Genomic DNA, 42638 nt, shown 5'->3' on the forward strand with positions numbered 1-42638 from the left:
GGACAGCGGTTCGTGAAACCTCCTTGGAGATTCGAAAGAATAGTGGACATCGACAGTGACGGGCGGCCGCGGGATTCTTATACCACCACCTGGGCCGTCATTTTCAGGTGGATGTTCGGTTCTCACAATGATCTGCTTAACTAAAGCTCTGATGACCTCACGCTTGAGTTCTGGAGTTAAGTCGTTATCTATTTTGCTTCGGATCTCTCGGAGCATAATCTCAGCCGTATCGAATTGCTGAACAAGTCCATCCTCATCTTTAATCTGTTCCTCAAGTTCCCGAACTCTCTTTTCAAGGTTAGAGCGTTCGGTCATCATATCCTGCAGTTGCTGCTCGACGTCAGCTGCTGTAATAACCTTCTTCCGGAATAGAGAAATAATTTCTTGTCTCTCTGTATCTTTATCGGTAATCGACGTTCTTAACATCTGGATTTCTCGCTCAAGCGACTCCTTTATGGACTTTCGATCCTGCATATTCCCGGACAATTCTTTTATGAGTTCACCTGGATTACGAATGAAAGTGAGGCACTCTTCCCAAACTTTTTCCTCGATCCACTCCGCTGGGATATTACGCGAGTTGCATTTTCCTTGTAAAGGCCCTCTATATGGATTCTTTCCTCCGCAAATATAATAGGCTGTTGGCCTCTTGTCCTTACCATTGAACATTGATCCAACATAAGTTATACCGCATGTTCCGCACTTGATGATCCCACGAAGTAAGTATAGCCTCGAGTAATTTCGATTTGACTCAATTTGATGGGATTTTAGTTCGGTTTGCGCTGCCTCCCACCTCTCTTCGGAAATAATGGCCGGCACTTCGCGTTCAATCAATTCTCTTTCCCTTGTTGCTCTTTTTCCGTATATGTGAAGGCCCTTGTAGGTTGTACTCCTAATCATGTTGTTGATACGACCTGGGCTCCATACGCCTGCAGTCTTCACTTTGCGAACTCCTTTTTTTACCCTTCGACCATCGCGCACATAAGATGGCGGTATTTTAAGGTCGTTAAAGTAGTCCGCAATTTGAATCGTTGACCACTGGCGCTCAACAAGCAGTTCGAACATCAACCTGACGACTCCAGCTTCGGACAATTCGGGTTTGGTAGGGATAGGTTCCTCGGATATTTCGAGATAGCCCTCATCGTCTTTACGATAACCATAGGGAACAATACCACCCAACCATTTACCTTTGCGAGCTGCGCGATTTGCGCCATGCCACATCGTATCAAGCATTGTATCGCGGTCTAACTCAGCTTGTCCGGCGAGGACAGTAATGATAAAGCGGCCAACCGGATCACTTGTGTCGAACGGCTCGGTCATACTCTTAACCTTAACGCCGTACTGCTCAAGTTGGTAGACAGCGTCGAGGGTTACACGAGCCTTGCGGCCAAGACGCTTCATGTTGTAGATCAGTACCATTTTCACTTTACCGGCCTTAGCGTCTTCTATAAGACGTTTTCCATCAGGTCGCTGTTCGAGAGGGATTGTGCCTGAAATACCATCGTCTTTGTACCAGTCGACGATGTCTAATTTATGGAGATCGCAATATTTCTCGCCGAATTCAATCTGGTTCTCGATCGTTTCACGGTCCTGCTGGTCCTCTGACGAAACGCGGACGTACATGTGGACACCCTGTACGGCATTGATGAATTTATCGACTTCTTTCGCAACTACAACCATAAGAGTGTACCTCCTTGCGAATATATGTTCGGTAATGTTTGGTAAAGAAAAGCCCGGTGGAGGGCTTATTCTTCGTTATCCTTCTTGTGCTGCTCAAGGAACCGCCTGAACATCTCAGCCGGCATAATGAGCTTGTCCAAATCAGAATGCCCAAGGCGAGCTTCTAGGCGGTTCCGATCGACACCTACGAGGTTACCCTCTACAAAGAGGTCATTCGGTTCGAGGAAGTCCGTCCGGTCGTTTTCGAGAAACCCCATGGATACCTCGGTGAAGTATGTTTTCTGGCTGTCCGGCAGGCGGGCTTCGTCCGGTCGGAAGATGACGATCTTGGTCATTGGGCCGCGTTCTACTTGGATACGGAAGAGCATGGTATCACCTCGATAAAATATAGATGCAAATGACCAATACTAAAGCAGTGATGGGATATAAAATAACCCATCGAGCCATTTGCTGATTTCGTTTAATCATATGACCGACATCTGTTTGAACAGGGGCGGGCTTCTTGCTAATAAGATCGCTGCCGCAGTGCTTGCATTTGATAGCTTCGTCTTGAATCTCTTCTGCGCAATAAGGACATTTTTTCAAAATAATCATCCCTTTAGCATATTTGTTTTCGCTAATCTGTTTCGTAATTTCTCAAGCCGTATCGGATATCCACCTTTAGTTCCATCATCGAGATTAAGTGCTATTGCCTTTTCGCAAACTTTAATTGCATCAGAAAACAGCCCTGATTTTTCATAAACAATTGAAAGACATTTGAAGGATGGAATTAATGGAAGAAAGGGATAATGCGGGTGTTCCTTCCTGTAGGCAAAGATAAACGATTCTATGCTCTGTATATCCTTTTCGCAAACTGTAATTAGTTTCTGAATGGCATCAGGATGCTCAGATTTGAATTTATAATATAGCTTTATGAGCTTATTGAAATCAAAGTGAAGTTGATATGGATTATCTTGATGTTCAATGCATCGTTCAAGCATGTATTGTTCTGTGCGATGGTAGTCATTAAGAAACCAATCCATGATATCCTCCGAATAAATCCCGATCGGCTCGGGGATTGGCTGTAAGATATTGTTTGGTGCCACACACTTCAATTCCATCTATCATTATCTTGACATCAAGAGTAGATAGTGGGGAATGAGATTGCAAATACTCGGACTGAAAGTGAGTGGTAGGACTGGTGATAACTCGGACTTCAAATGGATTGACTTAGATGATGTTAATTACATCAACCTCTATCGTCCGAGCAAGTCAGCCGAGCAGATCCCGGTTTACCATACTTCCGGCGGCGACTTCATTCCAGTGCTGACGCTTAAGGACTTGTCCCAAGCATTAAAGCCGCATGGATTTATCCGAATGGAGAAGTCGACGATCGTTAACCGGAACAGAATCAAGGCTCGAAAATGCAGCAGAACAGAGATTAAAATCGAATTTGTCGATTCCTGCGAGTTATCTGTATCCCGTAGAAGTCGTATTAAATAAGGTTTTTGTGCATTTTGACCCCCTTATGTTGTGAGAATTATTCGACAATGATCGACACATAAAGCCAGCAAAACCATATATAATCAATTTTAACGATGATACGAGCCTTTGACTTTACCAAAAGGTAAAGTTTCGAGCAGGGTCGGGAGGCATTTCTCCTCCGTGCCTCATTCATCAAAATAAAGCCATTCGTACAGCATGTCGGAATTCGGAAGTTTCAAGGCTTTTGCGACAGTGTACCTTGTTGCGCTTCCCATTTTTTTGTAATCGTTCGCATATTGGGAGAGTTGGCTTTCAGAGATACCGGTGATTATGTGGACATCGCGTTGACTGATACCGGTAGCGTTGTACCAATGATGAAGGAGGCAACGACCCGGCTCATACCGCATCGCGCTACTCCTATGGAATTATTTTGATAGTGTTCGCTTGTTTGCGAACGATTGTTCGTATTAGAATAAGAGAACAGAGACTCCGACAATCAGATTGTAATAAATCAACTCCTTTAAAATACATAATGAGGCGGTGCTCAATGTGGAAGAATTATATTCAAAAATCGAAAAACTCCTTGATCAGAAAAACATTGGTACAAGCCCAAATGACTTTATCAATGAAATTAACTTGATTACTGATTCCGTTTTGTCTTCGCATAATTATCAACTAACTGTTTTATCGTATCTACAACAAAGGGATCGTCGCGAAGAGTGACGCCGTATCGATTTTCAGCTTCCTTAATTATCTCATCATAAATACTTTTTGGGAGGACCACGGCGTCCTCTTTTTTTTCAGACCTATTCAATAGCCAATTAGGTGAAACATCGTATAATTCCGCCAGCTTAAGAAGCGTCTCCGTGTCTGGATCTCGGTAGTCTCTTTCGTAACCAGAAATAGCTCCGTTTGAAATCCCTAATTTCTTCGCTACCTCTATTTGTGTATATCGTTTCTTCTCTCTGGCAGCTTTTAATCTCTCTCCAAGCGTCAATGCACAACACCTCCAATCCATAACACCTTAATAATACCAATACTAAGCGTTCTGAATAAGTTTTTACGCGAAAAGCGCAATTTGTTATTGACTAAGCGAAACGCGCAAATTATAATCAAATTAAAGTTAAGCGTAACGCTTAGTTGGGAGGTGAAGATATGAATCCAATTATCAATCGTATTGAAGAAATTCGGGTGAAGAAGGGTGTCACGAAGACTCATATTGCAAAGCACTGTAATCGCTCAGTTTCTTGGTATAACGATATCGCAAAAGGCCGACGCCGAATGTACCTTGAGGATATCATTCCGGTTGCTGAAGCGTTAGGCGAGAAACCAGAATATTTTTTTCGCCAAAAACTAAGCGAATCGCGCAATGTTAACACCGCATAAGGAGGCGAACACCGTGAGCACACCAGATCCCAAGGGATTCACTTACAACCCAACTTATGAGCCTGACCGCGATCGGATGCTTAAGGCCCTCCAGGCGGTGCTTGTAGCGCCAAAACGACGGGAAGATGAGGAGCCTACTAAAGAGCAAGAAAACGCTGAATCCGGCGGTGTTGCTTAATTCCATTTTCGAAAGCGAGTTGAAGAAATGCCGCGCATTCACTTCGCGAGCAAGCAGCACGAGCAGAACTTCGGGAAGCTGAAAGTGAAGTTTCCGCAAGTCGATCGTGAAGCAGATTATCGAGCTGCATGTTACATAGCTGCACATCCTTCAATCTTCAAATGCTTCAATGCTTTCCGCCAGAAACATGGTCCATTCGATTGGTACTTCGATTACCTGGAAGATCCGGATGACTTCATCGCTCGTCGCGACCGTGGATTAACCACCGGTGACACCGCGCCGCTCACCAGTCAATCCCGCGAGCTTCTAGAACTCGGCTTGAGCCTCTGGAACAGCTACAAATGCGACATGAGCATGGTGATGGATCTGGACAAAGAACTTTACCTCGTTGCATTGCAAGCGATTGATCTGAAGCGTCGACGCCCAACGATTGATTACTTCGATCTTGCTGACGACCTGATCGATCGAGAACCGTGGGAGTAAAAAGATAGCCCACCCGAAGGTGAGCCAAAGCAGGGTGTGGGGTGCTGGGTACGATTAAATCGTAACCCCAAGCGAGTGCACAAGCATAGATCACTTTCGTGCCAAATCCGCTCGAAGATGCCTGAGTTTGTGCCAATTTCGCGCAGAACCGTACTGGAAGGAGGTGAGAGAAGTGTCAGTAGGAGATGTTATTCGGAAAGTCAGGGTCTCCAGCCGTAAGACGCAGGAGGAATTTGCAGCAGAGTTACATCTTGATCGCACTCAGCTCAGTCGGGTCGAAAGAGATGCTCGAAGAGCAACTCCAGAGTTGGATCAAGTTCTGGCTCGAAAGAATTGGCGGATCGCGCTCGAGATTATGGACGAACGGACCGGCGGGTATATCAGCAACATCCTGCACGATCTGCCTAACCTCGACCTGCATCCAGCAGCGCTGAAGGACGTGTTGCTGAAGGAAGCCGAGGAATTAATGGCATCTTTGGGGGGGCTCGTCTTGGCAAGGCATATTGATCCGAACAAACGCAAAGAGATCGCCGAGCAGGTCTATCACGAGATCCGCGATGTGGTCGAGAAAGGCGTCGTAATGCTCGGGGTCATCGAAGAGGAGTTTGGTCTTGACCGCGAGAGGCTGATTCTCAAGCACGAGATGCAAATCAAGAACGGAGAGAGGTGATAGACATGCGAACGACTGGACGAGCGTGGATGGCGCTAACAGAAGGCGAGAAGATTTCGGCATTATCGTATGCGGCTCATTTGTCCGCGAAACGGTGGAAGCGTGCATGAAAAAGACCCCTTTGCAGAGGGGCCTCGGTAAAACATTGATGCTTCTATTCTAACACGAAGGGAGCAAAACGGGAATGGGTGTTCAGGTAATTCAGCAAAATTCGAGTTCCGCGGCCGAAACTCGCGCGCTGGACACGGTTGGAACTTGCGCATATATCTTCTGTGGCCGTCCGATTCACTTCACCGAAAGGGTCATCCAGCAAGGCGACCAACTGTTCTGCTGCGAGGACCACTTCGTTCGCGAAAACGGCGCCCGGATCGTTAAAGCCGGCACTGGGGAATGGACGATCTAATGGGCTTCCAGTGGATAAGGACTGATTCAGATAAGGCCGCAGCCACAATGGTAGTCGCACGGATTTGCTTCAAGGGTGTCGATCGCGAACGGGCGATCCTCGAGACGCTCCAGAACGGTATGCACTGCCATTTTCCACATGAAATGCCTGAGAGAGAAATGTTTCGCTTCCGCCTGATGGTGGATGAACGCTTAATCAAAACACATGAACGGAGGAAAGAGTATGAAGCGCATTCAATTGCTTCGGCTCACCTTGCTCAACTTCAAGGGAGCCCGCAACTTCACCCTTAATGCGGAGGGCAAAGAGGTCCGCATCTACGGCACGAATGAAGCCGGTAAGACGACACTCGCTGACGGCTTTACGTGGTTGCTGTTCGGTAAGGACACGCAGAACAAGACGGACTTCGGTATTAAGACGCTGGACGAGTTTGGCAAGGAACTGCACAACCTCGAACACGAGGTCGAGGGGTCGTTCCTGGTCGGAGGCATGCGCCGGACGCTCCGGAGAGTCTACCGCGAAGTTTACACCCGCAAGCGCGGCGCGGCAACGCTCGAATTCAGCGGTCACACGACAGATTACTTCGTTGACGGTGTGCCGGTCAAGAAATCGGAATATGAGGACGAGGTGGCCGCTCTCGTCGACGAAGAATACTTCAAACTCCTCACGAACCCCACCTATTTCAGCGAACAACTCGACTGGCGGAAGCGCCGCAAGACGTTGCTCGATGTATGCGGCGACATCACGGATGACGATGTGATGGCCGGAAACAAGTCCTTGGCGGCTCTGCCGACCATCCTGCAAGGCCGCACGATCGATAAACACAAGGCGGTGATCGCGGCCCGCCGCAAAGAGATCAACGAAGAACTGCAGAAGCTGCCGATCCGAATCGATGAAGCCTCCAGAAGCATGCCGGAGACCGACGGTTTGGACAAGCAATGGATTGAGACTCGCATCGCTGAACTGACGAGTCAGCAGGACGAGAAGCGAGCGGAAATCTCCCGGATCCAATCCGGCGGCGAAGTAGCCGTCAAGGAACGTCGACTGCGTGAGATCGAAGGCGAGTTGCAGCAGCTCAAGAACGAACTTCAAGGCGATACGTTGGAGCGAGTTGCGGCCAAGCGTCGCGAGGAGTCTCGCCTGCGGCAAGAAGCAGACGACATTCGCTTCGAGATCGAGACACTTGAACGGCGCATCAAGAGCCGCGAGCAGGCAATCTCCGAACGACGCGGCGAAGCGGATCGGCTCCGGTCGCAATGGAAGGCCCGCAATGATGAGCAGTTCCACGGGCACACCCATGATGAGAATTGCCCTTACTGCGGACAAGCCCTACCTGCTGAACAAGTCGCCGCAGCCCATAGCAAGGCGCTGGCGGAGTTCAACCGCGCGAAGGCCGAGGCACTCGAATCGATCTCCAGACGCGGTAGGGCGGCGACGCTTGAATCCACACGGTTGGAAGCGGAGAATATCGAAGCTTCTGATCTTGTCCAAAAGCTAAGCGTGACATGCAGAGAGAAATATTCTGATGCAGAGTTCGCTGCTAAGGAACTCGCGACACTCCAATCCAACGTGGCCGACGTCGAATCGCATCCAGCATACATCCAGAAGCGTGAGGAACTCGCCTCGGTTCGCCAGGAAATCGTTAGCTTGCAAGAGTCGGCATATGACGCCGTTGCCGTGGTACGTAGCGAACTGGACGAACTGAACGCCGCGATCGCCGGCTACCGGCAGGATCTAGCCAAGTTCGAACTTGCTGAATCGACCCGCAAGCGCATCGCCGAATACGAGCAGCGGGAGAAGGAACTTGCCGAAGAATTCGAAAGGCTGGAGCACGAGCTTTACCTGACGGAAGAATTCACCCGGGCCAAGGTTGCCATGCTCGAATCCCGTATCAACAGCCGGTTCCAGTTGGTTCGGTTCAAACTCTTCAAGGAGCAGGTCAACGGCGGCTTGGAAGAATGCTGTGAAGCGACGTACAAAGGCGTTCCGTATGGCGCCGGCCTGAACAACGCCGCACGGATTAATGCCGGTCTCGACATCATCAACACGCTGTCGGAGCACTTCGAAGTATCCGTACCGATCTTCGTGGACAATGCCGAGTCGGTCGTGGAACTGATCGATACGGTCGGACAAAAGGTTTGCCTGGTCGTCAGCGCGCTGGACAAGCAACTCCGCGTCGAGACGATCGGAGAAGAAATGAAGGAGGCGGTATAAGATGAATGAATTCTCCACGGCCCTTGTCAAAGTAACAGACATCTACGCGCCGATGATCGAGCGGCAGCTTAACGGAAATGGGGTCCATTTGGACCCTTACGCCCGGCAGTGTGTTGTTAACGCTATCTCGGTAATCAATTCAGTGCTTGATTCCAAGGCGATTTCTTGGAACGACGAGAAGCTCGACAAGAACAATATCACTCAAGTCCTTATGAATGTTGCAGCGCTAAAATTGAACGCTGCGGCAAGCCCACGGGAAGTGTTCTTTCAGATTCGCAACGTCAACGTGAAAGCAAAACCAAGCGACCCGGACAACTGGCGTAAACAGATTGAGATGGGCATCGAAGGGGACGGGAACGACGCCATTCTCAATCGGTTTGGTCGAAACGTCAAGCAAGTCCGTCCTTATTGGCTTGTTCGCGAGAAGGACCACTTCGAATACCCCGGTTTTAATGGGCTCGAAATGACGCCACCAGTGTGGCGGCCGACAGGGCAAGGCGAAGTCGTTCGGATCGTCTATCCTATCATCTTCAACGACAACAGTATTCAGTATTTCATCGGCGAGAGAGACGATGTGGTTAAAAACCTGATCGCCCACATGAATAACAACATGATGAATGAAACGTTCGGGGTATGCGCGGACCGCTTCAAAGCTACGTCGGAGCAGAAAAAGCAGATCGCCGCTAAGAAGGCAGAAATCCTGAAGAAAGCTAAGGAAGCCGGACTCGGTGCCCTGGACGACCCTGAACTGCAGCAATACATCAGCCCGGCGTGGTCTGAGTTCCACAGTCGCGAGCAAATGCTGATCCGCAAGATGCGGAACAACATCGTCAAGAAGATCCCGAAGGACTTCGGCAGCGCGTTCGTCGAGATTTTGCACAACAACGTGGCGGATGAGACGTATTCGTCGGTCCAGCGGGAGATCAGTGAGAATGCGAATAGCGAGCCGATTGACGTGGAGGCAAAAGTAACGAATGAGACGACGGAAGCGGTTCCGAATTCGATAACCGAAACACCGGTTGGCGGCGAAGCTACTCGAGAGGAAGGTAAACAGGAAGATCCCGCGCAAGGCGACCTGTTCGATCAAGAAATGGCAGCCGCTGAAGCATACGCCGCTGGTGTCGGCGCAACTCCAGACTTCTGATGATCACTATTAAATCGTTCGGAAGCAGCTCGGCCGGCAACTGCTATTGGATATCAGACGGTCGGTCAGAACTTCTGCTAGAAGCCGGCCTCCGCTTCGCAGACATCCGCAAGGCGTTGGACTTTCGCGTCTCCCGCCTTGCGGGCTGCCTTATCAGCCACGAACACGGAGACCATAGCAAATCAGCCAAGGACCTCATGAAAGCCGGCGTGACCGTCTACGCTTCGCAGGGTACATTTGACTCCTTGAAGATCAGCGGACACCGCGCGCGGCCTGTGCGCTCCAAGGAGCAATTTACGGTTGGTTCGTGGACAGTGATGCCGTTCGATGTGGAGCACGACGTGGACGAGCCCATCGGCTTCCTGATGACTAACCATGACGGTGACAAACTGGCGTTCTTGACCGACACATACTACTGCCGGTACACGTTCAGCGGAATCACTCATCTGATGGTCGAGTGCAACTACTCGCTGCGGATCCTCGACGAGAACATCGCCGCCGGGCGCGTCCATCCCGCGATGCGGCCCCGGCTGCTCCGGTCACATTTCAGCCTTGAGAACGTTAAGGACTTCCTCCGGGCGAATGATCTATCGCAACTACAGGAGATTTACTTGTTGCACCTTTCGGACAGCAACAGCGATGAAGCACTGTTCAAACGCGAGATCCAATCTATCACAGGGAAGCCGGTATACGTCGCCGGTAGATGAAAGGAGGGTCGCCAATGTGCCAGAAGTTGCAGGATATGAAGATACTCATTCCGGAAATCCCGAGCGAGTGGACGCAACGAACTAGGTCGGGAAACACGAACATTTGGAATGATTTGTTTTATCGGAATGGATTACCGGAAGTTAAACTAGATCCTCCCATGCGCGGGCTGTACGCGGAACGTTTTGAGGATGGTTGGTACTGGGTATGTGGGTGTCAAAAGTGCCTAGGAATCTTCGATAAGCACTCCTACATTACTTGTTATGAACACGATCGCTGCGAGACGTGCGGAATTCATAGAAGCGAGTTGAAAGAGGTTCCATGGGGGCTCATCGCTGGATGGCAATGCAATCCATGCAGAGAAGCAGAACGAGCAGAACGAAAGTCTGAGGCACTGTCGGCTGCGCAAGCGCGCGGCCATTCGGAAGATGACTGTTGGCGAACGAACGAGGTTATCTGCCCTGTATGCGGCTCTGAGAATTCATCAGATGACATGCACGGATCTTCTGAACATGAAGTAACTTGTTGCATTTGCGACGCAGAATTCATCGTTGAAGTTGAGTACGACCCGAAATATACATCGCGACTTAAGCATACGGAGGAGGCGGACGATGAAGGATCGGCTGCGTGAATTGCAGATGAAGGACGTCGCCGACATGCAAGCAGTTCAGACGCTAATTGACGCCGGCATTGATCCGGACGAAGCGGCAGGAGCGACGATCGGCGGCCGGTTCCAACTCTCCGAAACGACGAGGGAAGCCCTTGTCAGACATTGAGTTCCCGGACGAGTTCGGCCAGCCATTGCTCCGGTCTGGTATCGCCGACCACGTCTGGCGGCTCAAAGAGACGGACCCAGAAGCGTTCAGGGCGAAGGTGATCGCATACTTCGCCCTCTGCTATCCCGGATGGCGCGTTGTCCGCGCTCAGTATCCAACGATCTATCTACAAGATGAGAGGGGGCAGAAAGCGTGAAGCACGATCGCAGACCTAACAGACGACAGATGAGAGCCATTGCCGCAGCTGGCTTGATGCCAAGCGAGTGGTATGTCGTTAAGAATCTGTCAGGCGAATTGCACATCAAGAACCGGTTCACGGACAAAGTGAAAGTCATTCCTGCGTGAGAGGGTGAACAGCATGCCAATCGGCGACTTCAATCCTTATCCGAAGGAGAAGCAACTGTTTCAACGCCGAACCAAGCCGACGCAGCGTCAGATGGGCGAGATTAGCCCGAGCGTGGACCGCGAGCTTAAGGATCGGTCAGGATATGTCTGCGAGGTGCGTAAGCGCTGTAGCGGCGCCAGAGCGACGCAGAGGGCGCACACGAAGGGCCGGCGAACGATACCGCGAAAGACAGCGGTCGACGACCTCTTCCATGCCTGCGTCGGCTGCCACATCTGGATGGACGAAACGCCGGAAGGAATCCGGTTTAAGAGGCAAGTACGGGAGATTGGCGGCACTACGGTTTATCTGCAACAGAATCTGAACGCATTAGGGGGATGAGGGGAATGTCCGAAAGCTACCCCTTCCCAACATATTCAGGACTACTGGAGCCGAAGCATTACGAGAATATCGGTATGGCAATCTGGCTCTTCCTCTGGTGCATCAGCTCCACGACCAAGGAAGTCCAGCGGGATGGGATTACTTGGGGAATTGTCCTCGGGAGCAAGCCTGTCAAAATCGATTACTTATCCAAGCAGTTCAATATAAACAGATCAACGATCAAACGGTGGGTAGATACCCTGGAAGAGCACGATTATATCAGAGTAACACGAGCTCCATACGGTCTGATATTCGAGGTGAGAAACTCCAAGAAGTACACGAATCAGAGACAGCTCGAAATTGCACCATCTGAACAGAGAGATAGCTCAAAAATGCACCATCTGTTAGATAGTGATGGTGCAAATATGAACCATCAGCAGTGCAAAAATGAGCCATCTAATAAAGATATTATAAAGACCTTGATTGATAGATTGATAGACGGATTGAACGATGTCCGATTCTCGGAAGAAAGATGCGGGGTTCTTACGACCGTCGTGGCTTCCTTGTCCACGAGACAAATACATCTTGACGACCAGACCATTTCAATCCGCGCCGCAGAAATCGAGCGCTATTACATGGCTCGGAAGAATCGCATTCATCCTGTTGGCGCCGATTGGGTGCCGATCCAGAGAATCTCGAAGATGCCAATACCGATGGAATACATCACCTTCGGGATCGACCTTGCATTCGCTCGGCATGCACTGACAAAGCGCTGGCCGACCGACGAGATCAATCAGTTTGCCTACTGCGAGAAAGTCATCATCGGGACATGGAATCGACTGCTGAGCGATATTGCCGCGTACAACTCGCCGGCAGAGGCGGAAGTCGTGCCGATCGGCCAGGCACAGCGACGAACTGGCAAACAACGGAGGCTAGATGATCTAAGGCGGAAGGCGAAGGAGGAACGAGAGCGTGGACAGAGCTGACGTCATTGAGCTTTTCATCGAACTCAAAACGGCTTACCCGAATTTCGATGATAGCGACGAAAATATTGATTTGCACTTCAAGTACCTTAAGGATTTTCCATTCGGAGACGCGATGAAGAATGTTGAGAAGCACATATTGACCGAGCGGTTTCCACCGACGATCGCCGACATCCGCGGCCGTCTCGGCGACCTAGCGGACAGCCAGCGAAGCAAAGAAGCTGCCGAATCCTTTGCCGCTCAGATCGAACTCTGGAAGCGAAATGCAGCGCCACCTCCGGACGGATACTGGGAGACCATGAAAGCGAAATTGCGAGGTGACAGTGCATGAACATGGAAGACTTCTTGGGCATTGAAACACCATGCGACATCGCGGCAGAGCAGGCAGTACTCGGAGCAATCTTGACGGAACCGGCGACAATCGAAACCGTCCGGGAAACGCTGCAGGGCGGCGAGTTTTTCGACAAGTCCCATGCACGGATCTACAGGGCCATGCTTAAGGTGCAGGACGTTGACAACCCGCTGGACTTGCTGACGATTACAGCTGCGTTGCAGGACAGCAAGGAACTTGAAGACGTCGGCGGTGTAAGCTACATGACGAAACTGGCTAACGCGGTTCCCACCACGGCCAACGTCGGATTCTACGCCGACCGAGTCGCCGATATGTTCTTGCGGCGCCAGGCAATCGAAACATCGCTCGAAATGCTTCGGCAAGCTGCGAGGCAGGAAGACGTCAACGGTTTCGTATCGATGGCAGAAGCGGCCGTTTCCCGGCTCTCCGATCAGGCAACGCCAGCAAAGGAATTCCGAGAGATCAAGGATGTGCTCATGGAGGTGTGGGAGCAGGCCGAGCAACGGTACAACAACCGCAACACCTTCGGGGGCGTCACCGGCATTCCTACAGGTTATCGCGATTTAGATCGAATGACTGCCGGCTTCCAGCGAAGCGACTTAATCATCGTCGCGGCACGGCCGTCAGTGGGCAAGACGGCATTCGCGTTGAATGTCGCTCAGAATGTCGCTGTTAAGACGGATGAGACCGTTGCCATTTTCAGTCTTGAGATGTCTGCCGGCCAACTCGTTCAACGTATGATCTCGTCGGAAGGGAATGTTGACGCTAGCCGCATGCGAACTGGATTCTTCGAAGGTGATGATTGGGAGAAGATGGGCGGCGCTGTCGGAACCTTATCCGAGGCGAAAATTTTCATCGATGACACACCGGGAATCACAGTCAACGAGATCCGATCGAAATGTCGGAAACTCAAGAAGGATAAGAGCTTGGGCATGATTTTGATCGACTATCTGCAGCTGATTCAAGGAAGCGGCCGGCGCGGTGCTAATCGGCAAGAAGAAGTGTCTCAGATCTCCCGTACGCTCAAGCAGATCGCGCGCGAACTGGAAGTGCCGGTCATCGCATTGTCGCAGCTCTCCCGCGGCGTAGAACAGCGGCAGGACAAGCGTCCGATGATGTCAGACCTTCGAGAGTCGGGTGCGATCGAGCAGGATGCCGACATCGTAGCTTTTCTGTACCGAGACGATTACTACGACAAGGAAACCGAGAAGAAGAACATCATCGAGATCATCATCGCGAAGCAGCGCAACGGTCCGGTAGGCACGGTCGAGCTCGTGTTCCTGAAGAACTTCAACAAGTTCGTCAGCTTGGATCGCGGGCATGACGAGCAGACGTTCAGCAGCCAACACAAGCCGACGGGAACATCCGGGAGGGAATGGGCGTGAGGCTGACCATACCCGGTACGACACCGAGCGTCAACCATATGTACAAGGATAAGTGGATTAAGGGCCGTAAATATCGCGTTCTTACGGATGAAGCGCAAGCATGGGCCGACGAAGCGGTTCTACTGGCGAAGTCGTGGCGGAACAGAACGCGGTGGTCGACGCCGGAAGGCAAAGTGGTTGTTAATCTTTGGTTCTTCTTCCCAGACAATCGGAAGCGCGATACTCATAACGGGCAGAAATTGTTGCTTGATTGTCTCGAAGCAGCAGGGATTTATGAAAACGATCGGTACGCGTTGCCGCGAATCATGGACTGGGAGATCGACCGCGCCAATCCGCGAATCGAACTTGAAATATTTAAGCTTCAGGAGGTTGCATCTTGAGCATTCCGATTTTAGACCAGCTCACCGAACTCGGAGAGCACGAAGAAACGATCATCGTCATCCAGGGACAAGCGTTCCTGGTTACGAGAGCCACTGAGGATGATATCGAGCGGATCGGACGAGGTTACTTTTGCATGGATTAGGGAGGAATCCGCATGAACTGGAGACTCGCATCAACATCCCAATTATACGAGATCGCCTACCACGACGACGGCGCACACATCGAGCACCGAATAGCTGCCGCAGCTGAAATCAAGCGGAGGAACCGCAGAAAGTACGGCCGGACACATTTCAAGATCAAGGAGGTCTACCAGCGATGACTCAGATGAAAGTATGGCGTCTGTCTCCGGAGCAAATGAACGCATATGAGTCCGGCGAAGACCTTGGGGAGCCTGATGTTGTCGTTCAACCAGCATCACTGGCCGGCATGAACGAATGCACAATCGTGCGACCGTCGCTTAAGCAGAGGATCGGGCAAGGGCGGATACCGATGCGGCAGCCTCGAGACAGTTTTGGAGAGTTAGTCAACAAGCCGATCGCGTTGCCGGTACGAAAGGTGAGTGGGAAGCCATGAACCGCGATGAGCGCAGGAGAGCATTCCAGATGCTCAAGAGCCTGTCGGTAGATAAGTTCTGGGCGCACATGAATGTTCTCCATACAAGGGCGTACGCCGCCGCAGAGCGCCACTATCAAGAAGCGATGGACATCGTGCTGACGCCGAAGCAAAAGGCAGCGGTCGTCGTCAAGGCGGTTGAGATTCGCGAGCTGTGGGACGGCATGGCGACCGTCACGACAGACGAGACGGAGATGGAGATATTTAATCCACCCGAACAGGCGCGTGAAGCTACGTGATCGTACGTGATCGCAAGAACGTACTCGCACAAATCAGCGCCATCGAAGATGGCACATGCGCAGCATGCGAAACCAGACAGCGGATGCAAGAGGCATACGGCCGGCGTGGGCATTACGCTAAAATCTCGTACCATTGCAACCAGGTCTGCCCAATAGGCCGCCAACTGCAGGAACTCGGGAAGTATCTTGTCAGGAACAAAAAGGCTCCGACAACAGCACCACGCCAGCAACGCAGGGAATGGATGCTGAACGAGGATGAGGTAGCCCAATAACAGCGACATAGTCGCAAGGGAGATGGATAATCCATGATCGAGGTAAGCTGCCCCGTATGCCTCAAGACGCACAATATCGAGTCGTGGCACAACGCAACGGCCCGTAAATACGACGCTGAATGGATGGTGCCGATCAACGATCCGGTGTACGCCGACGCCACATATATCTGCCCCAACTGTGGTAAGGAGTCCGTCGGTCATACATTGACCATTAGCGCGTAAGCGAGGGGGCCGAACCCCTACCCCATATCAGACCCTATAGAGCCTATATACGGCTACCGCTTCGCTGAGATTATTCGGTCGGGACGAAGAAAGGAGAAAGAGCATGAACGCACCACGGATATTACACTACCCCGGCAGCAAGTGGTCGCTCGCCGAATGGATCATCAGCCATATGCCGCCGCATACGACGTACCTCGAACCATTCTTCGGATCCGGCGCGGTGTTCTTCAACAAGGCTCCGTCTGCGCTCGAGACGATCAACGACATTGACGGCGATGTGGTCAACCTGTTCAAGGTAATTCGGGACCGTCCAGGCGAATTGGCGCGCGGCATAAAGTGGACTCCATGGGCTCGGGGAGAATTCTATACCTGCAGCCGCCCGAGGGGGGGGGGCGAGGCCGAACTCGAACGCGCCAGAATGTTCCTTGTCCGCTGTTGGCAAAGCATACGCGTAAAGACAGGATCGATATCCGGATGGAAGTGCCGCGCAACTGCAGATGATGCTTATCGAGTTAAGCAGTGGAACGAACTGCCTGAGAAGATCGCGGAAGTTGCGGAACGGTTGAAGCAAGTTCAGATCGAGAACCGTCCGGCGCTGGAGGTAATCGCTCGTTACAAGCGACAAGATGTGCTGATCTATGCGGATCCGCCATACCTGCTAGGCGCGAGAAACGGAGCAATTTATCAGAACGAAATGGACGAGACAGATCACGCGCAGCTGCTCGAAGCGCTTGACGGTCATCCCGGACCGGTATTCTTGAGCGGATACGATAGCCGACTCTACAACGATAGGCTGAAACATTGGAGGCGGGAGGAACGGCAGCAGGTCATAGAGACGGGGCAATCCCGAACTGAAGTCCTCTGGATCAATCCAGTAGCAGAAGAACATGCCGGGAAGCAGTTGACCTTGTTTTAGGAGAGGAGATAGACATGCAGGAAATCATTGTAGACAACTTCGCGGGCGGTGGCGGCGCCAGCACCGGCATCGAGATGGCAACAGGTCGCAGCGTGGACATCGCGATCAACCACGACCCCGCAGCGATCGCCATGCACGAAGCAAATCATCCTGAGACGGAGCATTACTGCGAATCGGTCTGGGATGTTGACCCGCGCGCGGTTGCGGCGGGGCGGCCGGTCGGGCTTTGTTGGCTCTCCCCGGACTGCAAGCACTTTTCCAAGGCCAAGGGCGGCAAGCCCGTCGAGAAGAAGATTCGCGGTCTCGCATGGGTGGCGCTCCGATGGGCAGCGACCGTTAAGCCGCGAGTGATTATGCTGGAGAACGTAGAGGAGTTCAAAACGTGGGGGCCGCTCGTCATCGGTCCGGACGGCAACCAATGGCCGGACCCGGCGCGCAAGGGGCGGACGTTCAACAGCTTCGTCAATGCGCTGCGGCGGCAAGGTTACGAAGTCGACTGGCGTGAGATGAGGGCGTGCGACTATGGCGCGCCGACGATCCGCAAACGCTTCTTCCTTGTGGCACGCCGCGACGGCCGACCGATAGTCTGGCCGGAGCCAACGCATGGCGATCCGGAGAGCGAGGCGGTAAAGTCCGGTCGATTGAAACCGTGGCGGACGGCGGCGGAGATCATCGATTGGACGATTCCTTGTACATCGATCTTCGAGAGGGTGCGGCCACTCGCCGAGAACACCATGCGACGTATCGCCCGCGGAATTCAGCGATTTGTAATTGACAATCCGACGCCGTTCGTCATTAAGGTCAACCACAAGTATGACCAGTTCCGCGGTCAATCGCTCGAAGAGCCGCTGCAGACTGTAACTGCATCCAATGGATACGGATTGGTCACGCCGTACGTCGCCAGAATCGGCCAAACGGGATTCGGTGGCGACCGGATGCAATACGAGGCGACCGATCCGCTCACGACGATTACGACTAAGGCTGAGCATCTTCTCGTCGCTCCGTTTCTCACCCAATACCATTCGTACGACGACAGTGCGCGCGGGCAAACGCTCGAAAGGCCATTGTTGACGCAGGACACTTCCAACCGCTACGGGCTCGTCGCCGCATTTATCGCGAAGCACTACGGCGGCATGACAGGCGTCGGAGCAGACACACCTCTTCCGACAACGACGATGCGCGGGACGCAGAACCAATTAGTCACGAGCCACTTGATCAAGTTGCGCGGGACGTGCGCGGACGGTCAGCCGGTAACGGAGCCGGCGCCTACCATCACGGCCGGAGGGATGCATGTCGGGGAGGTGCGGGCTTTCCTGCTGAAATACTACGGCAGCGCGGACAACGGCCAGCAGCTCGACGAGCCGTTGCACACGATCACCACAAAGGACCGCTTCGGCCTCGTGACGATCGAGGGTGTCGACTACCAAATCGTCGACATCGGGATGCGGATGCTGGAGCCGCACGAGCTGTTCGCCGCTCAAGGCTTCCCGCGGAACTACATTATTGACCGGGACGCTAACGGCAAAAGCTACCCGAAGTCGGCGCAGGTGGCGCGCTGCGGAAACTCCGTTCCGCCGCCGTTCGCAGAGGCGCTTGTGCGCGCTAACTTACCCGAACTTTGCACCGGATCGGGCCGCGCACTGACGTTCGAGCGTTACCGAGAGGCAGCTGGCCAGCTGCAGTTATCAATATAACGCACGCGGAGGCCGTAACCCGGTCTCCCTCCCCTAATAACCTAAAGAGAGGAATGAGATATGGATGCCTAAGATGGGAATTTGCAGTTTCTCAGATGGTGGAATACATCTCACCGACTTTGTTGCTCCAAAAGCAGATTATCCTGACGCCGAAAGCTTCGTAAAGGCTTGCAAGTTCGAATTCGACTACGAGGAAGACGGCGATTTGAAGTACGAAGAGAAGATCAAGGTGGAGAACGTCAAAGAGGGGCATTGCCGATGGTATCCAGTTGCGCCGGAAGGATGCGACATAGACGGCGGGTGTTATAGCTTCAGCAAGCCCGGACCAGGAGCATTTCCAGTTTGGTACATTCCGCTCCAATAACCAATAGGAGGCAACCAATACATGAGTGCGATCAATCATCACTGTACTGAATGCGGCATGCTGTTGAGCCATCCGGCTGAGTATCACCCTTATGAATTCTGCATCCTCAAAAAGGCGGGACAAGATCCGCGCAGGCTGTACCACAACATCGCAAAGCACGCTGTCGCATCGGCTCCGTCTGGTGACTATATATCCAAGAAGGAATTGTTGGAGTGGGCAAGCAATCGAAAGTCGATGCACAGAACGTCCATGCCCTACGATATGGGAATCGTATTCATGTGCGATTCACTGGCGGCAGAGATCATATCCGGCCGTTTCGACATCCTCTCCCCAGCAGAGGGACGGTATAGGGAAGCGATGGAACGGATCGTTGATGTAATGGCAGACGATACATCGATCAGAGCGCAACGAATCAACAACATCATCATCTCAGCCCTCTCCCCTATCGGTGAGCAGAAGGAGGATACAGAGAAATGATTAGATTTACAAAGCCGGATGGAAACTCGTTTTACGTCAGTGCTGAAGCAATCTCGGCAACGTCTCATAAATTTCCCGGTGAAACAAGGATTTACGTCGGATCGACGATTGATGATTGCTTTGTTGTCACCGAGTCTCCCGAAGAAGTAGTCCGCAAGATCATGGAGTACAAACGGTACCGAATGGTACATCAAGTAGCGGCATCCGAATTGGACTCCGATGAGGAGAGGTCGGCATTCAGCGGACTCCTCTGGCTCGCCGGGCTGGAGGATACCCCCGATGAATGATAAAGAAGAAGTAGTGCCAATCAGAGATATCGGCGATAAGGTGAGCGTTAGACATCTCTCATTCTTCAACGAAAAGCTAGACCGACTAACGTCAGCTTGGACGCCCCACATCGAAGTAGACGGAGAGATGCTAAAGATTCGCGACCCGAATAATCCACTTGGCTTTATTACCGCTGATACGAGGCACAAAGCGCGGAAGATTGCGATTCAGGTTCGGGATGAGATGCGCAAGCATCTGTGGGAAAGGAGTCAATCCGATGCCCAATGATAAGGATACGCTAGAGGAGATCAAACGGAAGTACGCGATGCACGTTTACGAGGGGCACGAAGACAACGTGAACGACGTTATCCGCTATCTCCTCCAACAGAACGAACAGCAGCAAGCGGAGATAGAGCGAGAAAAGGAAGAATTAGATCGTCTCAACAACGTCATTTTACGCCTCCAAGAAGACTATGAACGATCGCTTGCCGTTAGCGAATCTCTCGGTCACCAACTCCAACAGTCCCGAGAAGAGAACGAACAACTGATCAAGGATAGAGATTTCTGGGTGAATCTATACAATCAAGAACGTGATTTGTGCAAGGGGCAAAAGGAGAATCTGCGCGAAATCAACGAACGAATCGGCGCAGATGCCGAGAATTTGCTAGTGGAGAACGAACGGCTGCGGGGAGAACTGGAACAGGTTAAGGCAGAACGGGACGATTACCGTAAGGTACTGGAATGGTACGAAAAACGCACGAACTGGGAGTATTTCGTTGACCACTCGGCGCCAGCGCTCAAGGATAGTGGCGAACGTGCCCGTGACATCCTATCCCGTTATCCATCAGAGAAAGGAGAATAGCCAGAATGAGAGAGATTAAGTTCCGTGGTCGTCGCGTCGATAACGGAGAATGGATTTACGGAAGTTTGCTTGACGGAGATATTATTGTTTCCGGTCAAGTGGATGCGGACGGTGATTACATCGGTGTAGGAGAATGGAGTTCTGTCGACCCCGAAACAGTCGGGCAGCTCACAGGTCTAAAAGACCGCAACGGCAAGATGATTTATGAGGGGGATGTGTTGGAAGGAGGATTGGTTATCGAATACGGTAGAACATCATGTGGATGCTGTAGTTACGTGCATGGATATGACTTAGCACAAAATGACCCATATTACGAATTACCGGAAGTCATCGGCAACATCTACGAGAACCCATCCCTATTAGGAGACACAGGAGGGGATGGGGGATGAAGACGGAAGATACGCTATCGCTAGAACGCGACATATGGAAAGCCACGAACAAGCAGGGCGTATTCGGATGCTTGGAAGTCACGATAGGGTGGTTCGGGGATGAGCGAGTAGATTATATGACCTATGACACGAAAGGCATCTTCCGTTGCTACGAAATCAAGGCATCGAAGTCCGACTTCTATAGTTCCGCCAAGAAGACGTTTGTCGGACACTTTAACTATTTCGTGTTGACGAAGGAACTATACGAGCAAGTGAAGGAAGATATTCCGCGTCATGTAGGTGTGTATGTTGGATCTCTGCTGGTGAAAAAAGCGAAGCGGCAAGAGTTAAAGGTCGACGAGCAGATTTTGAAGGATTCGCTCATTCGTTCCCTATCACGAGACGTTGATAAGCTGTTCAAGAGCGCAGATCCAGAGTACACCAACCGAATGACTCGCATCATAAATAAAGAGCGCAAGGAGAAAGAAGAGTATCGGACAAAGTTCTGGAACCTTCAGCACAGAGTGTGGGAAAAGTACGGTACACGGTGGGATCGTGAGCAGGAGACAGCAACTTCATAGGCCGCAGGCCTCCGTCTCGACCGAATCAGCGCAGCCGAAGGCGGAGGCCGAATAAGGGTCTAATCCATCAAGTATAGGAGGTAATAGAAAGAACCTACAGCCGGGGCCGGAGATGGATGCGAAGTTGGCACATTTATTCGGGTGGTACAAGAAACATGATGAGCAATTCAAGTTGGACATGTGGCACAGCAACACGAGTAAATATGCGACATCTTCGCTTGATTTCTCCACCACATGGAACGGAATGCAACAAGTAGTAGAGGAGATGCAGCGGAGGGGATGGGACTTCGCACTCGAATCATTAACGTATGACGGAATCAAGTATCACGCCAGATTCTTCGAGCGGATTGAGGGCGGATATGGCGAGTACGACAGCGAAGCATCATTCCCTCACGCCGTATGTATGGCAGCACTCAGCGCTCTGGAGGGACAGAGAGATGAATCTAACCAAAGAACAAATTGACCGGCTAATGAGCTGGTACGAGTGCCTTAAGGTCGAGAACCCGAACACTATCGAACCGGAAGACACGAAGCTGTACGAGGAACTCAAACAAAATAAATAAGACAAGCCCCCGGAGCGTTGGGGAACGGAGACCGGGGGCGAACAGATATTCCTACACCAATAATACCATATCAGCGGGGTGTAGGGGATGATCGCATTGCAGATGGATCTATTTCCGCAAGCGACAGCAGACGAGATCAAAAAGACCAAATCGCTGCTGGCCGAGTACAGAAAGATGAAAGTTAACGTCGCTGAATTTGAAAAGGAAGGCATCGAGAACCTTGCGCCGAAAAAGAGAATGACGTACAATGCAATCGCGAAGGCTGTCCAGGAACTCGAGAGAGCTGTCCGACTGATCTTGGATCCGGAAGTCCGGCAGATCGTTGAGATGCGATATATTCGCGGCGAACGCCACAAGGTGACGGTGATTCGACACAGCAGCATGCACCCTTCAACCGTCGATCGCAAGCTGCAGGAAGGTATCGAGTCCGTCGCGAATTCTCTCAAACTTTTCGAGGAATAAAGAAAGGTGGCGGCACATGGGAGAGCAGTATATCTACGTCGTGGACCCGCCAGGAAGCACTGGTGAGAAGTGCGAATGCGGAAAAGATGCTGCATTCTTGATAGGGATATGCGGTCATGAAATTCATGCATGTGAAACGTGCATTGCTGAACTAGGAAAAAGCATTATCGACGCATTGGTGTAAATAATGCGTGTAAATCGCGTGTAACGTGCGTCAAATATGCAAGTGCCATAGGGGTACAGTGGAATCACATAGAGCGGAAACGCTCGGGTGATCGCCGCTGTACCCCTTATCGTTTGCGGCACCCGGCCATGCGGTGGGTCAATCAGACCTTAGGCGCTAGTCGCCGAGCGTGTGGAGATGGGGATGGGTTCGAAACCCTCTTTATTATTTGCATTTTCTTCACTGTCTCGGATTTTCCGGAACGGTGAAGAGGATGCAAATCCTCTGCAAGAAGGTGTGCGCGCATTCGCGCAAGGGTAAACGCTCCGTTGATGGTCAGGGTGGGGGCCTGTGGGCGACACGTCAACTCCGATATGTAATTGTCAGTATATTGTGTGCAGCATTATCTGACGATTGGAGGGGGCGGAAATTAACCGTCATGCGTGGGTCTGGAGGGTCCCGTTAGTTGATACGCATGGCGCAATGGAAGACCATCGCATTTCCTTTGACACCAAAGGGCTGCGATGGTCTTTTTTAAATCCTAATTGGAGTGATGATGATGTCTCGAGCGAACAATCTGCCTCCTGATCTGGTGCTGCAGCCTGATAAGTGTAAGAGGTGCACCTATGGCAGCTGGCGAGAGACTAGACAATATTGCCCTTTTCAAAAGTGTGTGAAGGAGGATGACGCCATTGTTACGACAACTCGCAAATTGGATGGTTCGAAAGACGCTTCCGCTCGCCGGCCCGGAGCCGAAGAATAGGCGGGAGCGCCGGGTGCGGAGAGCTCAGAGGCGGGTTTAGCGATAAATAGAAAAACACCGTTGGATGCTACCCAAACGGTGTTTATGCAACTTAGAATCGTGGAAGACTGAGCAAGTTGTCAACTGTAGTCGTATTGGCTTTCGTGCGAATGTATGCGGGTCGTCCAGTGGGATGGACGGTCTCCACATTCGCTTTTGATCCATACTGATTGGTGTAGTAGTACTCATATCCGATATCGATGTAACTTACCGCTTGTTCTCTGGTTTCCACTGTCCCCGTGGATAGCTTGACATGGGTGATATGTTCGGTGGATGAAGAATAGCTATTTGATAAGCGGATGTGGGTAATCTGACAGAGTCCGGCCATGGCTTTTCACCTCCCTCCCTATACCTATACGGTATATTACGGGACTGGCTTATGCAAGAATAAAAGGAAGAAAGAGGGTGAACCCGTGAGAATAGGCGACTGGGTCCATACGAGTCACAACATGAACAAAATCACGGGTTTTCTTCTTGACGTAGACGAGGATAAACTGACAATTCAAGTTACCATACCGGCGAATTACGGAACAATTGTTATGGATAGTAAGGGCGTTTGGAGCTCCGATGATACGATATGGCCTGACGACATCCCAGTTTTGATCGACCTTTCGTTGGCTATGCGAGATCGTAACTGGTTCGATAAATGGAGATATGAGTTATCTCTGTGGCGGCCGGTTGATCAATTTTTCCACCAGCCGAGTAAATCATAAAACAAAAAGCCCCGGGCGTTCTTCGCCACGGAGCTTCTTGACCGATGCTTTCGGATTTGTCTCCTATTATATCATACATTGGCGTATTGTGGAAGATGATGTATGATTATGGGCGGGGGGTGATCAAGGTTTGGAGAGCGCATTTGATGACGTAACAAAGATGATGCAGGCAGGTGCTTGGCTCATTGCCAAGATCGCATTCATTTACATATTGTTACCCGAGATTGTTGCTATCGTCGTTTTGGGCGGGGTTCTTAAGGTGCGAGGGGATATATTCAAAATTCTCATGATAGGCATTACGTTGATTTGTGCCTATCTATTTGTTCGCTTTGGAATGCATCAGATCGTAATGGAATCAGTTAAAATATCGAATACGAATTAGCGCCTTCGGGCGCTTTTTTTATTTAATGTGCGAGGTGGTGATCATGAAGTTTGTCCAGCCGATCCGTGACAAGGCGCTTATTGTCCAGATCAAGAATTATCTTAAGGTTCGGAGCTTCCGAGACTATCTGATGTTCTCGATGGGCATTCACAGCGGGCTGCGGATATCGGACTTGCTCAACCTTCAGGTATGGCAAGTGCGTGGGCAACTTCATGTCACCTTTGTCGCCGAGAAGACAAAGAACCGACGGCGGAAACGGCGGAAAGAAAAGAAATTCATTATCCACCCGGACTACCGCGAGGACTTGGAAGTCTACATCCGCGATATGCCGGATGATGCATATTTATTCGCTAGTCGACAGCGGAAGCGAGATGGAAAATCCGGGCTTCCAATTTGCCGAGAGACAGCTTGGAAGATGCTGAGCAAGGCGGCCAAGCATTTCGATCTTCAAGAAATCGGCTGCCACTCGCTGCGCAAGACTTGGGGCTATCACATGATCATGGGATCGCCTCCGGAAGAGATGAACTACGTCATGGCGTTACTAATGGAGGCTTTCGGTCATGAGACTCAAGAGGAAACTTTACGGTATTTGGGGCTCACGCAAGACACCTTAGACCGCATGATTCTTCGTTTGAGTTTCACACAATCCGGTTAATGTTGCAGTCGAACTGTGTGAAATAGAAAATCCAGAAATATCAAGGATTCTGGATTTTCATGAGTGCAACAGAACCAGGGTTGTGTTGAACTCTACTGACAATCTCTAGGAGAACATCGTGGCGGCGATGTGCTGAAAAATAGCAGAATATCCGAGCGTCGTCACCCATTTCTCTGCGATCAGAGATTCAAAACGTCCAAACAGACTCGAATAGCACGGGGGTGGTGGTGGTGAGATGTCAAGAGAACCGAGTCCGGAGCAGAAGCGAGCCCTTAAGATATGGCTAAAAGACCGCACGAAGAAGCCGAAAGAGATCGCCGAGATAGTCGGTGTATCGCCCGAGCTCGTTCGCAAGTGGAAGAGTCTCGGCAGGTGGGAGCAGATACCGGAGAAGCGCCCCCGCGGCGGACAGCGCGGAAACAAGAATGCAAAGGGCAATAAAGGCGGTTCTGGAGCTCCACCTGGCAACGATCGAGCCGTTAAACATGGTCTGTTTCGCAAGTTCATGCCGCAGGACGGTGACTTTCTCGAAATCATGGACATGGTAGCCGAAATGGAACCATTGGACATGCTTTGGCAGAACATTATCACGCAGTTCACCGCGATCATCCGCGCCCCGGCAATCATGCACGTTACCGCCAAGGATGAGATGATCAAGGAAATCAAGAAGCAAAAGTTTGAAATCCATTCCGAAGTTGACGAGGAAACGGGCCAAGAAAAACCCAAGCAAATGCTCGTCGAAGAAGAATTTGAATTCCAGTTCTCTTGGGACCGTTACGCGACGTTCCTCAAAGCGCAATCGGTGGCGATGGCCGAATTCCGTTCGATGGTCAAGCAGTTCATGACGGCAGCGCCCGAGAATGACGAGCGCCGAGCTAAACTGGAACTGATGCAAGCGCAGATCGACAAAGCGAAGGTGGATGCCGAGAAAGCGCGAGCAGAAATCAAGAAACTCGGTGGCGATGGGTCCGGCGCTTCGGACGATGGATTCATGGACGCACTGAAGGGCAAGGCTGCGGAGGTGTGGAGCGATGGCGGCACCGAAGCTTAAACAGCCTACCTTCCGATGGTCGCCGTTCTCGAAGAAGCAGTTACAAGTGCTGACGTGGTGGATGCCGCAATCACCGCACAAGGACAAAGACGCGATTATCGCAGACGGTTCGGTGCGCGCCGGCAAGACGGTTGCGATGTCCTTCTCCTACGTCGCCTGGGCGATGGATTCATTCATCGGCGAACAGTTCGGCATGGCTGGCAAGACGATCGGCGCGCTGCGTCGTAACGTCGTCGGGCCGCTCAAGCGGATGCTCCGAAGCCGCGGTTATGATGTGCATGACGATCAGACGGCGAACATGCTCACAGTCACACGCGGACTTGTCGTGAACTACTTCTTCCTATTCGGTGGCAAAGATGAGCGGTCACAAGATCTGATTCAAGGTATCACGTTGGCTGGCATGTTCTTTGATGAGGTCGCGCTGATGCCACAGTCGTTCGTCAATCAGGCGACCGCGCGGTGTTCGGTGGATGGCGCAAAGTTCTGGTTTAACTGTAACCCGGCTGGACCGTATCACTGGTTCAAGATCGAATGGCTCGATCAGCTGCGGCAGAAGAATGCACTGCACCTTCACTTCACGATGGATGATAACTTGTCGCTGTCGGAGAAAGTGAAGGAACGCTATCGCCGGATGTACTCCGGTATCTTCTTCAAACGCTATATTCTCGGCTTGTGGGTCATGGCCGAAGGCGTCATCTACGATATGTTCGACCGGGAGAAGCATGTTGTTCCGACCATTGAGCGCGCGTATTCCAATTACTACGTCTCTTGCGACTATGGCACACAGAACCCTATGACCTTCGGGCTATGGGGTCTTTTTGATGAGACATGGTACAAGGTCAAAGAATATCACTACGATGGCCGGAAGAGATTACGGCAGAAGACGGATGAAGAGTATTGCGCCGATCTGGAAGAGTTCGTCGGCGATGTCGATCCGCAAGCGATCATCGTTGACCCATCGGCAGCATCGTTCATAGCCGCGATCCGCAAGCGCGGGAGGTTCTACGTCACCGAAGCAAAGAACGATGTTCTTGACGGCATTCGGAACACCGCGACGGCGATCAGCGAAGGCAAGATCAAGTACAACGATTGCTGCACGGAGACGTTCCGCGAGTTTTCGTCGTACATCTGGGACGAGAAAGCAGCCGCGCGCGGCGAGGACAAGCCACTTAAGCAGAATGACCACCAGATGGACGGAGACAGGTACTTCGTCAATACGGTCGTGTTCGCGCCAGAGATGAAGTATAGCATCCATCGGCCATCAGGCTGGTAAGAAAGGAGAGTACAAATTGACCATTGTCTACACCAAACAGAAGTTCCCACCTCCGCCGTTCGACAAGGACGTCGCCGCAATGACGTACTTCCGGGCGCTGTACGAAGGCGATCACGCCGAGATTTTCCCGCGAGCGAAGCAAATCGCGAAAGACGTTCGCTTCGGGTGGAAAAGAACCGGCGTCAAGACGTGGACGCAGACACGTGAAGTCGTCGACGTCAACCAAATGTACGTGGTAGCCAACTTCAGCAGCCTAATCGCCGAGGTGCCGGCCGACCTTATTAACCGCGCGTTGGGAAATATCTCAGCTGACACTGAAGACGACCAAGCGCTGCTTGACTTTATCACTGCGGTTGCCAGCGTCAGCAAGGTGAACGAGAAGATATGGGCTGCGGTCACGCAGCACCAGGTCGACGGCCTAATCGCGTACCGCGCTCGCCGGGATGCGAGTGGCAAAACGTGGTTCGAGTGGGCGCTCGGCGATCGATACTTCCCACATGATGATGGCCGCGGCGCGGACCTTGCTTGGATCGAGGAACGCGGCGAGGAGACGAACAAGAAGAAGTTCCTCCGCATCGAGCGGCAGCGAATCGAAGAAGCTGGCCTGACGGTGCAGCAAATGGTGTTTAAGGTGGAGGGTGAGGTTGTAGGTGAGCAAGTCGATACGGCGACGTATGCAGCGACTTATGAAGTCGATATTCCGGAGGATGCCATTCTTGATGGCGTGACTGAGATCATGTGCGGCGCGATCACGAACGACGAGACGCTGCTGCGCCCACGCGGCCGGTCGGCGCTGCGGAACATCGACACAATCCAAGAAGAGATCAACTGGACCATCACGCGCGATTCCATTGTGTTCGAAAAGCACGGCAAGCCAAAGTTGGCAATCCCTTCAGCACTCTGGAACACCGTCGCTAACGAGAATGGTAGGAACTACGGCCAACGCTTCGTCCGCAACGCCGACCTCGAGGTGGTCAGCTACGACGAGAACAAGGGCGCGATTCCGCAGTACATCACATGGGATGCAAAGACGGCTCAGAGCTTCGAGCATGTGACGCGGCTCATCCAGTACATGCTGGCGATCAGTAAGACTTCGCCGCAGGCGGCTGGGCTCGAGGAAGGCAAGGGCGACACCGGCGTCGCGCTCCTTTACCTCTGGATTCAGTCGGTCATCAAGGCTGAGGCGATCAAGGACAAGTTTGACGCCGGCATCAAGGACGCGATCCGCAAGTGCATCATCCTTGAGAACGCGTTGGGCGGCACCGACTACGAGGTTGCGGCGCCGGCGATCGAGTGGGGCGACATGCTTCCGAAGGCTGACAGCGAGAAGGACACCGAAGAAATCGAGAAGTATTCCGGTGGAGTCCAGTCGCTCGAGGCGACAGTCCGGCGCATGCACCCGGATTGGTCCGAGGATGCGATCACGGCCGAGCTCCAGAAGATTCAAGACGAGAAAGCAACGGATGCCTTGAACCCAACTTACACGCAGCCGCCGAAGGTGACGGTATAAGATGGCCGCAGTCGAGCAATTAATCGCGCTCTACGTCAATGCCGACGAGCGATTACGGGCGCTTGTCCAGTCACTCGAGGATGGAAATGTCTCGAAGCGCCGCAAAGAGCAACTGCTGAGGCAGATCGAAGCGATTATTGCGGAGCTGACCGGAAAAGCAGGGCAGCAGATGGCCGGCGTTGTCGGCGAAGAGTACCGTGCCGGCGCTGCGGCGGCCGTTGAGCAGATGGTTGCTGCTGGTCTATCGTTCGAATCGATCAACCAGACGCTAAAGGCCATAGTCCATCAAGGTGCCGCGCAGGCGATCATGGACGAGGCGTTTTACTCGATCCTTGAAGCCAGTGACAACATGAGCGCGGATGTCAAGAAGCGGATCGAGGAAGTAGCGAGGGCCGCCAATGCGAAATCGCTCGCCGAAGGAATGAGCCGTCGAGAGGCAACACGACAGGCGGTCGCAGACCTCAATAGCCGCGGCATCACCGGTATCATTGCCAAGAATGGAGCAAGAATCCCGGTTGACGCGTATATGTCCGGCGTTGTCCACTACCACCAGCGAAAGGCGCACGTCACTGGGACCGAGAACATGGCGGCGCAGAACGACATGGACCTCGTATATGTCAACGCAGTCGGCATCACATGCGAATACTGCGCCAAGTACCAGGGCCGCGTTTACTCGATCAGCGGCAAGGATGAGCGATTCCCGAAGCTTGAACAAAAGCCGCCGTACCATTCGCATTGTGTTCATTCGCTGTCGGTATGGGTGGAAGAGTATACGCCGGCCGACGAAGTCGAGCGCATGATAACCGCATCGAACCGTCCGTTTACCGACAATCGAACAGAACGCTACAAACTGCGGTACGAACAGCTCCAACGCGAGAAGTCGCGGAAGAACGAGACGCGCAAGCAGTGGATGCGGTACAAGGCGGCGATGCCGGACGCACCGGACCTTAAGACATTTGCGAGCATGAAGGCGAGGAATACTCAGGCTTATCGGGAATTGCAGGAGGATTACCGGAAGATAATCGCTAATGTGAAGGGGGATGACGCCATTGGATGAAGTGCTGGAGCGACGCTCTAAGCGTGAAGGCAAGGTGACGCCGCGAGCAGTCATCGAGAATCTGCTGCAGGCGATCGAGCGCGGCGATGTGGAGACCGTTGTATTCGTCGCTAGGCAGCCGGACGGATTGATCAAGAGCGGATGGAGCAATACCCTTCACACCGAACTGCTTGGTCTTCTGGAGTGCGGCAAGAATCATGTGCTTTGTAATATGTCTGAATGAGTCGCTCAAACGAGCGGCTTTTTCTTTTGTCCATCCATCGTCATGACATTAAACTGCCGATGAGATCAGGTGCCTACTGCCTTTCAGTAGAGGAAGGGGATTTATATGAACCAACCGTTTAAGAGACGCCTTAACCAAATCGGCATGCCGTTTGGTTTCCTCCAGATGTTCGCCGGTGATCCACCTGGAGGCGGCGGTGGCGGGAGCGATCCTGTCACATTTACCGAGGAACAGGTCAAGGAACGCGAGAAGGCGGCGGCAACAACTGCTGCAGAGAAAGCAGTGAAAGATCGCTTTGGAGACCTCGCAGGAATGGATCTGAAGGATTTGAAGAGGGCCGTCGCACTCATGAAAAAAGCCGACGAGGAAGCGGCTGCTGCGGCTTCGAAGTCCAAGTCGAAAGGCAAGGATGATGAAGATGCGCTTACGATGGAAGACGTCGAGAAGCGCGCCAAGGAGCTGCTCGAAGCCAGCCAGAAAGAACAGGCGGAAGCGACGTTCAAGCGCTTGCTCCGCGCCGAGGTTAAGGTTTTGGCGAATGAACTCGGGTTCGCCGATTGGGAGGACGCCGCGGCTCTCGCTGATCTGTCGAAGGTCAAGGAGAACGACAAAGGCGAACTCGAAGGCGTCAAGGAAGCGTTGCAGGAACTGCTCAAGAAGAAGCCGCATCTGGGGAAGTCCAAGGGAAACGGCTCTTTTGGCGCAGACGTTCGCGGCGGTGGATCCCATGACGATAAGAAGAAGTCTCTCGAGAAATTCGCCAATCTGGCAAAACAAGAAGGCACCCATGCGGCCGCACCCAATGACCCGTGGGCAAGCAAATAAGGAGGGTATGAAGCATGAATCTTCAACCGAAACCCCTATTCGAGGTACAGGATGACTACGAAATCCTTTCCTCGCATGAAGTCGTGCGTGAAGTTACGAACGGCATCACGATCGATTCTGCGGCTGTTGCAGCCGATGCCAACGGCGACAAGATCATTAAGAAGGGCATGCCGATGGCGAAGGTGACCGCAAGCGGCAAGTACGTGCCGTACAATGCTGCTGGCAACGATGGCAGCCAGAACCCGACCGTCATCTTGAAGCGGACCATCAACGTCAAGGACGGCGACGCGGTTGTCGGCGGCTACGAGGTCGCCAAGATCATCGCCGCACGCGTCCCGGTCACCGTCGATGCCGCGCTCAAGGGCAAGATGCCGAATATCGTCTTTGCCTAATCCTTGATCCATTTCAAACCGAAAGGGCTGAAGAACCAATATGAACGAACTCCAACTGCTTGAAGAAGCGTTGTCGGGAGAAGAACTCCTGACGTATGCGTCGAACCTCACCGTCCCGAACGACTACCTGCAGAACGTTCTGTTCCCGGCGCGTCAAACGGACGAGTTGACGGTCGATGTTATCAAGTCCTCGTCTCGCCTGCCGGTTATGGCGCAGATCGCCGAGCTCGGCACCGAGACGCGGTACGGTTCCCGCGAAGGTGTGAAGGGCGATCGGGTGGAAATCCCGAAGATCCAGCGCGGCCGCTGGATGGATGAGAAGCTCATTCGCCTGCTGTTGATGGCCGGCCAGAACCTCGGCCTGCGTAAGCAGGAGGTACAGCAGATCGTCCGGGAGCAACTCGACGATTCGAAGTATGCAGTCAACTCCATCCTCGCCCGGCGTGAGTGGATTGCCATGCAGGCGGCTTCGACTGGCGTCGTGTCCTATTCTGAAGGCGACGTTAAGCTGTCCGTCGACTACGGCTTCACTGCCGACCAAAAACCGGTTCTGACTGGCACGGATTTGTGGTCGGACACGGTCAACTCGACGCCGCTTGCGGACATCCAGGCTTGGTTCCAATACCAAGCGGATCGCGGCGTGAAGCTGACGCGTGCTCTGACCACGCAGGCAGTCGTCTCGCTACTCTTGCAGAACCTGTCCATCCGCAAGGCCTACTTCGGCGACCCGAGCGGCACAGCGAATCCGCCGCAGCTCAACAAGGCGCAACTCGACGCTGTCACTGATTCTCTCGGTCTGCCGCGTATCGTCGCATACGACACGCAGGCGCGCGTTGAGAACGATGCGCTGTCTGGTGGAAAGCTGGCGTTCAGCAACGTCCGCATGGCTGCTCCTGATCGCTTTGTGATGTTGCCTGACGGTCCGCTGGGTAACTACCTGTGGGCGACGACCACGGAGGAACTCATGGGCGGCTATGACGGCGTTGGCTCAGGCGAGAACGGCATCTTCGTCTTCCGCGACGTGCCGAACAAACATCCGTTGCGCGTGCGCACGGTGGGCGTCAACCTGGCGTTCCCGGTCTTCCCGTATGCCGACAGCGTCATGACCGCGAAGGTCATCTAACCATTATCTAAGAGGGAGCGCCTCCGGGCGCTCTTTCTCATTAAGAAAGGGTGAGCAAAATGAAAGTCAAGATTACAGCGGTAACCAAGGTCAACGGCTCGTGGAAGGGCCCCGGCGCCGAAGTCGACGTTGACGAGAAGCTCGGTGAAGAACTGATCGAGAAGCGCGTCGGCGTTGAGATCGAGAAGTCCGCGGCGGAGAAGGAAGCCGAGGAGAAGGCGGCAGCAGAGGCTAAAGCTGCGGCAAAGGCCGCCAAGGAAGCCGAGAAAGCCGAGAAGGAACTCAAGTCTCTCCGCAAGAAGGCGGCCGAACTCGGTATCGAAGGCGCCGACGAGAAGGATGCCGAAACGCTGACCGCGGAGATTGCTGCCAAAGAGCAAAAGTAGGTGACCGCCGATGGACCGCCAAGAAGTAGCGGACTGGATTGCGGACAATCTCCTTGACTCTGACGCGTGGGACCGGGCAAACGAACAAAAGCAGGCAGTTGCTGTAAAGCAGGCTGAGCGCAATCTGGCCCGTTGGTATCCAGCAGCTGCCCTTGATGTCTCGCTAATTGCCTACCAGGCAGTATGGGAACTGCAAGGCGTCGACCCGGCGCTCAAGTTCCAGCGGCACAACGTCAAGACGATCACCGACAACGGCGAGTCCATCTCGTACAAAGACGGTGTCCGCGATAGCGTTGCGCCTGACGTGCGCCAACTGCTTGGGGCTACTGCTGACGAGATCGCATCGGGAGAGGCTGAGAACGGCTCTACGCCTCTCTACGGCGGTGTTCTTTTATGAGCATCTTCGGTTACCCGGCGAAAGTGACTCATTATCACTCCGAAGTGGATGATTGGGGCCGGCCGCTTCCACCGACCGCCACCGAGAAGCGAGCAAAGGTCGTTGAGGAACAGCGCCTCATCAAGAATGCCAAGGGCGAGGACGTGCAGATCGCGTATGCGATTTCTCTCGAGGGCGTCAATGCTGTCGGATTCGACGATTACATCGAGTACGTCAACGCGCTTGGCATCACCATCCGCTGCGAAGTCGCTCATATCGAAGTCCGGAAAAACCTCGGGACCGACGATGTGAAGGAGGTTGTCGTCTATGGCCGGCCGCAAAATATTTAGCTTCGGACTTGAAGGTATTGAGGCGATGGTCGGCGCGCTAGATCAGATCGACGAACACATCGAGCGACGTATCGACGAGGTGCTGACGAAGCTCGCGTTGAAGGTAGCGCACGACGCCAAGCGTCTTGCTCCGATCGATTCCGGCGACCTCGAGGCGGCGATCAACGTCGGCGAAGTTAAGAAACTCATCGGTATGACGTATATCGACATCGGGACAAGCCCAGAGGTTGATCAATACGCTGTCGTGCAGCATGAGGGTTTCCGGCACACGTCGAACGGCTCCATCGTCGAGATGAAGCCTGGCGAGAAGACGCTGAGCAAAGGATCATATAACGGATACTTGCCGGGCAAGAAGTTTCTCGAGAACGCTTTGAAGATGAACGAGAATCTCATCATCGAAGAGTTGTCGAAGGTACTGGGGGTGGCGTAAATGTTGGCAAGCGAGCTGATTGAATACCTGACCGCGGCCGGCTACACCGTCTACCCGGACCCGAACTTCATCCCGGCTGATCTGCCTGAGACGAAACTGCCTTGCTTATTCGTATTTGGCACCGGTAGCTTCGAACCGCATGCCTACGTACCGACCGAGCGCCCAACGTTCCAAGTCATCGTCAAAGGCAAGTCCTACAAGACGCTGCCGGCGAACATGGCCGCAACCGAAGCGCTCGCGAAGGGACTCATCAAACATCTGCATCGCCGGGCGAACTACGAGGTTGGCGAGACGCGTGTGTTCTCGAGCCTCGCGCAGCAGTCGTCGCCGATTCCTCTCGGTCAGGACGATGCGGATCATCCCATGTTTTCAACCAATTTCCTGTTCTACACGAAGGAGGCTTAAACGATGAGTGAAATCGTTGATAAGATTTTCGCAGGCCCCGGCATCTTTATCTGGGGCGTCGACGAGACTGGTGCTAACGAAACGGATGCCGTCACAGTCGATCTGACGCAGGGTGGTATTACATTCACCACGACCACTTCCTACTTCGAGCCCAAAGTAGACCAATTTGGTGATGCGCCGGTCAAGTCGGTCATTACCAGCATCGTGGGCGCCGTCACATTCGATACTCCGGACATGGACTTCGAAAAGGTCGTGAAATTCAACCCGAACGCCGACAAGATCACGGATGCCACGACGACGACGAAGGTGAAGTACGAAGTCTCCGGTCTGGCCGGTCAAGAATTGCCTCGTAAGCGCGCGGTCATCAAGCCGCTTGGCGTATCGGACCCGAGCCGCTTCATCTACATCGAAGCCTGCGCGGTCAAATTCGATCTGAACGCTGGCTTCAAAAACGACGACAACCTGAAGCAGTCGATCTCGGCCGCTGCCTATCCTAGCACCGACCCGGATCACTACGGCTTGCTCTACACTTGGGGGGACATCTCCGCCGCGGCAGCAGCAAGTTAATCAACACCGCACGACAGCAGAGGGGGCTTCGGCCCTCTCTTATTCATTCCATCCCATAGGGGGAATCAAGGTGCTGAACCTTTTGAAGAAAGACCGAGTCCAACTCGGCAACAAGAAAGTCGAAGTCCCGAAGCTGACGCGCACGCGCCTTAAGAAACTGACCGATCATATCGGCACCATTGGCGACTTCCTCGTCAAGCTATTCCTGACTCCCGAACAAGATCGCGCGGTGTTCATCGTGGCCGCCGCTGACGTGACGATAGATGAGATTTACGAACTGACCTCGCTGCTGAGCGACCTCCCGATCGAGTACCTTGACGAGCACGCCAGCCTTGTCGAGTGCACCGAGTTCCTGCGGCTTACGTGGGAGAAAAACGACATTAATTCCGCTCTGGGAAACTTAAACGGCCTGATTCCTCCGATGGCTCAGCAGTTCGTTCAGAGCATTCTCAAGCGGATGGAACAGGCCAAAGGATAACGGCAGACGAGTTTGTTTTGCGTTGCTGCATTGTTCTTGGCAAGACGCAGCACGAGATTGAGAGCGAGTACGCTTGGATCGATTTGCCGCAGTTGCTGCATCTCACCGGCGAGCGCCGGGCGCGAGAGTTGATCGAGAATATCCAAGTATCGTCGTTCCCTCATTACACCGAGGAGACGCGCAAAGATATTTTAAAAGGTCTACAGGCGAAGATGCCGAAGCTGGCTAAGGAGCCGCCGAAGTCGGCAGAAGATCAGTATCAAGCGCTGCTCGCGCGGATGAAGGTGGGTGGTTAGATGGGAACTCAAATCGGGGAACTTAGGGCGCGCATGATCGCTGAAGCTTCGCAAATGAAGTCGGAGATTGCAGAAGTTAAGAAGGGCATAACTGGACTGGGAGAAGAGGGACAGAAGACATCAAAGGCATTTGATACGATGAGTTCGTCGTTGGGGCAGATCGCCCAAAACACGAGTGCATTGAAGTCGATCGACGAGCAACTTAAGAAACTTGATCCATCCAAGGTAGAGAAGGGCCTCGACGCAATCGTCGCTGAACTCCAGAAAATGGGGCAGGCGAGCAAGCAAGCCGAAAAGGTCGGAGACGAGCTGAAGGACACCGGCACGGCTGCCAAACAAGCTGAAGCGAGCTTCGAAGGTCTTAATGCAGCATTGGGACAACTCGGTATCGACGCGAAGAAGATAGATGCGATAAACACCGAGATTCGTAAGGCGAACCCTAAAATCCTTGAGAAGCAGTTGCAAGCAGTACGGGATCAACTCCGCGGGATCGGGTTGGATGCCAAGCAAATCGAGCAGATCGAGAAGGAACTGAAAGAGACGGACAAGTCGACGAGGCAGGCGAAGGGGTCTATGGAAGGTCTTGGCTCTGCCGTGGCCGCTGTAGGTGCCGGAGCTACCTTCGTAAAGCTGACAGCCACCATTAAGTCTCTCGCTGACGAAGCACAGCAGCTCTCGATGGCGTATTCCGGTCTGTCCGCGGTGTCAAAGTCCCTTAACGTTGACGTCGAGAAGTCAGCGGATCTTGCAGACGAGCTCGCCGATCGGTGGGGTCTGAGTCGTACGGAGATGGCTAACACGGTCAAGACATACCTTGCGGCCGGCATGACACTCGACCAAACGCGGGAGATCATGATTGCAACGGCTGACGCCGCGGCGTATAACCGGCAAGCAAACCTCTCTTGGGGCGAAGCGATCAACCAGGTTGCTCAAGGCATTAAGATGGGCAACTCCGACCTAACGGACGCTGCCGGCATCACGACGAACCTCTCGGTTATGTATGATCGTTATGCACAGACGATCGGAAAGTCGGCAGCGAATCTCACCGAGGCGGAGAAGATCCAAGCCGCCTACAATGGCATGCTGCAGGAAGGCGCTATGTTCGCAGGGAACGCGGACGATGCGATGACTGGCTATACCGGCACTCAAGCCACCTTTAACCAGACGCTCCAAGAGGCGCGGATTGAACTTGGCGAAGACTTCTTGCCGGTCCTGCAGGAACTGCTCGATACAGTGACACCGCTTATCCGAGAGTTCGCTTCATTCGCGGATGGGAATGAGGAAGTTGTCGCTGGTATCGCAGCAGCGTCCGTTGCCGTTATGGGATTTATTGCGCTTATTGGTGCGCTGTCTACCGCGTTCCTCGTCTTGAACACAGCTATGGGCGGGATTGGTGTTATCCTGACTTTAATCGGCGCCGCGGCGGCAGGAATCACTGCTTATTCCCTAGCAGCAGATGCAGCAGCTGAGTCTGTGTGGAAGTTCGCACAGAACCAAGACGAGTTGAATAAGAAGCTTGCCGAGTCGCCTCTATCCAGATCGACAGACGATGTAAAGAAGCTGCAAGATGATATTGATACACTCAATAAAAAGCTCGAAGAGCAGAAGAATCTCCAAGACCAGATCAGCAAGCTAAATGATCAGCGCAATCAACTTGTCATTTCGAATGGTTCCAATGGAGAAGTTTACAAACTGTATCGCCAAATCTCTGATCTGAAGAGCAATCTCTCTGATGTGGATGATCAGTTGTCTCAATTAGGAATCAAGACGCCCGACGATGCTGCCAAGCGCCTGAAGGAGTTAAATGATCAGCTTGAAGCCTCTATTCCAGCGCTAGTAAAGTTGGAAGAAGCAAATCTTCGAGATACAGCGGCTCAGGTAAAGCACATTGATTCGGTCGCGAAGCTTAAAGATCAATACGAGCAGTTGGACAAGCAAACGAAGCTGACAACCGAGCAAAAGGCTGAATTAGCGAACATCGTGAAACAACTGACACAGGAATATCCGGGGTTACAGTCGGAGTTGGACGAAGAGGGCCGTTGGCACATCCGCAACACGGACCTGATTAATGATTTGATCCAAGCCGAAAGAGATTCTGTGGCTGAGACAGCGGATGCAGCGAAGAAGCGTCTTGAAACATGGAAGTCGGAGACTGAAGCGAAGCTCAAACTTGCGAAGGCGCAGGTTAAAGCCCTTATGTCTGCAGCTGGTGTCGACCTGGAGGATACCGAAATTGGCAGCAAACTCCCGAGTGGTCTTGCAAAGGGGTTGGACTTTGCCGGCGACCTTGCAATGCGGGCTGTGGCCGAAAAAGCGCAGTCTAACGTCAATGACTATCAGTTGCTGATTAACCAGATCGAGCAAGACATCCAGAACATCACAAGTGGTGCCTTTGACAAGTTCGGCGGAGCCGATGGCGGTGCAGGAGGTGGCACTGGAAGTGGTGGAACCAGCAAAACTGTCGCTGACATCCAGCAAGAGCAGTATCAGGCTGCACTTAAATTCTTGCAGTACAAGAAAGACCTCAACCAGGTTAGTGAGCAGCAAGAGATGGACTACCTGAACCGGATGCAGACGAAGTACAAGAACAACGCCGACATCCGTCAAGACCTCGAAGTCAAGGTGTATCAGTTGCAGCAGCAGATGAATCAAGAGTCGTTTGAAGCCTCCGAGGAATGGATTGAGCAGGAAGAACGTCGGATGACGCTCGCTGGCAAGAACGAGGATGAGATCACACAAATGAAGCTCGACGCTTGGACACGAGTTCGCAGTCGTTACGCAAAGGACACCGACTACTACAAGCAGGCCGACACCGAGGTCTATAACCTCAAGGTCGACCTGATCAAAGCCGCTCAACAAGTGCAAGAAGCGGCGGCTAAGCAGCAGGAGCAAGACGTCGATGATCTGTTAAAATCGACGACTGACGCGATCAAGAAACAAAAGCAGGCGCAGTTGGACGCGATCGATGAACAACGCAAGGCGATCGAGGATTATTACGATGCCCAACAGGCGTTGATCGACCAAGGCGAGCGACAACGACAACGAGACGCGCTGAACGCAGAGCGGGCGAAGTACGCCAATGCGACGTCGGAAGCCGGCAAGAAGCATCTGCAGGAGCTCGATGAGCAGCTGCGGCAGATGGACCTCGACGACCAGAAGGATGCTCTTGCCAAAGAGCGTGACCAGAAGCTCGCTTCGCTCGATCGGCAGAAAGATGATATCGAGGCATGGTATGACGAGCTCGAGAGCATCATCGATGATTACAAGGGCGATGCTATCAAGATATATCAAGCACTCGAAGATGATCGATTCAAGGCGTTCACAACCACCAACAGTAAGATTCGCGCCGAGTTAGAGAAGCTCGCGGCGGATTATGCGAACATCATGGGCGGGACGGGAGCGGCGGCGTCTTCCAGCGGCGCGGCGCAGACTTCTGGTTCTTCTAGCGCCTCCGTTGTTGCGCAGATGCAGGCGAACAGCATCGCTTGGCGGAACGCGACCACTGATGCCGAGAAGGCATCGTATGCGGCGGCCAACGAGCAGCTTGGGGCGTCGATCGGTGCGCACAAGAACAGCGCAACCGGAAAGTGGTACGATTCCAACGGCATGCCTTTATTCCACGGAGGCCGCGACGGCGTGACGGGACTCAACTTCCGCTCGCCTGACCAACTGATGCCGGACGAAATCACAGCAATCCTGCGCGACACGGAGTATGTATTTACGCCAGAGCAATTGAAAAGCCTTGTCAACGCTAGCGGTTCGACCGCAACCATCCACATTGAGAAGATCATGGAAGTGAACGACCCGGTGTTCGAGGACGGCATCGATCTTCGGACGTTCGGGCGCGAGACAGGCGACACCGCTGCGGAAATTCTACGCAAGAACATCACGGGGGGTGGTTGATTTGTATGGGTTTACGTACCGCGGTCGGCATAGCTCGGAGTTCGGCATCACGCTCCTGTCGTCCAAAATCAACTCTCCCGATCTCCGAGAATACGAGGACGAGGTGACCGGGCTTCCTGGCGTGATCGACTACGGAACGGAATTCGGAAAGAGGCAGATTGATCTCTCTATCGATATAACTCCGTCCAATGAACCGTTCAAGGTTCAGCAATCTCGCATTTATAACTGGCTCAATCCTACTCAGGCGGCCGGAGTGCTCGTTTTCGACGAGACACCGGACCGCTATTATTATGCTAAATTTACCGCCAAGTTGGGGCTTCAGCAAATCGGAAAGTATGGTACGTTCGAATTTTCGATGAAGTGCACCGATCCATTTGCTTACGGTTATCCGCACAGCATGGACCAAAGGCACCTATATGATTTCGGGCTGCAATACGATTCGGGGCTTATCTACCCGAACCCAACCGGATTCGAGTGGTTATATGGGGAACAGCGGAGCAGCTTGCAAAATTATGGTCCAATGGAGACCGGGATCAAGATCACTATCGCCGGGAATGCCATCGGCGGCAGCATTGAGCATGAGCAGAGCGGCAAAAGGCTATGGTTGCCGACAATGATCGGACAGTCGCTAGTCATCGATACCGGAGAGATGACGGCGAATCTCAATGGTTTAAATGCACTACCACAGATGTCCGGTGACTTCTTCGATCTCCATCCTGGTGTTAATGGTCTAATATTTCGGGCGGCGGCAGCGTCCGCTGTCGTGCAATATGATTGGCGATTCAAATATCTGTGAGGTGATCATATGCCTTTGGAGACAATCGGGCCTAGCATCGAGTCGGGGCCACTGAACGGGAACTTTGCATATCTGAATGGACTGCTCGGAGTGTCCAGCCTCCTCCGTCAAGCCCTCATCAATGGCAGTTTTGATGTGTGGCAGCGCGGAACAACATTTCCGATCTCAGGCGGAGGAGGGTATACCGCCGATAGGTGGTTTGCAAGACGCAACGGCAGCGCTCTAGGGCTAACAGTGTCCAGACAGCCCGGCGGGATTGGCAGGTACTGCATTAGGCTTCAGAGAGACGTGGGCAATACTGCTACTAATTACGCTTGGATGTCTCAGTTGATCGAGACTGCGAATACTATCCCGTTTCGCGGTCGGCAGGTTTCTTTGCGGTTTCGTGCACGCAAAGGGGCGGACTATAGCCAGTCGCAATCCGTCCTGACAGCAGCCGTTCGGAGCGGTACGGATGTAGACGGCACCTTTTCAAATTCGGGGGGGTCCATTAATGGAGAAGTGACTCTCGGATCGACATCTGTGGTGCTCACGACAAACTGGCAGGACTTTGAAGTGTCGTGCAATGCAGTGCCGGCTAATGCTAACCTGCTAAGTGCTAAGTTTGAGACGAGATCCGGCGCGAACGAATTTACTGGAGTTGCTGGAGCAAATGACTATGTTGAGATCGAATTGGTTGGTCTTAATGCGGGCGATGTGGCGTTGCCGGTTCAGCCGCGTTCGTATGGCGAAGAGTTGGCGCTGTGTCAGAGATACTATGAGAAGAGTTACAACATTGATACTAGTCCAGGAACCATCACTGCTGGAGGAGTACTAAAATGGGAATCGACGGGTTCTAGTTATTCTGGTTTTATGGTCCAATATAAAGTAACTAAGCGTATTAATCCTACTTTCGTTATTTATTCTCCGAATACAGGAACTCCAAATAATATTTTCGATCAAAATACCGGAGCTGATTTGACTGCTGCGGCGGAGGTTGCGCAAAGTTGTACAAGGATTCTCGTTGTTAACATCATTACAAACACTGGCGATTTTTTGTCTGCCCATTGGACAGCAGATGCCGAACTATAAGGAGGATCAATATGGACGGATACAAACTCTATATCCGTGTAGACGACCAGCAGCGTATCATAGACGGATACGCCGATTGGCAGACGGACAAGCGATCCGCTGACGAGATCCTGATCTGCGAAGACGGACCAAGGCACTTCCAGCTCTACTGGACGGAGCGGATGATCAACGATCGCGGCCAGCACCTTTACAAGTGGATTAATGGACAGCGCGCCGAACGGTCGCTGGACGAGCTCGACGCCGAATGGGCGGCGCGGCCGCCGACACCGCCGACTGATGCGGAGCGGATCGATCAGTTGACCGCGCAAAATGCGACGATGCTCATGGATGCCGCCAACAAGGCTGTGCAGATCGTCCAGCAGCAACAGATGATCGCCAGCCTGATGATGACGGTCGCCCAATTAAAAGCTGGAGGTGCTGAGTAATGTACTTCGATTGGATCAAGCAATTCTACGACGCAGGTATGCCAGGCTATGACGCTGAGGGCATCAAGGTATTTGTGGCAGCTGGCTGGATCACCGCTGAGCAATTTAAAGACATTACTGATGTCGATTATGCAGCCTCCGCTTAGGCGAGGGCTTTTTTGTGGTGTTAGGAGCTATTCCTGTAAT

61 protein-coding genes and 1 pseudogene are annotated in these 42638 nt (G+C 52.7%); 56 read left to right on the top strand and 6 right to left on the bottom strand.

Annotated features, from left to right (window positions below):
* The 4 genes from H4Q31_RS03855 to H4Q31_RS03870 form a co-directional block, all read right to left on the bottom strand.
* Positions 1 to 1677, bottom strand: a 1677-nt coding sequence (locus H4Q31_RS03855; RefSeq protein WP_185177752.1) for a recombinase family protein, incomplete at its 3' end; no start/stop codon positions are given.
* A gap of 65 nt (positions 1678 to 1742) precedes the next feature.
* Positions 1743 to 2012, bottom strand: a complete 270-nt coding sequence (locus H4Q31_RS03860) for a hypothetical protein (protein WP_185177753.1) — start codon at positions 2010 to 2012, stop codon at positions 1743 to 1745.
* Between the two features lie 37 nt (positions 2013 to 2049).
* Positions 2050 to 2271 carry a zinc ribbon domain-containing protein gene (locus H4Q31_RS21345; RefSeq protein WP_245347192.1) on the bottom strand — a complete coding sequence of 74 codons (222 nt, stop codon included), beginning with the start codon at positions 2269 to 2271 and terminating at the stop codon, positions 2050 to 2052.
* Positions 2268 to 2699 carry a hypothetical protein gene (locus H4Q31_RS03870; protein WP_185177754.1) on the bottom strand — a complete coding sequence of 144 codons (432 nt, stop codon included), beginning with the start codon at positions 2697 to 2699 and terminating at the stop codon, positions 2268 to 2270. Before H4Q31_RS03870 ends, H4Q31_RS21345 begins: the two co-directional genes overlap by 4 nt.
* A gap of 115 nt (positions 2700 to 2814) precedes the next feature.
* Between H4Q31_RS03870 and H4Q31_RS21930 the strand changes: the two genes are divergently transcribed.
* Positions 2815 to 3159, top strand: coding sequence for a LytTR family DNA-binding domain-containing protein (locus tag H4Q31_RS21930; RefSeq protein ID WP_185177755.1), 345 nt, complete (start codon positions 2815 to 2817; stop codon positions 3157 to 3159).
* Positions 3160 to 3781: 622 nt separating this feature from the next.
* On the opposite strand, the gene H4Q31_RS03880 is transcribed toward H4Q31_RS21930, so the two are convergent.
* Positions 3782 to 4138 carry a helix-turn-helix domain-containing protein gene (locus H4Q31_RS03880; protein ID WP_185177756.1) on the bottom strand — a complete coding sequence of 119 codons (357 nt, stop codon included), beginning with the start codon at positions 4136 to 4138 and terminating at the stop codon, positions 3782 to 3784.
* 158 nt (positions 4139 to 4296) lie between these two features.
* Here H4Q31_RS03880 and H4Q31_RS03885 point away from each other — a divergent pair, with 158 nt between their 5' ends.
* The 33 genes and pseudogenes from H4Q31_RS03885 to H4Q31_RS04040 all read left to right on the top strand — a co-directional run bounded on the left by H4Q31_RS03885 (position 4297) and on the right by H4Q31_RS04040 (position 22800).
* Positions 4297 to 4527 carry a helix-turn-helix domain-containing protein gene (locus H4Q31_RS03885; RefSeq protein ID WP_185177757.1) on the top strand — a complete coding sequence of 77 codons (231 nt, stop codon included), beginning with the start codon at positions 4297 to 4299 and terminating at the stop codon, positions 4525 to 4527.
* A 13-nt stretch (positions 4528 to 4540) separates the two neighbouring features.
* The gene (locus H4Q31_RS03890; protein ID WP_185177758.1) at positions 4541 to 4705 is read left to right on the top strand and encodes a hypothetical protein; all 165 of its coding nucleotides are present in this window, start codon (positions 4541 to 4543) and stop codon (positions 4703 to 4705) included.
* A gap of 27 nt (positions 4706 to 4732) precedes the next feature.
* Positions 4733 to 5188: a DUF2538 family protein gene (locus H4Q31_RS03895; RefSeq protein WP_185177759.1), complete on the top strand. Its 456-nt coding sequence runs from the start codon at positions 4733 to 4735 to the stop codon at positions 5186 to 5188.
* A gap of 172 nt (positions 5189 to 5360) precedes the next feature.
* A pseudogene (locus H4Q31_RS21535) lies at positions 5361 to 5483 on the top strand (helix-turn-helix domain-containing protein); the annotation flags it as partial.
* 12 nt (positions 5484 to 5495) lie between these two features.
* The gene (locus H4Q31_RS03900; RefSeq protein ID WP_245347206.1) at positions 5496 to 5858 is read left to right on the top strand and encodes an XRE family transcriptional regulator; all 363 of its coding nucleotides are present in this window, start codon (positions 5496 to 5498) and stop codon (positions 5856 to 5858) included.
* A gap of 184 nt (positions 5859 to 6042) precedes the next feature.
* Positions 6043 to 6261, top strand: coding sequence for a hypothetical protein (locus H4Q31_RS03905; protein WP_185177761.1), 219 nt, complete (start codon positions 6043 to 6045; stop codon positions 6259 to 6261).
* Between the two features lie 222 nt (positions 6262 to 6483).
* Positions 6484 to 8472, top strand: a complete 1989-nt coding sequence (locus H4Q31_RS03910) for an AAA family ATPase (protein WP_185177762.1) — start codon at positions 6484 to 6486, stop codon at positions 8470 to 8472.
* A 1-nt stretch (position 8473) separates the two neighbouring features.
* Positions 8474 to 9616: a hypothetical protein gene (locus H4Q31_RS03915; RefSeq protein WP_185177763.1), complete on the top strand. Its 1143-nt coding sequence runs from the start codon at positions 8474 to 8476 to the stop codon at positions 9614 to 9616.
* Complete coding sequence (locus H4Q31_RS03920; protein WP_185177764.1) at positions 9616 to 10323, top strand: MBL fold metallo-hydrolase; 708 nt, start codon at positions 9616 to 9618, stop codon at positions 10321 to 10323. The genes H4Q31_RS03915 and H4Q31_RS03920 overlap by 1 nt, the downstream gene beginning before the upstream one ends.
* Positions 10324 to 10932: 609 nt before the next feature.
* Positions 10933 to 11097, top strand: a complete 165-nt coding sequence (locus H4Q31_RS03925; protein WP_185177765.1) for a hypothetical protein — start codon at positions 10933 to 10935, stop codon at positions 11095 to 11097.
* Positions 11084 to 11293: a hypothetical protein gene (locus H4Q31_RS03930; protein ID WP_185177766.1), complete on the top strand. Its 210-nt coding sequence runs from the start codon at positions 11084 to 11086 to the stop codon at positions 11291 to 11293. Before H4Q31_RS03925 ends, H4Q31_RS03930 begins: the two co-directional genes overlap by 14 nt.
* The gene (locus H4Q31_RS03935; protein WP_185177767.1) at positions 11290 to 11442 is read left to right on the top strand and encodes a DUF6906 family protein; all 153 of its coding nucleotides are present in this window, start codon (positions 11290 to 11292) and stop codon (positions 11440 to 11442) included. Before H4Q31_RS03930 ends, H4Q31_RS03935 begins: the two co-directional genes overlap by 4 nt.
* Before the next feature lie 13 nt (positions 11443 to 11455).
* Positions 11456 to 11821, top strand: a complete 366-nt coding sequence (locus tag H4Q31_RS03940) for a hypothetical protein (RefSeq protein WP_185177768.1) — start codon at positions 11456 to 11458, stop codon at positions 11819 to 11821.
* 5 nt (positions 11822 to 11826) lie between these two features.
* Positions 11827 to 12786: a helix-turn-helix domain-containing protein gene (locus H4Q31_RS03945; protein WP_185177769.1), complete on the top strand. Its 960-nt coding sequence runs from the start codon at positions 11827 to 11829 to the stop codon at positions 12784 to 12786.
* On the top strand, positions 12773 to 13114 hold the full coding sequence (locus tag H4Q31_RS03950; RefSeq protein WP_185177770.1) for a replicative helicase loader/inhibitor: 342 nt from the start codon (positions 12773 to 12775) through the stop codon (positions 13112 to 13114). Before H4Q31_RS03945 ends, H4Q31_RS03950 begins: the two co-directional genes overlap by 14 nt.
* Positions 13111 to 14520 (top strand): replicative DNA helicase, encoded by a 1410-nt coding sequence (gene dnaB / locus H4Q31_RS03955; RefSeq protein ID WP_185177771.1) that lies wholly within the window; start codon positions 13111 to 13113, stop codon positions 14518 to 14520. Before H4Q31_RS03950 ends, dnaB begins: the two co-directional genes overlap by 4 nt.
* On the top strand, positions 14517 to 14900 hold the full coding sequence (locus tag H4Q31_RS03960; RefSeq protein WP_311771681.1) for a RusA family crossover junction endodeoxyribonuclease: 384 nt from the start codon (positions 14517 to 14519) through the stop codon (positions 14898 to 14900). The genes dnaB and H4Q31_RS03960 overlap by 4 nt, the downstream gene beginning before the upstream one ends.
* The gene (locus tag H4Q31_RS03965; protein WP_185177773.1) at positions 14897 to 15043 is read left to right on the top strand and encodes a hypothetical protein; all 147 of its coding nucleotides are present in this window, start codon (positions 14897 to 14899) and stop codon (positions 15041 to 15043) included. The genes H4Q31_RS03960 and H4Q31_RS03965 overlap by 4 nt, the downstream gene beginning before the upstream one ends.
* Positions 15044 to 15055: 12 nt before the next feature.
* On the top strand, positions 15056 to 15220 hold the full coding sequence (locus tag H4Q31_RS03970; RefSeq protein ID WP_185177774.1) for a hypothetical protein: 165 nt from the start codon (positions 15056 to 15058) through the stop codon (positions 15218 to 15220).
* A gap of 250 nt (positions 15221 to 15470) precedes the next feature.
* Positions 15471 to 15752, top strand: coding sequence for a hypothetical protein (locus tag H4Q31_RS03975; RefSeq protein ID WP_185177775.1), 282 nt, complete (start codon positions 15471 to 15473; stop codon positions 15750 to 15752).
* Positions 15749 to 16024, top strand: coding sequence for a zinc-finger domain-containing protein (locus tag H4Q31_RS21935; RefSeq protein ID WP_185177776.1), 276 nt, complete (start codon positions 15749 to 15751; stop codon positions 16022 to 16024). The genes H4Q31_RS03975 and H4Q31_RS21935 overlap by 4 nt, the downstream gene beginning before the upstream one ends.
* 33 nt (positions 16025 to 16057) lie before the next feature.
* Entirely contained in the window at positions 16058 to 16246 is a 189-nt protein-coding gene (locus H4Q31_RS03985) for a hypothetical protein (protein ID WP_185177777.1), read from the top strand.
* A gap of 103 nt (positions 16247 to 16349) precedes the next feature.
* Positions 16350 to 17162 (top strand): DNA adenine methylase, encoded by an 813-nt coding sequence (locus H4Q31_RS03990; RefSeq protein ID WP_185177778.1) that lies wholly within the window; start codon positions 16350 to 16352, stop codon positions 17160 to 17162.
* Between the two features lie 14 nt (positions 17163 to 17176).
* Positions 17177 to 18856 (top strand): DNA cytosine methyltransferase, encoded by a 1680-nt coding sequence (locus H4Q31_RS03995; RefSeq protein WP_185177779.1) that lies wholly within the window; start codon positions 17177 to 17179, stop codon positions 18854 to 18856.
* A 64-nt stretch (positions 18857 to 18920) separates the two neighbouring features.
* Positions 18921 to 19220 (top strand): hypothetical protein, encoded by a 300-nt coding sequence (locus H4Q31_RS04000; protein WP_185177780.1) that lies wholly within the window; start codon positions 18921 to 18923, stop codon positions 19218 to 19220.
* Positions 19221 to 19241: 21 nt separating this feature from the next.
* On the top strand, positions 19242 to 19697 hold the full coding sequence (locus tag H4Q31_RS04005; RefSeq protein WP_185177781.1) for a hypothetical protein: 456 nt from the start codon (positions 19242 to 19244) through the stop codon (positions 19695 to 19697).
* Complete coding sequence (locus tag H4Q31_RS04010; protein ID WP_185177782.1) at positions 19694 to 19984, top strand: flagellar FlbD family protein; 291 nt, start codon at positions 19694 to 19696, stop codon at positions 19982 to 19984. The genes H4Q31_RS04005 and H4Q31_RS04010 overlap by 4 nt, the downstream gene beginning before the upstream one ends.
* A complete protein-coding gene (locus tag H4Q31_RS04015) occupies positions 19977 to 20252 on the top strand; it encodes a hypothetical protein (protein WP_185177783.1) in 276 nt (91 codons plus the stop codon). Before H4Q31_RS04010 ends, H4Q31_RS04015 begins: the two co-directional genes overlap by 8 nt.
* Complete coding sequence (locus H4Q31_RS04020; RefSeq protein ID WP_185177784.1) at positions 20242 to 20826, top strand: hypothetical protein; 585 nt, start codon at positions 20242 to 20244, stop codon at positions 20824 to 20826. The genes H4Q31_RS04015 and H4Q31_RS04020 overlap by 11 nt, the downstream gene beginning before the upstream one ends.
* 5 nt (positions 20827 to 20831) lie before the next feature.
* The gene (locus tag H4Q31_RS04025; RefSeq protein ID WP_185177785.1) at positions 20832 to 21215 is read left to right on the top strand and encodes a YopX family protein; all 384 of its coding nucleotides are present in this window, start codon (positions 20832 to 20834) and stop codon (positions 21213 to 21215) included.
* Entirely contained in the window at positions 21212 to 21775 is a 564-nt protein-coding gene (locus tag H4Q31_RS04030; RefSeq protein ID WP_185177786.1) for a hypothetical protein, read from the top strand. The genes H4Q31_RS04025 and H4Q31_RS04030 overlap by 4 nt, the downstream gene beginning before the upstream one ends.
* A 437-nt stretch (positions 21776 to 22212) precedes the next feature.
* Positions 22213 to 22338, top strand: coding sequence for a hypothetical protein (locus tag H4Q31_RS21540; protein WP_260440096.1), 126 nt, complete (start codon positions 22213 to 22215; stop codon positions 22336 to 22338).
* Positions 22339 to 22425: 87 nt separating this feature from the next.
* Positions 22426 to 22800 (top strand): hypothetical protein, encoded by a 375-nt coding sequence (locus H4Q31_RS04040; protein WP_185177788.1) that lies wholly within the window; start codon positions 22426 to 22428, stop codon positions 22798 to 22800.
* A gap of 1017 nt (positions 22801 to 23817) precedes the next feature.
* Here the strand turns inward: H4Q31_RS04040 and H4Q31_RS04045 are convergent.
* Positions 23818 to 24093 carry a DUF3892 domain-containing protein gene (locus tag H4Q31_RS04045; RefSeq protein WP_185177789.1) on the bottom strand — a complete coding sequence of 92 codons (276 nt, stop codon included), beginning with the start codon at positions 24091 to 24093 and terminating at the stop codon, positions 23818 to 23820.
* Between the two features lie 810 nt (positions 24094 to 24903).
* On the opposite strand from H4Q31_RS04045, the gene H4Q31_RS04050 reads away from it, so the two are divergent.
* From H4Q31_RS04050 to H4Q31_RS04155, 22 genes are all read left to right on the top strand, one after another.
* Complete coding sequence (locus H4Q31_RS04050) at positions 24904 to 25515, top strand: tyrosine-type recombinase/integrase (protein ID WP_185177790.1); 612 nt, start codon at positions 24904 to 24906, stop codon at positions 25513 to 25515.
* A 235-nt stretch (positions 25516 to 25750) separates the two neighbouring features.
* Entirely contained in the window at positions 25751 to 26566 is an 816-nt protein-coding gene (gene terS / locus H4Q31_RS04055; protein WP_185177791.1) for a phage terminase small subunit, read from the top strand.
* Positions 26547 to 27839: a PBSX family phage terminase large subunit gene (locus H4Q31_RS04060; RefSeq protein ID WP_185177792.1), complete on the top strand. Its 1293-nt coding sequence runs from the start codon at positions 26547 to 26549 to the stop codon at positions 27837 to 27839. The genes terS and H4Q31_RS04060 overlap by 20 nt, the downstream gene beginning before the upstream one ends.
* A gap of 16 nt (positions 27840 to 27855) precedes the next feature.
* Positions 27856 to 29349, top strand: coding sequence for a phage portal protein (locus H4Q31_RS04065; protein WP_185177793.1), 1494 nt, complete (start codon positions 27856 to 27858; stop codon positions 29347 to 29349).
* 1 nt (position 29350) lies between these two features.
* Positions 29351 to 30406, top strand: coding sequence for a phage minor capsid protein (locus H4Q31_RS04070; protein ID WP_185177794.1), 1056 nt, complete (start codon positions 29351 to 29353; stop codon positions 30404 to 30406).
* A gap of 1 nt (position 30407) precedes the next feature.
* Entirely contained in the window at positions 30408 to 30629 is a 222-nt protein-coding gene (locus H4Q31_RS04075) for a hypothetical protein (protein ID WP_311771682.1), read from the top strand.
* Positions 30630 to 30734: 105 nt separating this feature from the next.
* The gene (locus H4Q31_RS04080) at positions 30735 to 31454 is read left to right on the top strand and encodes a scaffolding protein (protein WP_245347193.1); all 720 of its coding nucleotides are present in this window, start codon (positions 30735 to 30737) and stop codon (positions 31452 to 31454) included.
* 14 nt (positions 31455 to 31468) lie between these two features.
* Positions 31469 to 31846 carry a head decoration protein gene (locus H4Q31_RS04085; protein ID WP_185177796.1) on the top strand — a complete coding sequence of 126 codons (378 nt, stop codon included), beginning with the start codon at positions 31469 to 31471 and terminating at the stop codon, positions 31844 to 31846.
* Between the two features lie 40 nt (positions 31847 to 31886).
* A complete protein-coding gene (locus H4Q31_RS04090; RefSeq protein ID WP_185177797.1) occupies positions 31887 to 32969 on the top strand; it encodes a major capsid protein in 1083 nt (360 codons plus the stop codon).
* Positions 32970 to 33028: 59 nt separating this feature from the next.
* On the top strand, positions 33029 to 33355 hold the full coding sequence (locus H4Q31_RS04095; RefSeq protein WP_185177798.1) for a hypothetical protein: 327 nt from the start codon (positions 33029 to 33031) through the stop codon (positions 33353 to 33355).
* 10 nt (positions 33356 to 33365) lie between these two features.
* Positions 33366 to 33752: a hypothetical protein gene (locus H4Q31_RS04100; protein WP_185177799.1), complete on the top strand. Its 387-nt coding sequence runs from the start codon at positions 33366 to 33368 to the stop codon at positions 33750 to 33752.
* Entirely contained in the window at positions 33749 to 34081 is a 333-nt protein-coding gene (locus H4Q31_RS04105) for a hypothetical protein (RefSeq protein WP_185177800.1), read from the top strand. Before H4Q31_RS04100 ends, H4Q31_RS04105 begins: the two co-directional genes overlap by 4 nt.
* The gene (locus tag H4Q31_RS04110; protein WP_185177801.1) at positions 34059 to 34511 is read left to right on the top strand and encodes an HK97 gp10 family phage protein; all 453 of its coding nucleotides are present in this window, start codon (positions 34059 to 34061) and stop codon (positions 34509 to 34511) included. The genes H4Q31_RS04105 and H4Q31_RS04110 overlap by 23 nt, the downstream gene beginning before the upstream one ends.
* Positions 34512 to 34916, top strand: coding sequence for a minor capsid protein (locus H4Q31_RS04115; protein WP_185177802.1), 405 nt, complete (start codon positions 34512 to 34514; stop codon positions 34914 to 34916).
* A 3-nt stretch (positions 34917 to 34919) separates the two neighbouring features.
* Positions 34920 to 35483: a hypothetical protein gene (locus H4Q31_RS04120; RefSeq protein WP_185177803.1), complete on the top strand. Its 564-nt coding sequence runs from the start codon at positions 34920 to 34922 to the stop codon at positions 35481 to 35483.
* Between the two features lie 70 nt (positions 35484 to 35553).
* Positions 35554 to 35961: a hypothetical protein gene (locus H4Q31_RS04125; protein ID WP_185177804.1), complete on the top strand. Its 408-nt coding sequence runs from the start codon at positions 35554 to 35556 to the stop codon at positions 35959 to 35961.
* Positions 35962 to 35978: 17 nt separating this feature from the next.
* Positions 35979 to 36257 carry a hypothetical protein gene (locus tag H4Q31_RS04130; RefSeq protein ID WP_185177805.1) on the top strand — a complete coding sequence of 93 codons (279 nt, stop codon included), beginning with the start codon at positions 35979 to 35981 and terminating at the stop codon, positions 36255 to 36257.
* Positions 36258 to 40160, top strand: a complete 3903-nt coding sequence (locus tag H4Q31_RS04135) for a hypothetical protein (RefSeq protein WP_185177806.1) — start codon at positions 36258 to 36260, stop codon at positions 40158 to 40160. It begins immediately after the preceding gene.
* A gap of 1 nt (position 40161) precedes the next feature.
* Positions 40162 to 40956 carry a distal tail protein Dit gene (locus H4Q31_RS04140; protein ID WP_185177807.1) on the top strand — a complete coding sequence of 265 codons (795 nt, stop codon included), beginning with the start codon at positions 40162 to 40164 and terminating at the stop codon, positions 40954 to 40956.
* Between the two features lie 327 nt (positions 40957 to 41283).
* Positions 41284 to 42027 (top strand): hypothetical protein, encoded by a 744-nt coding sequence (locus H4Q31_RS04145; RefSeq protein WP_185177808.1) that lies wholly within the window; start codon positions 41284 to 41286, stop codon positions 42025 to 42027.
* 11 nt (positions 42028 to 42038) lie between these two features.
* The gene (locus H4Q31_RS04150; protein ID WP_185177809.1) at positions 42039 to 42452 is read left to right on the top strand and encodes a hypothetical protein; all 414 of its coding nucleotides are present in this window, start codon (positions 42039 to 42041) and stop codon (positions 42450 to 42452) included.
* Complete coding sequence (locus tag H4Q31_RS04155; RefSeq protein ID WP_185177810.1) at positions 42452 to 42598, top strand: XkdX family protein; 147 nt, start codon at positions 42452 to 42454, stop codon at positions 42596 to 42598. Before H4Q31_RS04150 ends, H4Q31_RS04155 begins: the two co-directional genes overlap by 1 nt.
* Positions 42599 to 42638 lie beyond the last annotated feature (40 nt).

The organism is Cohnella lubricantis (assembly GCF_014212015.1).
GTDB classification, from domain to species: domain Bacteria; phylum Bacillota; class Bacilli; order Paenibacillales; family Paenibacillaceae; genus Cohnella; species Cohnella lubricantis.

Coding starts and splice junctions, on each gene's coding strand:
- H4Q31_RS03860 (WP_185177753.1), bottom strand. CDS start 2,012: ATGACCAAGATCGTCATCTTCCGACCGGACGAAGCCCGCCTGCCGGAC.
- H4Q31_RS21345 (WP_245347192.1), bottom strand. CDS start 2,271: ATGATTATTTTGAAAAAATGTCCTTATTGCGCAGAAGAGATTCAAGAC.
- H4Q31_RS03870 (WP_185177754.1), bottom strand. CDS start 2,699: ATGGATTGGTTTCTTAATGACTACCATCGCACAGAACAATACATGCTT.
- H4Q31_RS21930 (WP_185177755.1), top strand. CDS start 2,815: ATGAGATTGCAAATACTCGGACTGAAAGTGAGTGGTAGGACTGGTGAT.
- H4Q31_RS03885 (WP_185177757.1), top strand. CDS start 4,297: ATGAATCCAATTATCAATCGTATTGAAGAAATTCGGGTGAAGAAGGGT.
- H4Q31_RS03895 (WP_185177759.1), top strand. CDS start 4,733: ATGCCGCGCATTCACTTCGCGAGCAAGCAGCACGAGCAGAACTTCGGG.
- H4Q31_RS03905 (WP_185177761.1), top strand. CDS start 6,043: ATGGGTGTTCAGGTAATTCAGCAAAATTCGAGTTCCGCGGCCGAAACT.
- H4Q31_RS03910 (WP_185177762.1), top strand. CDS start 6,484: ATGAAGCGCATTCAATTGCTTCGGCTCACCTTGCTCAACTTCAAGGGA.
- H4Q31_RS03915 (WP_185177763.1), top strand. CDS start 8,474: ATGAATGAATTCTCCACGGCCCTTGTCAAAGTAACAGACATCTACGCG.
- H4Q31_RS03920 (WP_185177764.1), top strand. CDS start 9,616: ATGATCACTATTAAATCGTTCGGAAGCAGCTCGGCCGGCAACTGCTAT.
- H4Q31_RS03925 (WP_185177765.1), top strand. CDS start 10,933: ATGAAGGATCGGCTGCGTGAATTGCAGATGAAGGACGTCGCCGACATG.
- H4Q31_RS03940 (WP_185177768.1), top strand. CDS start 11,456: ATGCCAATCGGCGACTTCAATCCTTATCCGAAGGAGAAGCAACTGTTT.
- H4Q31_RS03945 (WP_185177769.1), top strand. CDS start 11,827: ATGTCCGAAAGCTACCCCTTCCCAACATATTCAGGACTACTGGAGCCG.
- dnaB (WP_185177771.1), top strand. CDS start 13,111: ATGAACATGGAAGACTTCTTGGGCATTGAAACACCATGCGACATCGCG.
- H4Q31_RS03970 (WP_185177774.1), top strand. CDS start 15,056: ATGAACTGGAGACTCGCATCAACATCCCAATTATACGAGATCGCCTAC.
- H4Q31_RS03975 (WP_185177775.1), top strand. CDS start 15,471: ATGAACCGCGATGAGCGCAGGAGAGCATTCCAGATGCTCAAGAGCCTG.
- H4Q31_RS03985 (WP_185177777.1), top strand. CDS start 16,058: ATGATCGAGGTAAGCTGCCCCGTATGCCTCAAGACGCACAATATCGAG.
- H4Q31_RS03990 (WP_185177778.1), top strand. CDS start 16,350: ATGAACGCACCACGGATATTACACTACCCCGGCAGCAAGTGGTCGCTC.
- H4Q31_RS03995 (WP_185177779.1), top strand. CDS start 17,177: ATGCAGGAAATCATTGTAGACAACTTCGCGGGCGGTGGCGGCGCCAGC.
- H4Q31_RS04000 (WP_185177780.1), top strand. CDS start 18,921: ATGCCTAAGATGGGAATTTGCAGTTTCTCAGATGGTGGAATACATCTC.
- H4Q31_RS04005 (WP_185177781.1), top strand. CDS start 19,242: ATGAGTGCGATCAATCATCACTGTACTGAATGCGGCATGCTGTTGAGC.
- H4Q31_RS04010 (WP_185177782.1), top strand. CDS start 19,694: ATGATTAGATTTACAAAGCCGGATGGAAACTCGTTTTACGTCAGTGCT.
- H4Q31_RS04015 (WP_185177783.1), top strand. CDS start 19,977: ATGAATGATAAAGAAGAAGTAGTGCCAATCAGAGATATCGGCGATAAG.
- H4Q31_RS04020 (WP_185177784.1), top strand. CDS start 20,242: ATGCCCAATGATAAGGATACGCTAGAGGAGATCAAACGGAAGTACGCG.
- H4Q31_RS04025 (WP_185177785.1), top strand. CDS start 20,832: ATGAGAGAGATTAAGTTCCGTGGTCGTCGCGTCGATAACGGAGAATGG.
- H4Q31_RS04030 (WP_185177786.1), top strand. CDS start 21,212: ATGAAGACGGAAGATACGCTATCGCTAGAACGCGACATATGGAAAGCC.
- H4Q31_RS21540 (WP_260440096.1), top strand. CDS start 22,213: ATGAATCTAACCAAAGAACAAATTGACCGGCTAATGAGCTGGTACGAG.
- H4Q31_RS04040 (WP_185177788.1), top strand. CDS start 22,426: ATGATCGCATTGCAGATGGATCTATTTCCGCAAGCGACAGCAGACGAG.
- H4Q31_RS04045 (WP_185177789.1), bottom strand. CDS start 24,093: ATGGCCGGACTCTGTCAGATTACCCACATCCGCTTATCAAATAGCTAT.
- H4Q31_RS04050 (WP_185177790.1), top strand. CDS start 24,904: ATGAAGTTTGTCCAGCCGATCCGTGACAAGGCGCTTATTGTCCAGATC.
- terS (WP_185177791.1), top strand. CDS start 25,751: ATGTCAAGAGAACCGAGTCCGGAGCAGAAGCGAGCCCTTAAGATATGG.
- H4Q31_RS04060 (WP_185177792.1), top strand. CDS start 26,547: ATGGCGGCACCGAAGCTTAAACAGCCTACCTTCCGATGGTCGCCGTTC.
- H4Q31_RS04070 (WP_185177794.1), top strand. CDS start 29,351: ATGGCCGCAGTCGAGCAATTAATCGCGCTCTACGTCAATGCCGACGAG.
- H4Q31_RS04080 (WP_245347193.1), top strand. CDS start 30,735: ATGAACCAACCGTTTAAGAGACGCCTTAACCAAATCGGCATGCCGTTT.
- H4Q31_RS04085 (WP_185177796.1), top strand. CDS start 31,469: ATGAATCTTCAACCGAAACCCCTATTCGAGGTACAGGATGACTACGAA.
- H4Q31_RS04090 (WP_185177797.1), top strand. CDS start 31,887: ATGAACGAACTCCAACTGCTTGAAGAAGCGTTGTCGGGAGAAGAACTC.
- H4Q31_RS04095 (WP_185177798.1), top strand. CDS start 33,029: ATGAAAGTCAAGATTACAGCGGTAACCAAGGTCAACGGCTCGTGGAAG.
- H4Q31_RS04100 (WP_185177799.1), top strand. CDS start 33,366: ATGGACCGCCAAGAAGTAGCGGACTGGATTGCGGACAATCTCCTTGAC.
- H4Q31_RS04105 (WP_185177800.1), top strand. CDS start 33,749: ATGAGCATCTTCGGTTACCCGGCGAAAGTGACTCATTATCACTCCGAA.
- H4Q31_RS04110 (WP_185177801.1), top strand. CDS start 34,059: ATGGCCGGCCGCAAAATATTTAGCTTCGGACTTGAAGGTATTGAGGCG.
- H4Q31_RS04115 (WP_185177802.1), top strand. CDS start 34,512: ATGTTGGCAAGCGAGCTGATTGAATACCTGACCGCGGCCGGCTACACC.
- H4Q31_RS04120 (WP_185177803.1), top strand. CDS start 34,920: ATGAGTGAAATCGTTGATAAGATTTTCGCAGGCCCCGGCATCTTTATC.
- H4Q31_RS04135 (WP_185177806.1), top strand. CDS start 36,258: ATGGGAACTCAAATCGGGGAACTTAGGGCGCGCATGATCGCTGAAGCT.
- H4Q31_RS04150 (WP_185177809.1), top strand. CDS start 42,039: ATGGACGGATACAAACTCTATATCCGTGTAGACGACCAGCAGCGTATC.
- H4Q31_RS04155 (WP_185177810.1), top strand. CDS start 42,452: ATGTACTTCGATTGGATCAAGCAATTCTACGACGCAGGTATGCCAGGC.